The organism is Lysobacter claricitrinus (assembly GCF_045866565.1).
Taxonomy (GTDB): domain Bacteria; phylum Pseudomonadota; class Gammaproteobacteria; order Xanthomonadales; family Xanthomonadaceae; genus Cognatilysobacter; species Cognatilysobacter claricitrinus.
In genome coordinates, this window is record NZ_BAAFZV010000001.1 from 456,041 (window position 1) to 513,711 (window position 57,671).

The 57,671-nt window shown below is 64.1% G+C and carries 46 protein-coding genes and 1 tRNA gene (2 of these 47 running past the window's edge); 18 read left to right on the top strand and 29 right to left on the bottom strand.

The genetic code is table 11. The features are described 5' to 3' along the window. Together ACKTTN_RS02030 and ACKTTN_RS02035 are read left to right on the top strand one after the other, a co-directional pair. On the top strand, positions 1-22 hold the final stretch of the coding sequence (locus ACKTTN_RS02030) for a family 1 glycosylhydrolase (RefSeq protein WP_407908203.1). It extends 1,295 nt beyond the left edge of the window; only the last 22 of its 1,317 coding nucleotides appear in the window; its start codon lies off the left edge, out of view; the stop codon is at positions 20-22. Between the two features lie 12 nt (positions 23-34). After that, positions 35-778, top strand: coding sequence for an SDR family NAD(P)-dependent oxidoreductase (locus ACKTTN_RS02035; protein WP_407908204.1), 744 nt, complete (start codon positions 35-37; stop codon positions 776-778). A 38-nt stretch (positions 779-816) separates the two neighbouring features. On the opposite strand, the gene ACKTTN_RS02040 is transcribed toward ACKTTN_RS02035, so the two are convergent. Continuing rightward, positions 817-3,303 (bottom strand): Ig-like domain-containing protein, encoded by a 2,487-nt coding sequence (locus ACKTTN_RS02040; RefSeq protein ID WP_407908205.1) that lies wholly within the window; start codon positions 3,301-3,303, stop codon positions 817-819. A 385-nt stretch (positions 3,304-3,688) separates the two neighbouring features. Here ACKTTN_RS02040 and ACKTTN_RS02045 point away from each other — a divergent pair, with 385 nt between their 5' ends. Continuing rightward, positions 3,689-4,885 carry a sensor domain-containing phosphodiesterase gene (locus ACKTTN_RS02045; protein ID WP_407908206.1) on the top strand — a complete coding sequence of 399 codons (1,197 nt, stop codon included), beginning with the start codon at positions 3,689-3,691 and terminating at the stop codon, positions 4,883-4,885. Positions 4,886-4,894: 9 nt separating this feature from the next. Here ACKTTN_RS02045 and ACKTTN_RS02050 read toward each other — a convergent pair whose 3' ends face one another. Beyond that, positions 4,895-6,505: an EAL domain-containing protein gene (locus ACKTTN_RS02050; RefSeq protein WP_407908207.1), complete on the bottom strand. Its 1,611-nt coding sequence runs from the start codon at positions 6,503-6,505 to the stop codon at positions 4,895-4,897. Between the two features lie 427 nt (positions 6,506-6,932). Here ACKTTN_RS02050 and ACKTTN_RS02055 point away from each other — a divergent pair, with 427 nt between their 5' ends. The 7 genes from ACKTTN_RS02055 to ACKTTN_RS02085 all read left to right on the top strand — a co-directional run bounded on the left by ACKTTN_RS02055 (position 6,933) and on the right by ACKTTN_RS02085 (position 15,160). Then, positions 6,933-7,649: a hypothetical protein gene (locus tag ACKTTN_RS02055; protein ID WP_407908208.1), complete on the top strand. Its 717-nt coding sequence runs from the start codon at positions 6,933-6,935 to the stop codon at positions 7,647-7,649. Between the two features lie 488 nt (positions 7,650-8,137). Next, complete coding sequence (gene katG, locus ACKTTN_RS02060; protein ID WP_407908209.1) at positions 8,138-10,324, top strand: catalase/peroxidase HPI; 2,187 nt, start codon at positions 8,138-8,140, stop codon at positions 10,322-10,324. A gap of 136 nt (positions 10,325-10,460) precedes the next feature. Then, a complete protein-coding gene (locus ACKTTN_RS02065) occupies positions 10,461-11,495 on the top strand; it encodes an NAD(P)H-dependent flavin oxidoreductase (RefSeq protein ID WP_407908210.1) in 1,035 nt (344 codons plus the stop codon). 371 nt (positions 11,496-11,866) lie between these two features. Continuing rightward, positions 11,867-12,724, top strand: a complete 858-nt coding sequence (locus tag ACKTTN_RS02070; protein ID WP_407908211.1) for a hypothetical protein — start codon at positions 11,867-11,869, stop codon at positions 12,722-12,724. An 85-nt stretch (positions 12,725-12,809) separates the two neighbouring features. After that, positions 12,810-13,205: a helix-turn-helix transcriptional regulator gene (locus ACKTTN_RS02075; protein ID WP_407908212.1), complete on the top strand. Its 396-nt coding sequence runs from the start codon at positions 12,810-12,812 to the stop codon at positions 13,203-13,205. 11 nt (positions 13,206-13,216) lie between these two features. Then, the gene (locus tag ACKTTN_RS02080) at positions 13,217-13,600 is read left to right on the top strand and encodes a hypothetical protein (RefSeq protein ID WP_407908213.1); all 384 of its coding nucleotides are present in this window, start codon (positions 13,217-13,219) and stop codon (positions 13,598-13,600) included. 69 nt (positions 13,601-13,669) lie between these two features. Continuing rightward, complete coding sequence (locus ACKTTN_RS02085) at positions 13,670-15,160, top strand: DUF3987 domain-containing protein (protein WP_407908214.1); 1,491 nt, start codon at positions 13,670-13,672, stop codon at positions 15,158-15,160. Between the two features lie 317 nt (positions 15,161-15,477). On the opposite strand, the gene ACKTTN_RS02090 is transcribed toward ACKTTN_RS02085, so the two are convergent. The 19 genes from ACKTTN_RS02090 to ACKTTN_RS02180 form a co-directional block, all read right to left on the bottom strand. Then, positions 15,478-16,806 carry a YagK/YfjJ domain-containing protein gene (locus ACKTTN_RS02090; RefSeq protein WP_407908215.1) on the bottom strand — a complete coding sequence of 443 codons (1,329 nt, stop codon included), beginning with the start codon at positions 16,804-16,806 and terminating at the stop codon, positions 15,478-15,480. A 269-nt stretch (positions 16,807-17,075) separates the two neighbouring features. Continuing rightward, on the bottom strand, positions 17,076-18,131 hold the full coding sequence (mcrC, locus tag ACKTTN_RS02095) for a 5-methylcytosine-specific restriction endonuclease system specificity protein McrC (protein ID WP_407908216.1): 1,056 nt from the start codon (positions 18,129-18,131) through the stop codon (positions 17,076-17,078). A 68-nt stretch (positions 18,132-18,199) separates the two neighbouring features. Further along, entirely contained in the window at positions 18,200-20,425 is a 2,226-nt protein-coding gene (locus tag ACKTTN_RS02100) for an McrB family protein (RefSeq protein ID WP_407908217.1), read from the bottom strand. 11 nt (positions 20,426-20,436) lie between these two features. Continuing rightward, positions 20,437-23,421 (bottom strand): type I restriction endonuclease subunit R, encoded by a 2,985-nt coding sequence (locus ACKTTN_RS02105; RefSeq protein ID WP_407908218.1) that lies wholly within the window; start codon positions 23,419-23,421, stop codon positions 20,437-20,439. Continuing rightward, positions 23,411-24,682: a restriction endonuclease subunit S gene (locus tag ACKTTN_RS02110; protein WP_407908219.1), complete on the bottom strand. Its 1,272-nt coding sequence runs from the start codon at positions 24,680-24,682 to the stop codon at positions 23,411-23,413. Before ACKTTN_RS02110 ends, ACKTTN_RS02105 begins: the two co-directional genes overlap by 11 nt. Continuing rightward, a complete protein-coding gene (locus ACKTTN_RS02115) occupies positions 24,648-26,174 on the bottom strand; it encodes a type I restriction-modification system subunit M (RefSeq protein WP_407908220.1) in 1,527 nt (508 codons plus the stop codon). The genes ACKTTN_RS02110 and ACKTTN_RS02115 overlap by 35 nt, the downstream gene beginning before the upstream one ends. Further along, positions 26,171-27,667 (bottom strand): type I restriction-modification system subunit M, encoded by a 1,497-nt coding sequence (locus tag ACKTTN_RS02120; protein WP_407908221.1) that lies wholly within the window; start codon positions 27,665-27,667, stop codon positions 26,171-26,173. Before ACKTTN_RS02120 ends, ACKTTN_RS02115 begins: the two co-directional genes overlap by 4 nt. A gap of 42 nt (positions 27,668-27,709) precedes the next feature. Then, on the bottom strand, positions 27,710-29,500 hold the full coding sequence (locus ACKTTN_RS02125; protein ID WP_407908222.1) for an N-6 DNA methylase: 1,791 nt from the start codon (positions 29,498-29,500) through the stop codon (positions 27,710-27,712). 3 nt (positions 29,501-29,503) lie between these two features. Continuing rightward, positions 29,504-29,761: a DUF4258 domain-containing protein gene (locus ACKTTN_RS02130; protein ID WP_407908223.1), complete on the bottom strand. Its 258-nt coding sequence runs from the start codon at positions 29,759-29,761 to the stop codon at positions 29,504-29,506. 425 nt (positions 29,762-30,186) lie between these two features. Further along, a complete protein-coding gene (locus tag ACKTTN_RS02135) occupies positions 30,187-31,143 on the bottom strand; it encodes a DUF932 domain-containing protein (protein WP_407908700.1) in 957 nt (318 codons plus the stop codon). Positions 31,144-31,470: 327 nt separating this feature from the next. Next, on the bottom strand, positions 31,471-33,306 hold the full coding sequence (locus tag ACKTTN_RS02140) for a hypothetical protein (RefSeq protein WP_407908224.1): 1,836 nt from the start codon (positions 33,304-33,306) through the stop codon (positions 31,471-31,473). A gap of 8 nt (positions 33,307-33,314) precedes the next feature. Further along, positions 33,315-34,448: a hypothetical protein gene (locus ACKTTN_RS02145; protein ID WP_407908225.1), complete on the bottom strand. Its 1,134-nt coding sequence runs from the start codon at positions 34,446-34,448 to the stop codon at positions 33,315-33,317. A 9-nt stretch (positions 34,449-34,457) separates the two neighbouring features. Beyond that, positions 34,458-35,099, bottom strand: coding sequence for a hypothetical protein (locus ACKTTN_RS02150; protein WP_407908226.1), 642 nt, complete (start codon positions 35,097-35,099; stop codon positions 34,458-34,460). Then, positions 35,092-36,003 (bottom strand): DNA-processing protein DprA, encoded by a 912-nt coding sequence (locus ACKTTN_RS02155; protein WP_407908227.1) that lies wholly within the window; start codon positions 36,001-36,003, stop codon positions 35,092-35,094. Before ACKTTN_RS02155 ends, ACKTTN_RS02150 begins: the two co-directional genes overlap by 8 nt. Further along, positions 36,000-37,205, bottom strand: a complete 1,206-nt coding sequence (locus ACKTTN_RS02160; RefSeq protein ID WP_407908228.1) for an XRE family transcriptional regulator — start codon at positions 37,203-37,205, stop codon at positions 36,000-36,002. Before ACKTTN_RS02160 ends, ACKTTN_RS02155 begins: the two co-directional genes overlap by 4 nt. After that, positions 37,202-37,849: a hypothetical protein gene (locus tag ACKTTN_RS02165; protein WP_407908229.1), complete on the bottom strand. Its 648-nt coding sequence runs from the start codon at positions 37,847-37,849 to the stop codon at positions 37,202-37,204. Before ACKTTN_RS02165 ends, ACKTTN_RS02160 begins: the two co-directional genes overlap by 4 nt. Positions 37,850-38,314: 465 nt before the next feature. Then, complete coding sequence (locus tag ACKTTN_RS02170; RefSeq protein WP_407908230.1) at positions 38,315-39,205, bottom strand: hypothetical protein; 891 nt, start codon at positions 39,203-39,205, stop codon at positions 38,315-38,317. Positions 39,206-39,216: 11 nt separating this feature from the next. After that, a complete protein-coding gene (locus ACKTTN_RS02175; RefSeq protein WP_407908231.1) occupies positions 39,217-40,428 on the bottom strand; it encodes a tyrosine-type recombinase/integrase in 1,212 nt (403 codons plus the stop codon). A 176-nt stretch (positions 40,429-40,604) separates the two neighbouring features. Further along, positions 40,605-40,680, bottom strand: a tRNA-Ile gene (locus ACKTTN_RS02180). Between the two features lie 554 nt (positions 40,681-41,234). Between ACKTTN_RS02180 and ACKTTN_RS02185 the strand changes: the two genes are divergently transcribed. Next, positions 41,235-41,474, top strand: coding sequence for a hypothetical protein (locus tag ACKTTN_RS02185; RefSeq protein WP_407908232.1), 240 nt, complete (start codon positions 41,235-41,237; stop codon positions 41,472-41,474). 399 nt (positions 41,475-41,873) lie between these two features. Then, on the top strand, positions 41,874-42,794 hold the full coding sequence (locus tag ACKTTN_RS02190; protein WP_407908233.1) for an acyltransferase family protein: 921 nt from the start codon (positions 41,874-41,876) through the stop codon (positions 42,792-42,794). A 383-nt stretch (positions 42,795-43,177) separates the two neighbouring features. Here ACKTTN_RS02190 and rpoD read toward each other — a convergent pair whose 3' ends face one another. Continuing rightward, positions 43,178-45,031: an RNA polymerase sigma factor RpoD gene (gene rpoD, locus ACKTTN_RS02195; protein ID WP_407908234.1), complete on the bottom strand. Its 1,854-nt coding sequence runs from the start codon at positions 45,029-45,031 to the stop codon at positions 43,178-43,180. 98 nt (positions 45,032-45,129) lie between these two features. Further along, a complete protein-coding gene (gene dtd / locus ACKTTN_RS02200; RefSeq protein ID WP_407908235.1) occupies positions 45,130-45,567 on the bottom strand; it encodes a D-aminoacyl-tRNA deacylase in 438 nt (145 codons plus the stop codon). A 125-nt stretch (positions 45,568-45,692) separates the two neighbouring features. Between dtd and ACKTTN_RS02205 the strand changes: the two genes are divergently transcribed. After that, positions 45,693-46,613, top strand: coding sequence for a lauroyl acyltransferase (locus ACKTTN_RS02205; protein WP_407908236.1), 921 nt, complete (start codon positions 45,693-45,695; stop codon positions 46,611-46,613). A gap of 17 nt (positions 46,614-46,630) precedes the next feature. Here the strand turns inward: ACKTTN_RS02205 and ACKTTN_RS02210 are convergent, their stop codons facing one another. After that, positions 46,631-47,752: a glycosyltransferase gene (locus ACKTTN_RS02210; RefSeq protein ID WP_407908237.1), complete on the bottom strand. Its 1,122-nt coding sequence runs from the start codon at positions 47,750-47,752 to the stop codon at positions 46,631-46,633. Positions 47,753-47,832: 80 nt separating this feature from the next. Between ACKTTN_RS02210 and ACKTTN_RS02215 the strand changes: the two genes are divergently transcribed. Beyond that, positions 47,833-48,588, top strand: a complete 756-nt coding sequence (locus tag ACKTTN_RS02215; protein WP_407908238.1) for a glycosyltransferase family 2 protein — start codon at positions 47,833-47,835, stop codon at positions 48,586-48,588. A gap of 15 nt (positions 48,589-48,603) precedes the next feature. Here ACKTTN_RS02215 and ACKTTN_RS02220 read toward each other — a convergent pair whose 3' ends face one another. The 5 genes from ACKTTN_RS02220 to def form a co-directional block, all read right to left on the bottom strand. Then, positions 48,604-49,587, bottom strand: coding sequence for a glycosyltransferase family 2 protein (locus tag ACKTTN_RS02220; RefSeq protein WP_407908239.1), 984 nt, complete (start codon positions 49,585-49,587; stop codon positions 48,604-48,606). Then, positions 49,584-51,245, bottom strand: coding sequence for an ArnT family glycosyltransferase (locus ACKTTN_RS02225; protein ID WP_407908240.1), 1,662 nt, complete (start codon positions 51,243-51,245; stop codon positions 49,584-49,586). The genes ACKTTN_RS02220 and ACKTTN_RS02225 overlap by 4 nt, the downstream gene beginning before the upstream one ends. Before the next feature lie 38 nt (positions 51,246-51,283). Next, positions 51,284-52,609 carry a 16S rRNA (cytosine(967)-C(5))-methyltransferase RsmB gene (gene rsmB / locus ACKTTN_RS02230; RefSeq protein WP_407908241.1) on the bottom strand — a complete coding sequence of 442 codons (1,326 nt, stop codon included), beginning with the start codon at positions 52,607-52,609 and terminating at the stop codon, positions 51,284-51,286. 7 nt (positions 52,610-52,616) lie between these two features. Next, positions 52,617-53,537 (bottom strand): methionyl-tRNA formyltransferase, encoded by a 921-nt coding sequence (gene fmt / locus ACKTTN_RS02235; protein WP_407908242.1) that lies wholly within the window; start codon positions 53,535-53,537, stop codon positions 52,617-52,619. A 107-nt stretch (positions 53,538-53,644) separates the two neighbouring features. Beyond that, positions 53,645-54,151 carry a peptide deformylase gene (gene def / locus ACKTTN_RS02240; protein ID WP_407908243.1) on the bottom strand — a complete coding sequence of 169 codons (507 nt, stop codon included), beginning with the start codon at positions 54,149-54,151 and terminating at the stop codon, positions 53,645-53,647. 204 nt (positions 54,152-54,355) lie between these two features. On the opposite strand from def, the gene ACKTTN_RS02245 reads away from it, so the two are divergent. The 4 genes from ACKTTN_RS02245 to ACKTTN_RS02260 all read left to right on the top strand — a co-directional run. Then, complete coding sequence (locus ACKTTN_RS02245) at positions 54,356-55,486, top strand: LysM peptidoglycan-binding domain-containing protein (RefSeq protein WP_407908244.1); 1,131 nt, start codon at positions 54,356-54,358, stop codon at positions 55,484-55,486. A gap of 75 nt (positions 55,487-55,561) precedes the next feature. Continuing rightward, the gene (dprA, locus tag ACKTTN_RS02250; protein WP_407908245.1) at positions 55,562-56,686 is read left to right on the top strand and encodes a DNA-processing protein DprA; all 1,125 of its coding nucleotides are present in this window, start codon (positions 55,562-55,564) and stop codon (positions 56,684-56,686) included. Between the two features lie 83 nt (positions 56,687-56,769). Further along, entirely contained in the window at positions 56,770-57,258 is a 489-nt protein-coding gene (locus tag ACKTTN_RS02255) for a DUF494 family protein (RefSeq protein ID WP_407908246.1), read from the top strand. Between the two features lie 42 nt (positions 57,259-57,300). After that, positions 57,301-57,671 carry the 5' end (the start) of a GYF domain-containing protein gene (locus ACKTTN_RS02260; protein ID WP_407908247.1) on the top strand. 394 nt of this gene lie beyond the right edge of the window, so only the first 371 of its 765 coding nucleotides appear in the window; it begins with the start codon at positions 57,301-57,303; its stop codon lies off the right edge, out of view.

Sequence of the window (57,671 nt, forward strand, 5' to 3'; positions counted from 1 at the left end):
CACCACATCAACCGGATCCTGAGCGAGGCGCGCCGTGGAACGACGATTCGAGAACAAGGTCGCGCTGGTCACCGGCGGTGCGAGCGGGATTGGCCTGGCCATCTGCCGCCGGCTCGCCGCGGAGGGCGCGAAGGTGGTGATCGTCGACTACAACCGCGCGAACCTCGATGCCGCCGAACCGCAGGTGCGCGATGCCGGCGCGGCTGACGTGATGACCGCGCTCTGCGACGTGAGCGTCGAAGCGCAGGTGCAGTCGACCGTCGACGCCGTGCGCGAGCGCTTCGGCCGTTTCGACGTGCTGGTCAACAACGCGGGCCTGATGCAGTTCAAACCGCTGGAGCAGCTCACCGGCGAGGACTGGCTGCGCGTGCTCGGCGTCGACCTGCTCGGCGCGTTCTTCTTCACCAAGCAGGCGTTCCTGCACATGGGCGACGGTGGGGCGATCGTCAACGTATCGAGCATCCATGCCGTGGAGACGACGCCGCAGGTGGCGCACTACGCCGCGGCCAAGGCAGCACTGTTGTCGCTGACGCGGTCCACCGCACTGGAAGGCAAGCCGCGTGGCATCCGCGCGAACGTGCTCCTGCCCGGCGCGATCGACACGCCGATGCTGCGCGAGAACCCGAACGTGAAAAGCGGCGTGGAGACGATCGACGAACGCGACGTCGGCAAGCCGGAGGACGTCGCGGCCCTGGTCGCGTATCTAGCTTCGGACGACGCCCGCTTCGTGCAGGGCGCCGAGATCCGCATCGACGGCGGTCGCCTCGACCGCCTGTAGCGCGGCGCCCCGATCGGAACCGGGGCGCCGGCTGGTGCTTACCTCGACTGCATGGACACGTCGTCGACGAGGAACGACGTCGCCACCGTCGAGCCTTCAATGCCTTCGAAGTACACACGCACGGTCTGGCCGCGGTACGACGACACGTCGAAGGTCTTCTGCACGTAGGTCGAGCCCTTGTTGAGGTTCGAATACGTCGCGAGGGTGGTGAGTACAGCGTTGCTGGAGTTGCGCAGCTGCGCCTTGACCGTGTCGTAGGCGGTGGTCGTGGTCGTCTCGTCGCTGACCACGCGCAGCCAGAACGAAAGCGTCACGGTGGTCGCCGTCGACGGGATGGTGATGGTCTGGTAGCCGTAATCCGTGCTCGCCGAACCGTAGCCGTTGAGCCACAGCTTGTACGTGCCGCCATGCGCGGCGTAGGTGCTGCTGTTGGTGATGTCGCCGCTGGTCGCCGTCCACGACGTCGTACCCGACTCGAAGCCGCCGTTCTTGACCAGCTCGGTCGCGGTCGTCGTGTTGCTGACGGAGAACCCGACGCTCGACGACGAGCCTACGTTGCCCGCGGCGTCATAGGCCTTGGCGACCAGCGTGTGCGAACCATTGGCGAGCGTGGTGGAGTCCAGCGTCATCGAATACGGCGAGGCGGTGTCGTTGCCTTTGAGGCTGCCGTCGACATAGAACTCGACTTTCGACACGCCGACGTTGTCCGACGCGGTGGCCGACAGCGTGATCGTGCCGCTGGTGCCGGACTCCGAGGCCGTCGCGGTGGGCGCCGTGGTGTCGCCACCGCCCGCGCCCTGCGTCACCCACACCGGCGCGGACCACAGGCGCAGGCCATTCGCCTGCGTGATCTGCGCGTAGTAGAAGTGCGCGCCGCTGGCGGGCGTGATGGTGGTGGTGTCGCTGCCTTCGAACAGCTGCGTGACCGTGCCGTTGCGGCCGGGCACGCCCTCGAAGAACTGCACGCGCTGCGCGGTCTGGCCGTTGGTGCTGGCGTAGTTGGCGGTGAGCGTGAGCGAGCCGCTGTTGTTGAACGATTCGCCCATCACGTGACCATTCGCGGTGAGCACGAGCTGGCCGTTGCGGTCTTCGGTGGCGAACGTGCGGCGCGCCTTCAACGCGTCGTAGAAGTTGGTGGTGTTGAGCGTGGTGCCACTCGGCAGAAGAACACCGGTGCGGTTGGTGAAGCTCAGCCCCCAGTTCGCACAGTGGTTGTCCTGGTCGCTCGCGGGCGCGACCTTGTAGCCGCGTTCGAGCAGGATGTTCCATGCCGCCTGGTAGCTGCTGCGGCCCGTCTCGGTCTCGGTCATGTTGGTCGAGAACGCGGACGAATTGAGCACTTCGGCCAGCACCATCACCTGCGCGCCATTGGCGTCGTAGCCGAGCGCGGTGCCGTTGACCAGGAACTGCCCGCTGGTGGCCGGATGGTTGAACATGCCGATCCAGCTGTGCGCCTTCATCGTCGAATACAGCGCGGGGTAGTCGCTCTTGGGCGTGTTCACTTCGCCGATCAGCTGGCCCGAGCCGTTGGTCTCCCACTCGGCAAGCTGGTCGACGTTGAGGATGTTGAGATGGCCGCCGTTGCTGATGACACCCCACTCGAGGCCGTACAGCGCGAGGAACGTCGGATGCGCGGTGCGGTAGTTCGATGCGAGCGTCAGGCCGCTGTGGAACAGGTTGATCGCGGTGGTCGGGTTGGCGCTGGTGTTCGTGCTCGTCGAGCCATCGAACATGTGGTTGTGTTCGGACGTGAGCAGGAAGTCGCCGTGCGCCTGGTTCTGCATCATCGCGTAGGCGTCCGTCGGGCCGTACGTGCCGGCCTGCGGGTTCTCCGCGCCGCTGCACTGCGCGAGCGGCGTACCGCCGTCGCTATGGTTGGTCTGGCTGTGCAGGTTGCCGTAGTAGACGGTGTACGGAAGCCCGCCGGTTGCGGGCGCGGCCTGCGCGGTGAGCGACTGCGGCGCCGACTGCGCGGTCATCGCCTGCGTCGAACCTGCGGCGGACTGCGCGCCGATGCGCAACGGCGCGCGCGGCGTGACATGCGCGGGCGCGAGGTTGCCCACCTGCACGTCGTAGCTCTGCTCGACCGTCTCGTCGCCGAACAGGCGGAAGGCTTCGTCGATGCGCGCGGCGATCGGGCGCTTGTCGGTCGCGTCGACCACAGTCGGCACCGCGCGCAGGCGCAGCGTGTAGTAGCCCGCCGGCGCGGCGCCGCCCTGCTGCATGCCGCCATTCCACGTGGCCGGCACGATGACGTGGCGGCCGCCGAGCTTGGTCAGCCCGCGGTCGCTGGCGATGACGCGGCCGTCGGCGGCGACGACGTCGAACACCCATGCGGCGGCGGTGCGATCGCCCGCGCCCGGATAGTCGAAATGCAGCTGCACCGGGAAGCGACCGGCCTGCGCGCGGAACGGCGCGGCGATCGATGCGTCGAACTCGTAATGGTCCGGATGGGCGAATTCGGTAGCGGATGCGGCGGTAGTGACGGCCAGCGCGAGCGCGGCGGCGAGGGCGGATCGGGTCATGGGGGCGTCCGAGGGAGTCCGCATCCATGCGCGGGGTGTCCTGGCGGGCGATCCTCGGGGCAGTGATCGCTGCTTTCGTGACCATCGACGCACTTTCCGACGGACGGCGGCCGGGTTGCGCGACGGAAGTCGTTGTCTCGATCCTAGAAAACCCCCGTTACAGGGCACCTCAGCGGGGTCGACCCTGCCCGCCGTCGTGGACCCACGGCCCGCGCATTCACGCGCGGAAAGCCCCGCCACCGTTGCGTTGCAGCACGCCCCAGCGTGACCGCCGACACCGAATCGCGCCCCCAACGCGGGGTTCACGCCGCCGATACCCGTCGCTGTGGAACGGTCGGTGCGGGCGACGCCTCGGCGTCGGCCACCAACCGGACCGGGGCTTCGCATGGACACGAACGCATACCCGTCGCCGCTCGCGCATCTGGACGATGCGTCCGCGGCCTTCCTGCAGCGCATCGTCGCTTCGGCGCGCGACTACCTCGGTGCGCACGTCAGTTTCGTCGCCGAGGTCGACGACCAGGCCGAGATCATCCGCATCAGCGCGGGCCCTGCGGCGTCCGCAGGCGTTTCGGTGGGCACGTGCTTCGACGCCACCGAGACCTACTGCCACCTCATGCTGCAGGGCCGGCTGCCCGAAGCGATCTACGACACGCGCTACGACGCACGCGTGCGCGACATCCCGCTCACGTCGCGGCTTGGTATCGAGTCGTACATGGGCGTTCCGGTCGTGCTTCCCGACGGCCGCGTGCTCGGCACGCTGTGCTGCATCAACTTCCCGTCCGATCCCGAGCGCCGCACGCGCGACCTCGCCTTCATGCGGTTCCTGGCGGGGCTGGTCGGCGACCAGCTCGACGAATCGCAGCGCGCGCACGACCTGCGCATGCAGCGTTACGACGCGATCGACGCCGTGCTGCGATCGGGCGGCCCGCACATCGTTTTCCAGCCGATGATGTCGCTGGACGGACGCGGCGCGATCGGCGTCGAGGCGCTCGCGCGCTTCGATTCACCGGTAAACGCCACGCCGGACGTCTGGTTCCGCGAAGCGTGGGCGGTCGACCTCGGTGTCGACCTCGAGCTGGCCGCGGTACGCAACGCGTTGCCGGTGCTGGACCGCCTGCCGGCCGAGATGTTCCTCTCGCTCAACATATCGCCCGATACCGTGGCGCGCGCCGAGTTCGCCGAAGCGATCGCGCATGTGGATCCCACGCGGCTGGTCATCGAAATCACCGAACACGCGGCGGTCGACGACTACGCGCCGTTGCTGGCGGCCGCGCGCCGGCTGCGCGATGCGGGCGTGCGCATCGCCATCGACGACGTCGGCGCGGGCTACGCGAGCCTGCGCCACGTGCTGCGGCTCGGGCCCGACATCGCCAAGCTCGACATGAGCCTGACGCGCAGCGTCGACGGTGATCCGGTCAAGCAGGCGCTGGCGTCCGGAATGATGGCGTTCGCCGCGCGCACCGGCGTCACCGTCGTCGCCGAGGGCGTGGAGACCGCGGCCGAAGCCGATGCATTGCGCGATGCCGGCGTGCGGTACGCGCAGGGCTTCCTGTTCGGCGCGCCCGGCAACGCATCGCGCTGACGCGACGCGCTAGTCCGCGTCCACCGCCGCGTCGGCGCGCGCCACGTCGCGCAGTTTCTCCAGGAACTCGTCGGCCGGCAGTGGACGCGAGAACAGCCAGCCCTGGCCGTACGGAACGCGCCATTCGGTCAGGATCGTCGCCTGCCGCTCCTGCTCCACGCCTTCGGCCACCATGCCCAGCGACAGGCCGCGCGCCATCTCGACGATGTGGAACGCGACGTGGCTGGTCACCGCGTCGCCGCCGACGGTGTCGACGAACGCCTTGTCGATCTTCAGGGTGTCGAGTTCGAACGTGGTGAGTTCGGCCAGGCTCGAATAGCCGGTGCCGAAGTCGTCGATGGAGACCTGCAGGCCAAGCGCGCGCATGCGCCGCACCATGTCGCGTGCGGCGATGGTGTTGGCGAACGCGCGCTCGGTCACTTCGACGTGCACCTGCCCCGGCCGCGCGCCGGTGCGCTGCAGCAGCTGGCGCAGCAGGTCGAGTGTTTCCTCGCGATGCATGTCGTCCGGCGAGAGGTTGATCGACAGGAAGAAGTCGTCATCGCGCGTCGCGAGCTGCGCGAGCGTGGGTTCGACGAGTTCGAGCACGCGCTTGGTCACCGCGCCGATCAGGCCGCCATCTTCCGCGGCGGGAATGAAGAGATCGGGGCGCACCAGCTGGTCCGCGCGTCGCCAGCGCAGCAGCACTTCGGCGCCCACCCAGCGACGATCGGCGAGGCTGACGATCGGCTGGAACACCGGGAAGAATTCGCCGCGCTGCAGCCCGGATCGGATCGCGGCCGCCGGCGTCATCTGCGCGCGCGCGGTGCGATGCGTCGCGTACGCCATCAGCATCCCGAGCAGGATGCCGAGCGGCACGAGCACGCGTGCCACGCGCGCGACGGCACCGTTGTAGTTGCTGGGGTCGAGTGACGCGATGGCGAGCAGGTCGAACTTCGCCGACCGGTACTGCGCCACGGTGCGGCCGCGCACGATGAACGTGCGGTGCTGGCCCGGCTTCAGCCGCGCCGCGTCGCGTGTCCAGGCAGGATCGAAACGGCCGCGCGTGGCGAGGAACTCGCCGTTCGACAACGAAACCACCGCCAGCGACACGCCGGGATCGGTCACCGTCGAATCCACGGGGAGCAACTTGTGCACGACCGCGGCGAAGTGGCCGTTGTCGAGGACGATGAAGCTCTGCGTCGGCGCGAACGGCAGGTGCACGTTGCGACGTATGCGCGCACCGGTCGCCGTCACGTAGTCGATCGGCCCGAGGTCGATGGGTGGATCGAGCACGCCGTACGACGAGCAGTACAACGCGTTGCCGCGCAACACGCCGACCGACTGCACGTAGCTCGAGGTCGCATCGATGCCCTGCAGCACGGTGCGCGCGTCGGCATCGCAACTGTCGATGCCCGGCGTGCGCGCGAGCCGGCGGAACGCCGCGCTGATCTGGTCGCCGGCGCCTTCGCTTCGGCGAAGCACGTCGGTCGCGTAGATGGTCGCGCGGCGCGCCTGGTCGACGGCCGCCTGGTCGCGCGCGAGCAATAGCGACAGTACGACCGGCAGCGCGGTGGCCACCACGATCAGCGCGACAACGATCCAGATCACGCGCGAGCGATTGAGTCCCAGCGACGTCATGTCACCTCCGACCGTGCGGTCATCGCGGATCGCCGTCCGGGCCGCCGCCTCGCCCGCATCATGCAGGCCGTGCCGGTGGGCTGCGCGTGACCCCGGCCACACCGGGTAGGCCCGCGGGTACATCACGTCCGCGGCGGCCCGACCCCGATGGCGCGCGCGCCGCCTCCGCTACCATGCGGCCAAGCGGGAGGGGCCATCGATGCGGACCGTACTCACCATCTGCCTGTTGGCACTGCTTCTGGCGGGCTGCGCCGCGATGCGGACGAGCCCGTCCTACACCGCGGCCGAGGCGATGCCTCCACCGCCTCCACCGCCTCCACCGCCGCCGCCGCCACCGCCCCCTCCGCCGCCACCTCCTCCTCCGCCGGAGATGGCGTCGACACGGTTGGCCCCGAGTGGTGCGCATGCGTCACGCCGCGCGACCGCCGTGACGGCTGCGCGTCCGCAGTCGACCGCGGCCGATGCGCCGCCTGCATCGACCGGACCCGCTTCGGCGACGACTGCCGACACCGATGCGGGTGACACGCGTGCCGCCAGCTCGACGACGGATGTCGCGCCCGGCGTCGCGACGACCAGTGCCAGTTCCACCGAGGTCGTCGATCGCCTGCTCGCGCATCTGCAGCCGGGCCACGTCGCGTTCAACGCGCCGCAGGCGATCAACATCGAACAGACCGTGCTGGTGCAGCTCGTGGTGAGCCCCGACGCCAGCGAAGCGACGCTGCGCGAGCGCATCGAAGGGCCGGGCAAGGTGGCCAGCGAATCGGTGCAGGTCGCCAACACGATGCAGGCGCGCCTTACCGGCGAAGGCTTCCGCATCGTCGCGCAGACGCCCGAGCGCCAGCTGGTGTCGTCCGGCGTGACCGAATGGGCGTGGGAGATCACGCCCGAGGCGCCTGGCCGGCATACGCTCAACCTGTCGCTGGACGCGCTGGTGCCGCTCGACGGCGAAACCGTGCCGCGCACGCTGCGCACGTTCCGCAAGCCGATCGAGGTGGAGGTCACCGCGCGCCAGAAGCTGTCGTCGTTCGTCGACGAGAACGGCAAGTGGATCTGGACGACGCTGCTGGTCCCCGCGTTCGGCTGGTTCGCGAAGAAGCGCAAGGCAGGCAAGGACGGCGACAAGGGCGACGACGCGAAGAGCTGATTGTTGCGTTGGTCGCTGCGTCATGCGCGTGGCCGTGGCGACTCGATGTGCAGTGCATTGCGGCGCCCGTCGCGCTTTACCGCCGGCACGTCGCCGCAGAGTCGTCACGGGCCAGAGGCGGTCGTGTGTCGTGTGTCGTGTCGTGCGTCGTGCGAGCAAGTTCCCGCTAACCGCCGGCGTGCAATGCAACACGCAGTTGAAACACGCGCGCGCGATGCATCGCGAACCACAGCCGCTTGCACGCACATAGCCCGGTGCTATCGCAGCGATCGAAACGTTCGATTTTCGCAATTGCCCGAAGCGGCCTACGTTAGGCCGTCGATGACGCAGCGATAGCGTCGCGCCGCGCATGCTGCGCCGCGGACCGCGTCGCCCGGCCGTCGACCATCAGTGCGCTCACCGCGCATCGATCCCATCGCCGCATCCCCACGTGCAGGCCGGGCGCAATGCCTTCGTCCAGCGCGCAAACGTCCAAGGAGAGCCGTCGAATGAACGCCGAATCGAAGTGCCCCGTCGCGCACCACTCCAAACACACGCGCACCAACGCGCACTGGTGGCCGGACCAGTTGAACCTCGGCGTGCTGCACCAGCACTCCGCGCTGTCGGACCCGATGGTCGAGGACTTCGACTACAAGCGCGAATTCCAGAAACTCGACTTCGATGCAGTGGTGAAGGACCTGCACGGCCTGATGACCGATTCGCAGGACTGGTGGCCCGCCGACTACGGCCATTACGGCCCGTTCTTCATCCGCATGGCGTGGCACGCCGCAGGCACGTACCGCATCTTCGACGGCCGCGGCGGCGCCCGTTCGGGCGAGCAGCGTTTCGCACCGCTGAACTCGTGGCCCGACAACGGCAACCTCGACAAGGCGCGCCGCCTGCTGTGGCCGATCAAGCAGAAGTACGGCAAGCGCCTGTCGTGGGCGGACCTGATGATCCTCGCCGGCAACGTCGCGATCGAGTCGATGGGCGGGCCGATCTTCGGATTCGGCGGTGGTCGCGAGGACATCTGGGAACCGCAGCCGATCGACTGGGGCCCGGAATCCACCTGGCTCGGCGACGAGCGCTACAGCGGCGAACGCGAACTCGCGAATCCGCTGGCGGCGGTGCAGATGGGCCTGATCTACGTGAACCCCGAAGGCCCGAACGGCGTTCCCGACCCGGTGGGTTCTGCACGCGACATCCGCGAAACGTTCGCACGCATGGCGATGAACGACGAGGAGACGGTCGCGCTCGTCGCCGGCGGCCACACCTTCGGCAAATGCCACGGCGCGGGCCCCGCGCATCATGTCGGTTCGGATCCGGAAGGATCGAACATCGAAGAGCTCGGTTTCGGCTGGAAGAGTTCGTACGAAAGCGGCATCGGCGCGCATACGATCACCAGCGGCCTGGAAGGTGCGTGGACCGCGACGCCGACGAAGTGGGACATGAGCTACTTCGAGACGCTGTTCGGCAACGAGTGGGAACTCACCAGGAGCCCGGCCGGCGCGCAGCAGTGGAAGCCCAAGGGCGATGCGAACCGCAACGTGCCGGACGCGCACATCCCCGGCAAGCTCAACCAGCCGATGATGACCACCGCCGACCTCGCGCTGCGGTTCGATCCGGTCTACGAAAAGATCTCGCGCGACTACATGGCCAATCCGGCCAAGTTCGCCGATGCGTTCGCACGCGCGTGGTTCAAGCTCACGCATCGCGACATGGGCCCGAAAGTGCGCTATCTCGGCCCGCAGGTGCCGAAGGAGGACCTGATCTGGCAGGACCCGCTGCCGCCGGTCGACCATCCGCTGATCGATCAGAACGACGTCACCGCGCTCAAGCAGCGCCTGCTCGATTCCGGACTCGCGATCCCGCAGCTGGTGAAAACGGCCTGGGCCTCCGCGTCGACGTTCCGCGGCACCGACCTTCGCGGCGGCGCCAACGGTGCGCGCATCCGGCTTGCACCGCAGAAGGACTGGGAAGCGAACGAGCCTGCCGAACTCGCCAAGGTGCTGTCGACGCTCGAATCGATCCAGCGCGACTTCAACGCCAACGGGAGCGGCAAGAAGGTATCGCTGGCCGATCTCATCGTGCTCGGCGGCGCTGCCGCAGTCGAAGCTGCCGCGCGCAAGGCGGGGCACAATGTCACCGTGCCGTTCACGCCAGGTCGTACCGATGCATCGCTCGAGCAGACCGACGTCGATTCGTTCGAGGTGCTCGAGCCCGCCGCCGACGGTTTCCGCAACTACACGCGCGCCGGCACCGAAGCCGCTGCAGCGGCGGCGCTGATCGATCGCGCCGCCCTGCTCACGTTGACCGCGCCGGAAATGACCGCACTCGTCGGCGGCATGCGTGTGCTGGATGCGAATACCGGCCACACGCCGCACGGCGTGTTCACCGCGCGCCCCGGCGCGCTGACGCCCGACTTCTTCACCAACCTGCTCGACATGCGCACGGCGTGGCAGAAGTCGGAGTCCAACCCCGGAGTGTTCGAGGGTCGCGATCGCAGCAGCAGCGAATTGCGCTGGACGGCGACCGTGGTCGACCTCGTCTTCGGCTCCAACGCGCAGCTGCGCGCGCTGTCGGAGGTGTATGCGGCGAGCGACGGCGAGGCCGACTTCGTTCGCGACTTCGTCGCGGCGTGGACGAAGGTGATGGACCTCGACCGCTTCGACCTCGTGTATCGACGCGCGGCGTAAGCGCGAACCATCGCGCGTGGGTCGCGGCGGCACGCAAGCCGCCGCGACCTCGATGCCACCACCGTGCACCGACGCACGTGCCAGCCGCTCGCGTATCGTCGGCACACGCGGCCGCGTCTGCCGCGCGGAGTGATGCGTGAACCGCCTGCAATCGATCCTCGGCATCGAACATCCGGTCATCCAGGCGCCGATGGCCGGGGTGCAGGACGAAGCACTCGCCATCGCGGCGTCATCGGCGCGCGGACTTGGCTCGCTGCCCTGTGCGCTACTCGACGGTGAGCAGCTGGCGCGCGCACTCGATCGTTTCGCATCGCTCGATGCGACGATCAACATCAACTTCTTCTGCCACGCGATGGCCGAGCCCGGGGCCGCGCAGGAACAGCGCTGGCGTGACGCGCTCGCGCCGTACTACCGCGAGTTCGGCATCGAAATGCCGCCGCCAAGCCGTGCCGGGGCGCGACGCCCCATCGATGCCGACACGGTCGATCTGCTCGCGCGCTACCGCCCGCGCATCGTCAGCTTCCACTTCGGTTTGCCCCCACCACCCCTGCTCGCGCGCATCAAGGCGTGGGGCGCCGTGGTGCTCGCATCGGCCACCACGGTCGACGAAGGCCGCTGGCTCGAACAGCACGGCGCCGACGTGGTGATCGCGCAGGGCGTCGAAGCCGGCGGCCATCGCGGACACTTCCTGTCGAACGACCTGGCGCTGCAGCTGACGACCGCCGATCTCGTTGCAGCGCTTGCGGCGAACCTGAAGGTGCCGATCGTCGCCGCAGGCGGCATCGCGAGCCACGCCGACGCGCAACGCATGTTCGCCGCCGGCGCCGACGCGGTGCAGGCCGGCACCGCGTACCTGCTGTGCCGCGAAGCGACGACGACCGCCGTCCATCGCCGCGCGTTGCAGGACGCCAGCCGCGACACCGCGATCACCAATCTCTTCAGCGGCCGTCCCGCACGCGGACTGCTCAACCGCCTGATGCGCGACCTCGGCCCGCTCTCCGACCTGCCGCCCGCATTCCCGTGGGCATCGCAGGCGCTCGCACCGCTGCGCACGCTGGCCGAAGCGTCAGGCCGCGATGACTTCACACCGTTGTGGTCGGGCACGAAGCGCAACGCGTTCGCCGGCATGGACGCGGCGCAGGTGACGCGCGCGCTGGCGGGCGTCGCTTGAACACGACGCGACGACGTAGTGGGCCCACCAGCAATCGAATAGCGCCTCTAAGCTGTTGTTCCAAGGTGACTATGATGACAGATGGCGTATAGGCGACTCACTTTTTGACTCACTTTCCACTCGGTAAGCAGTGCCCGTACACGGGACGGCTTTGGACGACGTCTAGTGGCTCGGCCTAGCGTGATTTACAAGCCTAGCGAGAAGATGGTCAACGCATGTCCCCAGGAGACTTAGATTTGAAGCGTCGCACTGCCCAGCCGACCGCCGATCAAGCGATACGTTCCGCATCACGAAAGCTTGTAAGCATCCGGTATATGTCCGGCCTGCGTCATAACCGCAGCGCGTACGACAGCAGCGATCGGCTCCCCGGCATGGAGAAGCTCCTCGAGCACACTGTCCAGCAAATCCAACGAATACATCTTGTTCGCAAACGCAGCCAGAAAACATTCGACGGTCTGTGGGAACGGGTGTGCGTGAAATTGGCCGATCTTGGCAATGCTTCTGCCTACGCGCGCTGGAAGCAGGATGACATCACCCGCAACTTCGGCCAGTTGCAGAAGTTGGACGCCGCGACGGCAGAGGCTTGGGCTGCAAGCCTGACGCCTCTAAAGCCCAGCGACAGTGACTCCCGCTCCGTCGTTGACGATAGGCAGTTCAAGCAGTTACTAGAAGAGCGTTCTGAGTTGAAACCGGAAATCAGGATATCGATCGATCATGTACTGGAAGTGGCCATTGCGTACTGGATCGAAGCAATGAACGCCCACAAGGACGGCGACGAGCTGCGCGTCATGCACGCACTCATTCAATGCCACTTCCATATAGGGATTGCCCACGCGCTACGGATGACACATGACGCCAAGGCAGCTGATGGGAGCAGGTCTGGTCAAAAAGAAAGGGATGCGTTGGCAAAGGTTGTCCTGACCATTATGGAGAACTACACCGTTGCAAAGTCGATCCATAGTGAAGAGGTCCTGCTCGAAAGCATCACCGATACCTTAGAAGCAGATCCTACCTACGCAGGGGTGTTGAGCTCCTATGAGGCTCGAATGCCCACGAAGAAGCTGACGAAAGACCCTATCAGCACTCGTTTCCCAACAACGTTGGGCACCTGGGTCCGTGGAAAGGATCCTCTTTACCCCGACCTCGCGGCCCAGTTCCGCAAATTGGCCCGGCAGATCAAGAAGAAGCCGGCTAGCAGAAATATTGTTCGTCGTAAAGGCAATGGCTAGCTGACCCGTATTTTCAAGAATTGGACTCCTCAAAACTCCTTCGGTCCTCGGCGCACGGTGCGTCGCGACAAACCGGAGAAGTCCAATGTCTTATCAACCCCAAAGCCACACTAGTTCTGCTGTCCGTTCCGACCTCACGCGCTGCCGCCTTCCGCGAGCCTCGCGCAAGTCAACGTCCGGCGCCGAGTTGCCGGAAGCTGCACTCGAACCTGCGGTACTGGACCGTCTCGACGCCATCTGCCATGTCCTCCAGTCCGTACCGGAGTTAGACCAGGCGATCCGCCTGCCTGCCGTGCTTGCGCTCATTGGCCTGTCAAAAAGCAGTTGGTATGCGCGATTGAGTCGACGCTCGCCTGCCTATGACCCGCGCGCACCGCAGCCGTTCAAGCTGGGAACCTCCAGGAACTCCCCCTCCGTGTGGTGGCGTTCCGCGGTGATGGCCTATCTAAACGCCTGCGCGAGCGCGCAGGCGCAGGCTTGAGGATGCGCGCCATGAAGACGGAAAGCACTGTTGCCAAAAGCGCAGACACCCGGGAGACGCGCGCTGAAAGAGCCATACGTTTGTTGCAGACAACGGCCATCGATCCCTTGCAGGTGAAACTGCAGGAGTTCAGCACCTTTTATCCGGCCGTCGCTGCTGCGCGGCACAAAGGCATGAAGACCAAGCAGATCCTCAAGCTTCTAGCGGAGGGTGGACTGAAGCTTTACCCCACGCTGCTGGAAAAGCTGATGGCCGCCATGGAGGCAGCCGAAGGAACTCCACGTTGCGAGCTATGCAGTCAGCCTTTGCGAATCGGGGCTATCGAATCGGCTACCGATGCCCCAGCGGTGCAAGCACTCAGTCCCGTTGAAGACGCCTTGGCATCGCACGCCTAACCCGTGGCGCATCTCCTACAGCCCTCGGCCAGTGGGCCGAGGGCTATTTTTCTGCACGAGAACCAACACATGAGCAACTTCCAGCGCTATTTTCCGTTCGACCAGCTCCCAAAGGCTGGCCATTTCCCACTCCCCAAGCTCCAAGCTGCTGTGCAGGAGTGCATCAACGATCGCAAGGTGCCGGTCAAGATGCCGTATTACGCAGCTTCCGCGGCCTCCTGCGCCGCCGCCCAGCCGCTATTCGATGTACACAAACCCGCCGGTGGAAGGGTTGGAACGAATCTCTTCGCACTGGTGAACGCCGGGCCGGGCGAACGTAAGACTCACGTCCGATATGACTTCTTCCGCGCTTTTGATGAGGTCAACACCGAGCTCAAGCACCAGTTCAAGCAGGCCATGAGCCACTACCAGGAACAGGACCACCACTGGAAGCGCGAGGACAAGATCCTGGTGGCCGAACTTGGTGCTACTGCCAAAAACGAGGAAAACCTAGAAGCTGTGCGAGCGCGCATTGCGCAGCACTATCAGCGCAAGCCCATGCTTCCTTGTCAAATGAGTGTGTCCATGAAGGAGCCGAAATACGCACCCCTCATGCGTGCACTTACCGACTTTCCATGCACTACGATCGTCTCAGGCGACTGCGCGAGTTATCTGCGGGACACCATCCTTCCCCTCGACACATTGTTTTGTGACACATGGAGCGCGGAATCGATCGATGATCCACGCGTCAGCGTGGCGAGCTATTGGTGCGAAAACCCCCGGCTGTCCATGTTCTTGATGCTCCAGCCTGAAAAACTGAAGTCCATTACAGAAAGCAAGAAGGGCCGAGGGGGCAGAGATTCCGGACTGTTCGGCCGCACGGTCTACTGCGATGCAGGCAGCACCCAGGGGGGACGCTTCTTAGAGACCGACGTCGTCCATAGTCCGGCCGACACCCGCTACCGGGATGAGTTCAACCGCAACCTGAAGGAGCTGCTGCTGGAAGGAAGCAACGCCATGCGCTCGCCGGACTACCGCCGCAAGATCCTACGCTTCGGAAAGGAAGCAGCACGCATTTGGGTGCTCTATCACAACTACGTCGAGGAACAGAGCAGGCAGGGCGGGCGCTATGAGAAAGCACGCGATTGCGCATCCAAATTAGCGGACAACGTCGCGCGCATGGCGGCCGGCTTCCACGTTGCCGAGCGATTCGAAGGTGTTGAAATCGGTATGGAATGCTTGATGAGCGCCATCGCACTGTGCGACGAATCCTCAGCGGACTACGTAACTACCTTCGTGCAAGACCCGGACGAAGTGGACGCCATGGTCCTGTACGACTGGCTAGTCAAGAAGCTTCGGGACCAACCGCTTGGCGAGGGACAACGGCTCCGGAGAGAGCACGATTTCCGCTATGTCAGCACTGTGTCCCAATACGCCCCAGGGAGGCGCATGCGCGGCGCGAGAATCCACGCATTGCTTGCCACCTTGGCGCGCAAAAATCTCATTGAGATCCGAGTTATCCAAGTAGGCCGGGGCCAGACTGTAGAAAGGATTCGACTCATCGATCCCACGCGCGACTAGCAAGACAGCATGGCTTTAAACCGTGCTAATCGTGCAAACCATTTGCACGATTAGCACGTCTGATGGGGAGGGTGGCGGATACCCTCAACCACTCGCCCCGACTCCCCATCGCCTTCCCGTCTGAGCCAGGCCCAGGATGTAGCTCCCCTGCAGTTTTGGAATGGACGCGGGTCCACGGCTTCAGTCAAACCGGGCAAAATCACCATCGAGCGGCCGTTCAACAAGACTCACACGCAGGCACTGCAGTCGTCTTCGTTGACTTTTTTACCCGCTTTTACGCGCCTTCCACGCGAGTCACTCCCGGATGCTCAGCCTGGTCACACCTGACTCAGCACTAGGTCACCTGCACGGACGGAGGGGTGACATGATCGCGGCTGTGGCTTGAACTCCGCCGGATACTTGCTGCGCTTGCCGCCCAGCATGCGCCTAAGCAGCCGCAGGCTATCGTCCGCGTTGCGGCGTCTACCCCGATTGCCGCGATCTTTCGTAATCTCCGAGCGTCGGAAGTTCTGGCCTTTATCGCCAGACACCTTTAGAACGCAGTCCTGCTTGGCGAGGTAGTGCAGTGCCTTGCGCAGACCAACCATCTTTTCCCAATCGTCCAGCTCCACCACGCCCAGGCCGTCGTAGTCGTGCTTCGCGCGGTCGGCCCAGCAGTTGTAGTAGCTGCCGGGCCCCTGACACGTACGGCGGGCCCACATCTCGCCCAGCTGATGGGTCAGGTAACCGCCATTGCGCTGGAGGTTGCCGTCGCAGATCACCATCAAGTGCCAGTGCATGCCCCGCACCATGCCGTTCTCGCACTTGATCACGTACCCCCGATATCCTGGCAGCAGGTTGCGCTTGCACGCCTTGCCTCGCAGCCAACGCAGGAAGCCGTTGATCTCTTTCTGCGCTTTCCCCGCCTCGCAGTGCGGCGGCCAGTAGAGATCAACGCGCAGAATCAGCAGGCGCGAGTGCCTGGCCGCCAGGTGGTAAATTAATTCACGAGCGCTGGCGAAGTTGTCCTGGGCCTTTCGCTCGTGCGCAGTCAATTCGTTGGTGAAACGACGAGACCCACAAGCCCTGCGAACGAAGCGCGTCAGTTGCTCCAGAAGCCGGACTAGCTCCGTTGCTTGGGTAGCGCCTTCACTCGCCGACTGATTGACGGAGAATGCGTAGCGCTTCATCGCTCGCAGCATCACGGTCGTCACTGGGTGGAAGGCGTGGTTGGCATACATCACGCTCCAATCCTGCCGGTACTGACTACAGCACTGGACTATTTTTCGGCCAAGAACAGTAAGCCTGTAAGCCATCGGTTGCACCCCACGCTGCATTCTCGGCGCAGGTGCGCACGGCCTACTGTCGTCCTGCAACAACGCCTTATGGAGCCGGAGCATCGCGCCTTCGGTGAAGTCCTTGAAGAGGCGGTCATCCGTACCGGTGAACCACACAAATTCCTGGTCGGTGGCGTAGTACTGGTTGGTGTGTGGCACGCGCACCAGGCCATTACGAGCCTCCACCCGGATGCAGGTCTCGGCGATCATCTCCCGGGCCTGCTCCGCCAAGACGATGTGGCGGATTTTGGAAGTGCAGAGAGACTCGCTGTGCTTCGCGTTTCCGGAGGCTGGCAAGCTAACTTGCCGCTCCTGATATTTATTACCCATTACTAGTTGTCTCCGCTATTTCGCTCACATGCATCCTCGATGCAGTAGAGAAATACGGAATTCCAATCGGAGCTCTGCTAGAAACATTGACCAGCGAGCTTACGTAGAAAGCTTACGTAGTAGTAGAAAGCCTATAGATCCGTAATCCGAACGCGGCGGAACGCCGGGAAATGCGCCCATAAGCGGAGTCTGATACCCCGATTCCCCGAATGTGCCCCATTGCGCAGGAGTGTCGAGTTAGCGCTCGCTCAAGTCGACTTGCGTGGCTCTCAACTTGTGCTCTCGCCACACAAATTCAGCAACTGCGTGCGAATTCCCCCCGGTGTAGCGGTGAGGTCCACCGTGGCAAACCGAATGGGGTGACCCTGAATTACTACGGTTTCGTCAACGGCTTGGCCAATTGACGGGTGCAGCAACAATCCACTCGCGCTGTCCGCAAGCGCATCGCCGCGTCCTACTTGCGAGCGTAGGTAGGCATAGATCTGATACAGATAGCTGCTGCGTAGCGTTTCCTCCCGATACCAGCCGCTAATCACGATGGATGTGAACTTGGTATCGATCACGATTCGTCGCCTCGTAAGGGGATGATCGAGAACCACATCCGTCCGCATCGAAGGCAAGATATTGTCGATGCCGGCGGTCTTGTGCGAGATGTGCCAACCCAGCTTTCCGCCGCATTTCACATGCCACCCCTGCGGTCTCAACGCAACTTCGTAGAAGCCCCCTATCGCACGTTCGAACAGGCGGCGAACCCAGGTCTCCTCACGATCCGGCGCCGTAAGCAGATTGACGCCAGATGCCTCGGTCGGAAGCGTCAGTTCAAATGCGAGCTTTGCAGCGGCCACCATGAGGCGGTCGTCCGCATCGTGCCGCCCGAAGCGATCTGTACTCATTTGGGCGCGAGTCGGTGATTCGCCGGACACTCCCAGCGCTCTCATCCCGCCTGCCAATGAGCGGCAACGATGGGCAACACTCTGTCTTTGCACGATTCTGGAAATAGCTTCCAGTGCTGCCCGCACAAAACGGTTGCGTGGGGTGTCGATGGTGAATTCGTCGAAGCGACACGCCACCATGCCGCGAGCCAACAGTTGTTGGCGTTCAGTCGTCAGAACATCTATGCGACCGCGTACCCGGTTCAACGCAGCGTCGCGCGAGCGATAACCCAAACTCAGGCGACGGCGCTGCCGAATTTCCACCGCATGAGCCAGAATCTCGGCCACAAGATCCGGAAGATCATCCGGGCTATCTTCCAGACCGACCGTGCCGATGCCGCGTGAGCGGAACAGATCCGAGGCATAAAGCATCAGGAGCCAAAGGTTGCGCACGGGGATACGTCCGACAAATCCGGGCGCATCCGCCGGATTTGCCTCCGCTGACCGTGCGACAGCCTCCATTACCATCCCTGAATCAGCTGAGTCGTCGCCTTCTGTGCTTCGTCGGGCGCATCAAACCAATATTCGTCCAGGAGAGGACCGATCTCCGTCTCCACCACCTGCTGGAACCATTTCTTGGTTTCCCCATCTCCTAGTCGATGGACCGGGGTCGCGTAACTATGGCCAATTCGGAATTGCTTGCCAAGGCGAGCATCTGACGAAATGCGCTCATTTAGATCGGCAAGCCGCTGTTCGATATCAGCCGCCAGCACTTCGTCAACTCCACACGACTTCACCACCCACTCTCGCCAAATCGAACCAAGTCTCGGCTCAAGGCCAACGAATGCAAAGCGACGGCGCAGCGCCAAATCGACTAGGGCGAGCGACCTATCGGCAATATTCATAGTGCCGATTACGTAAAGATTCTCCGGTATGTGCACCGGGCGTCGCGTGCCATCCGCATCCGGGTAACACAGCTCCAGCGCCTCATTGGGTGTGCGCTTTCCAGCCTCCAACAGCGTCAGGAGTTCGCCGAAGATTTGTGCCGGGTTGCCACGGTTGATCTCCTCAATCACCACAACAAACTTCGACGAGGAGTCCTTCGACGCGGCTTTGATAGCTTCCATGAAGACACCGTCGGCCAGCGATAGCTTGCCTTCGCCGGTCGGCCGCCATCCCCTGACGAAGTCCTCATATGAAAGGTTGGGGTGGAACTGCACCGCGCGGACCTTACTCTCGTCCTTTTGCCCCATCAGCGCAAAGGCTAGGCGCTTTGCAAGCCAGGTCTTGCCGGTGCCTGGTGGCCCCTGAAGGATCAGGTTCTTCTTGGTGCGAAGTCGATCGAGCAGTCGATCGATCTCGCTGCGCTCAAGGAAGCAGCCGTCCTCGAGAATGTGGTCGACCGAGTACGCCACGATCGGCGCGGCTACATGAACATCCTCCAGCGCCGCTGCATCGTCGCCATCGTCGTCCGCGTCGACATCGTCTTCTCCACCCACCGGAGACTTCTCTTCCGTCGGAGCTTTGTACAGCCATGATTCCAGCGAAAGTTCGGGATATGAGTGGACTGGATAAGAGACTTCCTGGAAGCGCGGCTCGAGCACGTCCATCGCAACCAGGTAATCTGCGGAGTTGCAACGTCGTTTCGGACCATGAAGGCCAATCGGCACGCCGAGCTTCTTGCTCACGTATGTCCGAGAGCCTTGATCAAGGCTCAGGAACGCCCAAGGCCTGATCCAGTAGAGACCGAAGGTCAGATTCCAGGCAACGCCTCGGCGTCCGTTCGCGTTATCGAACGCCTTGGCGAACTCCTCGCGCGCAAGGTCGTCGTCCGTATCTGCGTAGGCGATACCCGCAGCAAAGACGTCCCAAAGCGAGTCGATGTGGTCCGGGGAGCGATTGACCTCGAAAGGAAAGTACCAAGACTTCAAGTTGTTCAGCAGTGGGATGCCTTCGAACGTCTCGGGAACAGGTTCGTCGACGCCAAGGAAATCGGCCAATTCGGTCGCGATGATCTTGCGGTTGGTGTCCTTAATGCCACGATTGAATAACCCCATCGTCGTGAAGGGGCAAATGTCCTTCACGAAGCCCGTGGCGCCATCCGCATACTTGTCTTCCGCCAGGTGCCCCAGTCCCTCGACCCGTAAAGAGATCTTCCGGATACCGTCCACCAGGACGGCTCTGTTAGTGCGATAGGTGAGCAGCTTGTCGGCTATCGCTTCGTAGAACTTTGTCCAGCCAAAACGCTGCTTGTCGGTCGCCGCCGTCCCGAACCGTTCCCGCCAGTAAGGAGCGTTTCTAAAGCGCTCGACATCTTGCGGTTTGTTGTCGAAGGCAAAGGCGATCAAGCCGTCGGTCATCCACTCACCCGGCAGGACGCGCCAGACCGTCCCCCGATGCGTGTTGAAGTACCACTCCCGAACCGGTTCTACTTTTTCCCAGTCAACCTTGACTCGCTGTCCGTCATTCAGGTTTTCTGTGATGGTGCCTATCGCCTTGATCGCCATTACCGAAACCGCCTGTCCGCGGGTTTCAAAGGGCAATCCGTGCTTGCGGGTGTACGACGACTTGATGGCAATTCGATCCCCTGTGCGCATCGATCGAACCAAATCGAGATGCTTGTCCTCGTAACCGTTCTCCCAGATCCCTTCGGAAAGAAATCGCGGAGTCTGGTCATCCGTTCCGCCATACGAGGCGCCAACGAACCAGGTTGCACCTGATGCGCCTTCTCTGGTTTGTATATTCATTCCGCCCCCTTTTAGTAGTACTGCCGGATGTAGCTGTAGGCCTTCTCGAACAGCTCCTCATCCGCGTGTAGCTGGTACTTGAAGAGCGCCTTTCTTAGCGCCTTCTTGACCTCACGCTCGCCGGCCTGCGTGCCTTGCCAGCCGGGAAAGCGAACTAGGCGCACGATCTCGTCGATGTCCGTAACAACACGCTCGACGATGATGGGTGTCTCGTCGGTCCGAACTTCGTTGAACAGCTCGGTCAGCGCAGTCTTGCCACGATCCTCGTCCTCGTCTGGCGGTATTTCCTTCTCGGCCTGCAACGTCTCCTTAGCAATCTCCAGAAGCTGCTTCAGGAATTCAACGCTGTTGATCTGGCCTGTCTCGAAGCGATCCTTGAGCGCGTCCAGGCGTTCCGACAGCTGCTTGAACTTCGGATTGCCAGCGTGGCCGCGAAGCCGACGCTTAAGTTTGATCTCGATTTCTTTGGCCTTCTTCGGATCCGGGTTCGAGAGCACGGCCTCCAGCAAATCGGCGTCCAGCACCAGAGTGTCGAGGTCATCCCGCACGGCATCCACGTGCACGTTCTGATGGATCAGCTCAATGGTCTTGGCGCCCAACGAATGCCAGATCAACTTGCCGTGTCCACTGGATGGCTGGATCGACTGGTACACCTGCGACAGCCACTTGTAATCCTTCTCGAAGGGGCCGAGCACCGTGTCGGGAGACAGTGCTTCCCAGATTCTGCTGAGCACGCTGTACTCGGCGGCGAAGTTGTCGCGCACCTCGTTGTTGGGCAGGCACTGCTGGGCGGCAATCAGGCCCTCGTAGCCCTGCAGGCTACGGTCGCATCCCGCAAAGAACGCGAGGCACTTTTGCATGGCCTCCGGCAGTTTGTCCTTGAGCTCCTGGATGTTGCTGACCACCTGCCTGACGCTCTGGTCGTCGAACTCGAGCGCCGCGGCCACGTCATCGAAGATGCCGAGGTAGTCCACGATCAAGCCGTGTGTCTTCTGCTCGGAGTAGGTGCGGTTCACCCGGCAGATGGCTTGTAGCAGCGTGTGGTCCCGCAACGGCTTGTCCAGGTACATCGCCTGCAGGATGGGCGCGTCGAAGCCCGTCAGCAGCTTGGCCGTAACGATGATCAGCTTCAGCGGGTCGGCCGGGTCGCGGAAGCGATCCAGCAGCCGTTCTTCCTCATCACGTGTGCGGTCGTACTTCGCGTACTCAGGGTGATCCTTTTTGTCGGACGCCTGCACCGACATCACGATGTTCGTGGCCTCGGGCGGCAGCAGCTTGTCCAACTCGGCTTTGAACAGCAGGCAGGACTCCCGGTCGAAAGTGACGATCTGGCCCTTGAAGCCGTTGGGCTCCACCTTGGTCTGGAAGTGCTCGGCGATGTCCTCGCACACCTTGCGGACGCGCTCGGGCGTCTTGACCAGCACGGCCATCTTGGCGGCTGTCTTGGCGAGGTTGTCCTTGTCCAGATCGGACAGACCGCCAGTCAGGTCCTTGTACGCGGCGTCAAGTGCGGCTTTGTCGATGTGCAGGTCGATCAGGCGCGGCTCGAAGTGCAGCTTCAGCGTGGCGCCGTCGCGGATCGATTCCTCGAAACCGTAGCGACTCATGTAGCCTTTCTCGTCTTCTTCGGCACCGAAAGCGTAGAAGGTGTTGCGGTCGGCGCGGTTGATGGGCGTTCCGGTCAGGCCGAACAAGAACGCATTCGGTAGGGCCTCGCGCATCTTGCGGCCCAGGTCGCCCTCTTGCGTGCGGTGCGCTTCGTCGACTAGAGCGATGATGTTGCCACGGTCGTTTAGGCTGCCGGTGGCCTCGCCGAATTTGAAGATCGTCGTGATGATGATCTTTCGCACGTCCTGCGCCAGAAGTTGCTGCAGTTTTTCTCGGCTCTCGGCCTTCTCCAGGTTTGGAATGTCCGCCCCGGTAAAAGTGCCGGTGATCTGGCTGTCGAGATCGATTCGGTCAACCACGATCAGGACCGTAGGATTCTTCAGGGCGGCATGCATGCGCAGCTTCTGCGCGGCGAACACCATCAAAAGCGACTTGCCAGAGCCCTGGAAATGCCAGATCAGGCCCTTCCTGGGGTAGCCCGCGAGCACACGCTCGACGATCTTGTTGGCCGCCTCGTACTGCTGGTAGCGGCAGATGATTTTAATGCGGCGCTTCTTCGTGTCGGTGGCGAAGAGGGTGAAGCTGCCGAGAATGTCCAGCACCACATGCGGGCGCAGCATGCTCTCGGCCGACAGCTTGAGAGACTTCAATGGATGGTGCTGCGCATCGCCACCATCCAGGTGCCATGGGCCCCAGTCTTTGACCGGCAGCCCGATCGACCCGTAGTGAAAGACTTTGCCTTCCGTGGCCACCGAAAACACGTTGCAAACGAAGAGCTCGGGCACGAACTTCTCATAGTCGTCGTGCACCTGCACCGCGCCATCGACCCAACTGATGCACTTCTTTACTGGCGTCTTTGCCTCAATCAGCACCAACGGCAGTCCGTTGACCAGCAGCACTAGATCTGCACGGCGCTCGGTGGGCCCGGCGCGAAAAGTGTACTGCTGAGTGACGATGTACTGGTTCTGCGAAAGGTCATCCAGTTCGATCAACCTTACCGGCACATGCTGGTTGTTGTCGCCGAAGGGCATGGAGCGCTCGCCGCGCATCCATGCGGTCATTTCCTCGTTGGCGCGGATCAGGCCATCCGAACGCACCGACAACACAATGGCTCTCAGCTTGTAGAGCACCTCGTCGGCTCGATCCGGTTGGGCCGCGATCTCGGGGTTCAGGCGGATTAGGGCATCGCGCACCCAAGGCTCGACCAGCACCTCCTGAATCCGGCGAGGAACATCAGCCGGGGCCGCGTAGTGCCAGCCGATACCTTTGGGGCTCTGCTTGTAACTCGCTTGCGGTTCTTGAACGGTAGTGGGCAAAGCAGTCTTGATCGTGCCTGCGAGCAGATCGCGGATGTAGGCCTCAACAGTGTTTGATTCGCTAAAGCTCATGCTGCACCCCCAAGGCCTGATCACGAACATGCGATAGCAAACTCCGGCTTCCCGTTAGCCTGCCTCGAAGATCCGACACAGCATCTTGAATGCTCGAAAGCCCGACGATGATCGACTCCTGCTCCTCGATCGGTGGCAGTGCGATTTGCATTTCCTTAAAGAACGGCATGTAGACCGTTTTGATACCCCCGCCCATCGCAATCTTCTTCCAGTACTTGCGCATTGCCCGAAATAGAAAGTACAGAAAATCAGGCAGTACTGCGTTCGTATCGCAGACAAAGTTCGCAAAGTCTTGGCTGGTCGACATAGGCTTGTCCATTACCGAGCAGAAGCCAACGCTTGCGGTTCTACACAGCACCACAGTGTCCCTTGGCAGCAATCGTGCAGAGGAGTTGTCTATTCCTTTTTGAGAAACGGTTTCGGCCGTTTCGACGATTCTTCGAGTATCGAGTCGCTCTGTGTCGCCGAGCGATATCCAAGGAATGTCACCTGACCAATAGTCTTCGTGACGACGGCTGGGGGTATGACCACTTTCAAGCCTGGCCACATCTGTCAGCCTCACCAGCCTCCAAGTCACAGGAATTTCGTTAATACCGGGCAGCCTGGCTTTGCTCCACTCGCCGGCCTCAATTGGTCTCTTCTTGGAAGCAAGCCGACCTGTTGTCCAGTTCCAAAGCGATGACTCAAACAAAGCCTCAGCGGCGCTGAGCGCCTCGGAAAATTCGTTGCAGCCATGATCCATCGCGCTAAAAAGCGTCAATAGGCGCTCTTGCTCGTTGATCGGTGGCAGGGCAAACCGCTGCGCTGCTAGCGTCTTCCAATTCACGGTAGGTGATAGGGAACCGACAGAAATTTCTACCGCACGATTCATGAACAGATCGCTCTGCATGAAGAACGGTAGAAACTCAGGCAGGACGACGTCAGGCTTGGCTCGCAGCACCATCGCATGGGCGGAACAAATCCCATCGAACGCGGCAACACCGAGCTTCCGTTGGTAAGCCCGGCGGCGACCGAAAATGATGTCGCCCTTCTTGAACATCAGTTTGGTGGCTTCTACATCGTCCGGCGTGCCCCAGCGCCGAACCTTCATTGAATCGGCATCTAGATGTTCCAGGCCAACGTAATGCTCCATCCCGGACTCAGACGGGTTGTCGATGCGAACATTGACGTTGGTCGCCATCTGATCAAAGCGCCAGAGCTTCCAGCTCGACTTCAAGCTTTTGTTGTTAGACACGTTCGATGTCCCCTGCAATGTGTCCATCCAACGTCTCCACCAACGCGTCCATGTGCTGCCAGAAGGCACGACCATCGCTCTCCCATTGCGTCCAGGAGGAGCGCAGCGATGCCGCGTCACCATTGCTGTCGGTTGCGATGGCTGCGGTAATGCGCTTCACGTACAGCGGTATCGACAGGTTGGCCCCGCCGGTGCCAATCTCGGCCAGCGTGGCCACCTTGGCGAAACCGGGCACGTCCGCAAACGCCTTGTAGGCGGTCAGGATGCGCTGCTGGTGAGCCGGCGTGAGAAAGCTCTGTGCGCGCTCGCGAGTGACCTCGTTCACCGCGTCGATGAAGATCACCTTGCCCCTGCGTGCAGCTGTCTTCTTGGCGTTGCAAATGACGATGCACGACTCCATCGGGGAGTTGTAGAACAGGTTGGGTCCCAGACCTATGACGGCCTCCACCCAGTCTTGCTCGACCATCTTGGCGCGCATGGCGTGTTCCTCGTTGCGGAACAGCACGCCATGCGGCCAGAGAACCGCGCAGCGCCCGTTGGCAGTAAGGCTGGTCAGGATGTGCTGCTGGAACGCATAGTCAGCGCGACCCTGCGGCGGCGTGCCCAGGGAATTGCGGCCCCACTTATCGCTTCTCCAGGCCTCGCGGTTCCACTGCTTGATGGAGTACGGCGGGTTGGCGAGGATCACGTCGAACTGGCGCAGGCGGTCGCCCTCGACATGCTTGGGATCGGCCAGTGTGTCGCCGCGGATGATCTCGAAGTCCTCCACGCCATGCAGGAACAGGTTCATGCGGGCGATGGACGAGGTGATCAGGTTGCGCTCCTGCCCATAGAGCTTGAGCGTGCGGTATTCGCCGCCAGAACGCTTCACTTCGTCCAACGCAGAGATCAGCATGCCGCCGGTGCCGCAAGTCGGGTCGTAGATCGACTCGCCTGCCTGCGGCGCCAGGAGTTGCGTCATCAGGTGGACGACGGTGCGGTTCGTGTAGAACTCGGCGGCCGTGTGGCCGGAATCATCGGCGAACTTCTTGATCAGGTACTCGTAGGCGTTGCCGAGCTCGTCTTCAGGCACATTGGCCACCGACAGTGCCTGAGTCGAGAAGTGCTCGATCAGGTTCTTGAGCGTCTCATCGGGCAGGCGCTCGCGATTGGTCCACGGGGCATCGCCGAAGATGCCGTCGAGCAGATCCGGGTTGGCAGTCTCGATGGCGCGCATGGCCTTCTGGATGGCCGCGCCGACATTCTTAGGCGCCTGCCGCACGTCTTTCCAATGCGCACCCGCAGGAATCTGAAAACGGTGATTCTCAGCAAACTGGGCATAGGACAGGTCGCCGCGGGAGTTGGCCAGCGCCGTTTGGTATTCCTCCTCCCATACATCCGAAACGCGCTTGTAGAACAGCAGAGGGAAGATGAACTGTTTGTAGTCACCGGCGTCAATTAGGCCGCGTAGTAGAACGGCGGCGCCCCAGAGGTAGCTTTCGAGTTCTTGTTGGCTGATGCGCTTGCTTGGGTGACTCATTTCAGCCATCCCCCTTCAGTCATGATCTGTGCAAGCCGTTCTTCGGCTTCTCGACACCGGGTGAGCGCATTCTTGAACGCCGCGACGGCGTCTGGCAGCGGCGGGATATCTTCTTGCAGTGGCGGCAGGACGTAGCGCGAGATGTTCAGCGTCCAGTCCTCGTTCTTGATCTCGTCAAGGCTGACCACCCGGACGGCGTCCTGCACATGGGCAAAGTTGCAATACCAGCTGAGGATGTCGGCGGCGTGCTCGGGTTCCAGATAATTCTGCGCACGGCCTCGGCGAAACAGACGCGAGGCGTCCGCGATAAGCACCTTTTGCTTGCGTGCGGCTGGCTTTCGCTTGCGGAGCACTAGGATGCAAGCGGCGAGGCCAGTGCCATAGAACAGGTTGGATGCGAGCCCGATGACCGCCTCGACGAGGTCCATTTCTAGAAGCTTCTGGCGGATGCTTCCCTCGGCGCCCTTCCGGAACAGCGCGCCCTGGGGCAGCACCACAGCCATTCGGCCTGAGGCATCTGCCATGGACTTGACCATGTGTTGCACCCAGGCAAAGTCTCCGTTGGACGTCGGCGGCAGACCCGCAAAGTTGCGGCCGAAAGGATCGTTCTGCCACAGCTCCTCGCCCCACTTCTCGAGAGAAAATGGCGGGTTGGCGATGACGCAGTCGAAGGTCGCCAGGCGGTCACCCTCGAAAAAAGCTGGATTCCTCAGAGTGTCACTCCGGACGACCTGGAAGTCCTCGATGCCGTGCAGGAACAGATTCATGCGCGCGATGGATGACGTGGTGAGGTTCTTTTCCTGCCCGTAGAGCTTGCCCCACAGGCGTTTGACGTCGCCGTGCATCTGCTCGACGTGCTGGACCGCGGCCAGCAACATACCGCCGGTACCGCAGGCCGGGTCGTAGATGGTCTCGGCCTCTTTGGGGTCAAGCATGTCGATCATCAGGCGCACCACACTGCGCGGCGTATAGAACTCGCCGGCCTTCTTGTTCGTCGCGTCCGCGAACTTCTTGATCAGGTACTCGTATGCGTCTCCGAGCACGTCCGAGGCGACCTGCTTGTTGCCGAGCGGCAGCTTCGAGAAATGCTCGATCAGGTCCTTTAGTAGCGCGTCCGACAACCGCTCCTTGTTCGACCACTGTGCGTCGCCGAAGACGCCATAGAGCGAATCAGGGTTCGCCTTTTCGATCTCGCGCATCGCGCGCTGTAGGACGGCACCCACGTTTGTCGCCTTGGTGCGAACATCGTTCCAGTGGCAGTCCTCGGGAATCTGAAAGCGGTGTGATTCCGGAAACCAGGCAAGTTGCTCGTCGCCAGTTTCGTCGACGATCTCCTGATACTCCTCGTCCCAGACATCGCAGATCCGCTTGAAGAAAAGCAGCGGAAAAATGTACGTCTTGAAATCCGCCGCATCGACAGGGCCGCGCAGGATGTTGGCGGACTCCCAGAGGTGGCTTTCAAGCTGAGCGAGCGTGATGTTTTGTGTGATCAAGTTTTTGTCCCAAGTACAAGGGCGTGACCGGATGCGATGGGATTACTGGAGCATTCCGGCTGCCCAATCGTTTCCAGCGATAGCGAACTGTTGACGCGTGAGATCCTCGATCTGTTGCTGCAGCGCCTCTTCCGCATCGAGCACATCGCCCGCGTGACGAGCGCTTGCCATCGACAGCTCGGGAACTTCAAGCTTCAAAAGATCGCGAAGAGTGACCATGGGGATCGTCGACCCGCTTGTGATCGTCTTGAGCAGGTCCTGACCAAGTTTCGAGCGCAACAACAAGAAGAGGGCCTTCGGGTCAACAGGGGCCCCGGATCTCGTACGCAGGACCGTGGCAGAAGAGCCCGCAACCCAGCCTCCGTTGCCGGGCTTCGGGACGTGATCCGGGACAATGCCAACCTTGCCCGTGCTGCCCCGGATGGTCAGCACGATGTCTCCAGGCAGTAGGAACTGATCAAACCCCTTGTTCATGGCCGCGGGCTCCGCGTAGAGCTCGCGCCCAGCGCGGACATATCCGACAGGGGGTATGTCTGCCGTGCCGACCTCGCGGACGGAGAACAGACCGTCGCCGGGATTCGCGGCAGCAGTCAACGGCCTTACGGTTTCCACTAGGTCCCCCAGTGGTACGAGCCGCGCGCCGGCCAGCTTGGAGAGAAGTTTTTCGTGATTCGCCGCGAGCACGTATCGAGCCACCAGGAGCTGATAGTCGTTGGCCTCGATCTCGACGCGAGAAATGGTCCGCGCCACGGGAGTGCGCTCGTCGCTCATCGCGTCATCGACGATCCGGTCGATGTTCACCAACGTTGTCCGGGTTCGAGTTGCGGATTCGCGAAAGTCGTCACCACTGGCGTTTACGAAACGAACGCGGTCCGCAGCGCCAGCTGGTCCCAGGACCAGCACGGCAATCTGGATTGCGGTTCCGAGAACCAGGCCCGGCGGAAGCGAAACCACTGCCTGCAGACGACCCGAATCAACGATCTGCTGGCGCAGAGCCCGGTCCGAGCCGAGACCTTGTAGAACGCTATGCGGAACAGCGACGATCGCTCGCTTGCTGGACTGAGCGAGCAGGTGCTGAACCGCCAATACCGCCCAGGTCGCTTTTGGAATGTCGAAGCGATCGAAAAGATCTCGTTCAACAATTCCGGGTTCAGGCTTGACGCCCAACGGTGGGAGGGCAATGGCGACATCGCACTGGCGCAGCTTTCCCCTGCTCACGAATGCTGGGGAACGCACCGGATCACTGAACGAGGTTTCAAGTCCTTTGCCGGAAAAGATCTCCACCAGCGCTGGAAATGGGCTTGCCACAGGGTTTTCGACCATGACGCTGCACCCGCGGCGACTCAGGCGATCTGCAAGCTGCGCGGTCACGTCCCAGGCCGTGTATGCAGTAGCGCCCTCCAGCGGGCCTGCGAGTCGGACCATGAGATCTGCTAGTGACGGTTCGATCGTCGGCCAGTAGTGCTGGATGCTGACAACATCAAATGCGACATCTGCAGGCGAGAAGTCCGCCAACAAGCCATCGCCTTCAAGTCTGACCGCGTCTTCCGCGACCTGCTGAAGACGTGCACTGGCGTTGGCTGCTGCGGTCGCCGCGCCCTGGAACGCCAAGGCAAACGGAGACGCGGCCCTTTCAAGCTCCGCCAAACCTTCAACGAGGCCTTCCGTTCCGCGCTGCTGGACGCGCTCAAGTCGAAGTGCTGGCTCCACCGATTCCCGCGCAGAAAGACGCGCCCACGCAAGCATTTGAATCGAAAGCAGGATCGCGTCGGGACCGCGCACGGGCGTCGCCGTGAAGTGGTCGACCAGCTGCCATAGAACCTTGGCGCTCATTTGTCAGTACCTCGGGTGGGGCAGGTTGTAGGTCGTGATGAGGGACTCACCGGTCTCGACTACGACCAGCCCGCCCTTGTCTTGGATCCTCTTTAGGACCCGAAGCTTTTGCATGAGCTGATCGATGACCTTGGCGGCATCGCGCCGGCCCAGGACGAGCTTGTCGCCTTCGGGCACTCCGTAATCCCTCACGAGCTCGACCATCTCGCGGCTTACGCCACGCTGGGACATGCGTTGGGCGAAATGGCGGGTTGTGTGCATTTGCCGGCCTCCCTGGATCTGCGGCCAGAGTGGGCCATGCTGCATCTACTGTCAATAGGTAGCTCCTACTTTTTTATAGTAGCCAAGCGCCGCGCCCATCACCTAACCGCTGGCTCATGCTCCGACTTGCTCGACCTGAGGCCAAAAAAATCCCCACCATTCCGCCAGCCCGCACTAGTGGCGGGCTGGCGGGTAATTTCACTCTGGTGATTCCCCTCGGCTGGCGTGCATCCGATGCAAATACACGCCCAGGCCGAACATGGCGAAGCCGTACACGACAACGCCACCGACGATTTTCAGCATGGCGCACTCCTTCTGTTCGAATCCAACGGGTCTGCCCTCTGTGGGCATTTCGTAGCTATTCGTCGCAAGGGCGGACGACAGGCTTCTTCGTATCGATCAGCGCGTCAGTCGATGTGGAAGCATCAGGACACCAGTTCCAGAACCTCATCCCAGGCCCTCTGCTTGATCTGGGCGCCTTGGCCGAACCACGCCGCATCCCGGCGGTGGTCCTCGCTGCGCGCCCTGCGGTGGTGGTCGACGAACTCGGTGACGCTGTTGAGCAACCCCCACGCCGTACCACGGCTGGAGGACAGCATTACGCCGCGGCCACCACCTTCGTGCAGGGCACGGACGGTCGCCAGCGCCTGTTCGTTGACCACGTTCGCCTTGCCGTCCTGGACTTTGTAAGTGAGCACGCGACGCAGCAACCCTTCGACGGTGTCCGGATCCACAGGGCACTCCACCAACGCTTTCATTCGGTCCACAAAGCCATCCCACGACGAGACGGTGATGCCGAGCTGGCGCTTGACCGTGTCCGCATCGAAATGGCTGCGGTGCGGCACCTTGATCGCACCCTTCGCTTCACCCAGCGCGATCCGCAACGTGTTGTTGCACACGACGCGGACCGAGGTGAACTGGGCCGTCGTCGCCAGCGTTCCGTCGCAGGCAGTGGCGAGCAACAGATAGCCGTCCACCCGGTCGCGACCTTTGAGCACCATGCTCTGCCCAGTCCTGGCCAACGCCCAGAACTTGCGTCCTTCGCGAAGCACGCCTGCCGATTCCAGTTCAAACCCATTCTCGGCGGTCAAATCTCGGTAGAACTCCAAAACATCGCCTGGTTGGACCACCCTGAAGCGTTTACTGACAACGGCCAAAGCGGCCTTGGTGTCTGAGCGGTAGAGAACTTTGTTCTCGGGGAAAGATTTAATGGTGCCGACGTTCTTGCCGCCCGTGATGTATTGAACCTCCGACTCTTGAATTTCCCAATTCATCCCGGCTTGCTCCTTCCAGCTCTCGATCGGCTGCTGGGGAGCGAGTTTGTTTCCAAGGCCGTGCCAAGGCTTCTCTCCGGTGTAGGCCATCGTTTCGACCAAATGCATCTCATTCACCCATTTGTTGACGGCATAACGCACAAGGCCCGAGCGCAATGCCGGGCCTTGTATGGGATGCCAGAAGTGGATTTGATCAGGGGCGGCGCGGGCCGCATGTCGTGCAATTAGCGATGCCGGCCAAAACAGAAGCGGCCACAACCAGGACGCAGTAGATTGCGTCGAACTTGTCTCTCGTCACATCAGTTCACCCGGTTAGGACGCATCGAGCGGTGCGTCTAAGCGCGAAGCGGTACTCCACCAGCTTCGGGTGAGTGATATAGGTCTGAACGTTTTTTCAGTCGACTTCCGTGAAATCAGGACCGCGACCGAAGTGCTTTAAGCGTCCGCTTTGGATCGCTTCCGGCTACCTGCGGACATCTTGACGTAGTGACCACGGCGCCCTTCGTTGAAGTCGAACAAGATCACGTTGGGGCGGCCTGATTCAGGGCTTTCTGTCTGGTCAGCCGAGCCGTCGACTGCATTCGCTGCTGCGCTCGCAAGAGCATCGATCGGCTGAACGCCCGACTCCATAAAATCCCGGATAAGCTCCTCACGCGTGGAGTCCGAACGCCAGCGATTGGGCGGGAACTGGATAGTGGCTTTGAAGTCGACCGTATCGTAGGACACTTGTCCACGCAGCAGTTTCGTCGAACGATTAGCGACGGAGAGGTTTGCGTCGAACGTCTCGTTGAACACCCGAAGCATGTGCTGGATATAGCTAATGTCGCCATCGCACGCCTTCAACATGCGTTCGATCGTTTGGTAGGCGAACACTGGCGTGCGCATCGCATCGAAGAACATACCGCCGTTGTGGGACGTTATTACTAAGGGCTGCAGGACCACGACGAAGTGATCGAAATTCTCCAATCCTTGTTGGGGGAGCAGCTCGCGGAGCACGCCCAGCCCGTTCTCGCTCGTTAGGAATTCACTGATGCGCTGGCACTGGCCGAAAGCCTTGGAGACACTGTCACGATTCAGTGCTCGCAAGTGATCTTTGGACCAGGTGGCGGGAATTGGACTCTTGCACTCGCACACGAGAATCACGTAGCCCAAGGTCGGCTCATGCGAGATGACCATCAGGTCGATGTCTGGCAACGTCGGGTCATACTGGGTCAGCTTGACTTCGGTCAGACATTCAAATCCCTCCGCGCGAAAGGCGCCTGCCATGCGCTGCACGAAGTTGGCGCCCAGAGGGTTGCTCACGTGATTGAGGAATTGATCGTTGCGACGGTGCGCTGCCACACGCATCAGTCCGACCACGCCCTCGTGCAGGGAAAAATGCATCGGGCGCATCCAGATTCGGCCGGTGCCACCTTCGCGCATCAAGGAAAAATAGCCCGGGCTTAGTCCTTCACTCGCCGCCTGCTTGTCGTACACCAGATCACGCAAGATGAGCTCAAGCGTGGTTCGGTCGATCCCTGTGTCTTGGTGCGCCGCTTCGATCAGCTCGTCCTGCACCATCGTCAATGCGCCACCGGTACCGTTGACCTCGGCGTGCCAGCGGTGCCAAAGCGCCTTGGCCACCAACATCCGGTAGAACTGATAAAACTGCGCGTAGGTGTAGCCGCCGAAGTCGGCTCGACTGTCCGGCGGCAAGACGGCGAAGTACGCGACCAGCTTGTGGTCCACTTCGGCCTTGAGCAGGTTGTCGAACTGCTCGTCCAGGCCAGTCCACTCGTCGCGCCCTTTGATCAGCGCCTTCAGCGCGTCCCGGCGACTCGTGTCCGCAAAGTGTTCTCGGGCGCCGACCACCGATTCGTTTAACGAGACGTTGAATTGTCGCGGAATGGATCGGTCCAAAAATCGGATATCGGTGACTCCGTTCGCCTCGGTCCAGGTAAAGGCACCCGGAAAGTTGAACGCGTAATACAAGTACTCACGTAACAGGTAGTAATGGCTCCCAAACTCGACGTCATTGAGGATTCGATCCATGTCCACTTTGTCACCGGTCGCCCCTGACACCAAATGGGGCGCGAACACCTCGATGGCCTTGTCGATGCCGTTGACCATCGGATCGTGCGCGGCGATCGATGCGCTCAGGTTCATGAGCATGGCCAGTGTCTGGTCGGCATCCATGCTCTGGATCGCACATTCGGCCAAGCGCTCATCTAGGGCGGCGTCGAAGGCCTTGAGCTGCGCGAAAAACGCCGAATCGAGCTTGGACTTGGCCACGATGTCTCCTAGGGAATCAGGGCCTGGAGGACCTTCTGCGTCACAGGGTGCGTTTTCCCCGGGAACAGCGTGACTTTGTTGACCTTGAAGCCGCCGACCGGCAGCGGCTTGAACGGGTCGGCCAAGACATCAATGTCGTAGTGGCGCAGCTGGTCGCCGAACTTGCCCAACGCCACACCGGTCACTGACTTCGCCCCAGCCTTGCGCAGCAGCGCCGCTGCCACGCCGAAGGACACGCCGTAGGTCGTGCAATCATCCACGACCATGATGTTCTTGCCCTTGATGCCGGACTTGTAATCGGGATTGAGATGCAAGGTCAGCAATTGGTCGGTCGGATCGGTGCGATCGACGCCGCCGCCAGCGGAGCGCTTGGCCGATGGAGTGTGCCGGATGAACAACGGCGCGCCGCGGCGCGCCATGTGGGCACGCGAAACCGTGGTTCGCAGGCCATGAGTAAAGCCGCTGAGCACTTCGGTATCGTCGTTAGCACTCTTGGAGGACGGATAGACGCCCCACAGCAAGCCGTCCTGAGTCCCCGCGCCATCGAACAGCAGCGAGCGCGAAGTCACGGTGAGCAGCGACAGCAAACGTGCTCCACCGTTCTTGACAGTTTGGGTCAGGCTCTTGGCAAAGGCGGCGACATCGTAGGGCTTCATGTAGCCCGACAGATCCGACAACGCGCGCACGTTGTACAGCGGCCCATCTCCCCGGTACCACCACTCCCCAGCCCAGCCGTCGGTCAACGCGATGACGTCCGCCAACTCCTGAGGCGAAGCCACCTGGATGCCCAATGACTTGACCTTGGCGTCGGTCGACCAGCCGGCAGCGACGAGAATGCCCCCGCCGTTCTTGCCCATCTGCATGTCGGCGTCGTTGAAGGCCAACACCAGCGCGTCGAACGGCTTCAGGCCCAGCGCATGCGCGTTAGCAGCCACGACCTGCCCTTTCTGGCGGCCGGGCTGGTGCACGAATTGGACGGCCGATCCGGCGAATGCACCAGCGAACCAAGCAGGTTCCGCATGGTTGGACACCACGCCGACCGGATGCTTCGCGGTACTGACGTTCCTAAGCACCGTGACCAGCGCCGCATTCAGGCCGCCGGCCTGCACCAGCGCGTCAGGAGAAGCAAGGACGATCAACATGACGGGCGGTCACTCCAGATTGTCGAAGGCATCGAGCGCCGATTTGGGCGCACGACGAGCGACGAACAGGCCATAGATCTCAGCCTCGGGGAAACGCTGCGCGAGCACGCGCTTGACTGCCTTGTAGTGACAGCCGGTAGTCAGCACGTCGTCGACGATGAAAATGCGGTCAGGCACGGGGTCGGTCAGGGACTCGTCCAGCTGGTAAACCGCCAGTAGTTCTTCGGGCTTGGGACGGCGATCGGCCAAATGCGCCGCCGCCATCGATGCGGTCTGGATGACCAGCTCGCGCACATCGTGCGGGCGATCTTGGGCCACCAGTCGTAGCAACCGCACCATGCGATCGTCATACGCTGGATCCGTGCGCGCCTTAGATGGCGGGACCGGAACCAGCGTCAGCTGCACCGCGGGATTCAGCGCGGCGCGAAAGATCTGCGCGGCTTGGGCGATTGCCCTCTCCTTGTACTGCCACTCGGGGCGGCCGCGGCGGTCAACCGATTTCTTGAGGTTGTGGATGAGTTGGTTGGTGTTGCTGTAAGCGTGATCTTCGCCTGCGGTGTATTCACCAGCGTAATAGCAGGTGTCCCCGACATCCAGGTAGTGATGATCGGGGAGCGTCAGGGAATCAACTGCGACAACCCGGCTATTCAAGGGCTTCCCGGATGTCGTCGACGCTGTTGACGCGTATCGCGCCTTGCGCCTCAAAACGCCGGGGCCACGTCAGGTCCGGATTCTCGAAACAACTATTGAGGATGAAGAGCTTTCGACCTTGCTGCAAGGCCGCCCGCGCCTGCGCCAAGGTGCCCGAGGTCTCTCCTGCTTCGACGATCACCGTGGCTTGCGAGATCGCCGACATGGTCGCGTTGCGCTCTGGGAAAAACTGGCGGTTCGCCCGGTAGTCCTGTTCGGCATAACGGCAGATCGGCACTTGGCTGATCAACAAATGCTTATCGGCAATCTCATCTTGCAGCTGTCGGTTTTCGCTGGGGTAGTACTCGGTTATCGGCGTACCGAGGACTGCAATCGTGCTCCCACCGCACGCCATCGCGGTCTTGTGGGCAGCGGTGTCAACTCCTTTGGCTAGGCCCGACACGATCGTGTACCCGGCCTCGACCAGTAGCCGAACCAGCTTGCGCGTACGACGTTCGCCCTCTTCGCTGACATTGCGCGAGCCGACGATGGCAATGCGCTTGGGCGCATCCACCAGGTCCCACCAGCCACGGTAGTAGAACAGCTCGATCGGATTGGCCGCATCACGCAAGCGCTGTGGGTACTCCACGGTGCCGTGCACCCGGACGCCGAAATCGACGATGTTGGCCGAAATGAGCTTGTCCATGACCTGCTTGAAGCTCGCCGTGATCTCCTCTTCGCCCACCAATTCCGATGGGGTGGTCGATGGGTGCGCGCGGAACAGCTCGGCCAGGGTCTTGAACGAGGTCTTCTGGCGCGTCCACAAGGCCTCGTAGGCCGCCATCTCGCGCGAAGGCACGATCGGAGGACTGAAAAAAATATCGAGCGGACGCCCGCCGCAAGTGTTACCGGCTAGCAGGCTCATGGCTTGGCCCTCGATGGAAAGGGCACGACCGTACTGCCTCGGGTCGGCACGGACGGCTCGCTGGCGACCGCGCGCAAACGAGCAAACTGCACGACCGTCGCCTTGTGCTCGAAATAGCCTTCCGACAAGCCGGCGAGCTTTTCGATGTCGAACGCCGACAAGCCGATATGGCGCGGGATGGCCTCGCGCGGCATGACGTTTTCTTCGATCAGCAAGTCGATCGTTCGCTGCAGCAAGCGCGGTTGTTCCGGCGCACGGTCGCCATCCCCGGGCTCGGCTTTGGCACCCCAGCGGGCGGAGCGACGCTTGAAAAGAAGCTGTGCGCCCTCCTCGTCCAGGATCTTCAAGGCGCGAAGACGCATCACCATGGCAGCGACAGATACTCCCCAGCGCCGCTTGAGCAGCAACAGGTCATCGAGCGTGACGGGCGTGCGCACTTCGCTGCTAAAGGTTTCGGCGGGGAGCAAGAAGGCGCCGGCGAAGCGATGCGCCTGCACTTCCATCTGCTTGTGGCGCTCTCGGTCGTTGGGACGCTCGATGTACCGATGCAAGACCAGGTGGCCCAACTCATGGGCCAGGTCGAATCGGCTGCGATAGCCGTTGTCCTTGTCGGCGGACAACAGCACCAAGGGTCGGCCCAACGCCGCACTCCACGCCGACAAGCCTTCAATCTGCGAGATACCGGTTTCTTCGCGGATCAACACCACGCCCGCCCCTTCAATCGCCAAGGCTAGGTCTTGGACCGCCGTGCGTCCCAATCGCCACAGTTCACGGCACTCGGCCGCCGCTGTTTCGATTTCATCCGGGGTGATCTGGTCCGGATCGGTGAAGGTGCGCGTGGGAAGATTAACGTCCGGATAGTCAACGAAGTCGGACAACGCTAGGGCCACGTCTTGCGCCCACTCCAGGCGCGCCTCGAGCATGGCCCGCGCGGCGACGTGCGCCGAGGCGTTGCTGCGGAACATCGGCAACGACACTTTGGCTGACGGCGCACGCGTGAACCATTCCGGCGTGACATTGACAACGCTCGCCAAGCGCTCGAGAGCCTCGCGCTCGGGTGCTTGGGAGCCCGAACGCCATTTGCTCATGGTCGCCGGAGATACGCCGACCATGCCCGCAAGCTGCAGCTGGCTCAGGCGACGGGCGGCCAACACCTGGGTCAGGCGCTCGCCCTGAAAACCTTGGACGCCACCGCGGCTCATGACGACTCGCCGCCGCGACCTTGCAGACGCCCCTGCCTGAGCTTCGGTTTGGCGAGGTCGACCTGTTCGCCCACTTGCGGTTCGTAGCGCTCCAGGAACGTCGAGATCGATTCGCGGAACAGCCAGCCGCGCATGTCGCGATCAGGCACAGCTACGCTGATCGACACCGGCGCTTCGGGTTGCACGCGGGGCGAGCCGGAGAAGCACGCGACGAAGAAGGCGACCGCGACCGGAGGTTCTCGGTATTGATCGAACAGCACGTTCTGCACCAGCGGCTCGAGGGCCTGGTTGGCCAGCGCCAAGTGGCGGCGCGTATGGCTGCGACGGCCATTGAGCCAACAACCGCTGGTGATGTTGAAGCGACCCAGCGTGAAGATGCCGGCGCGACCGAGCACCAGGTCATTGCCGCGCAGCTCCGTGGGCTGGGCGTGTGCTGCCGCGAGCGCGCGGTGGAAGCCCTCGTTCATGTCGAAGTGCCGCAGCTGGCCCAACACGTTGGGTAGATGACCGTTTTCCCGGCCGTGGGCGGCGCCGTAGGCGCGGTACGCCCCTTGGCGCAGAGCATCTTCCACGCCCATGACCAATTCGCGCGGCAGGTCCCGAACAAGCAGGGAAGGGATCGAGGCGGTCGACGGCTGGAACATGGCAACTCCGGGGTTCGATTTCGCTTACCGGGATATTGGCACCGTTTTGTTTCGTTTAAAAGGGGTGGGCGAAGATTTCTCAACGTCCCGGATCCTCCTTCTCCCTTGCCCCAGTGGCTCAATGGGCCAGGGCCGGACAAATCCTATCTGCAGGGCCACGGTCGCCCAGCGGTGCCGGGTCCGGCAGTGCGCGAGGATGACTTCGCCCCGGAAGGCAGGCGTTGCGAACTTGGCCGCTTGCCCCACAAGCTCGGCACCCCAGCAAGACGTCTCTCCCGACGGCCCGCTCCCAGCCGACGAAGCGCGCGGCGATCGGGTGCACGAGGGACAAGACGTCAGCGGCGCGTCCCTCGGCGACCAGTTGCGCCGGAGAACCAGTCAGGCCGCCCCGCGAGGGTCACCCATTCGACTGCCGTCTCCAGTAGGTGCTGCGCACAGTCTCTCCGGGGCTATTCGCGCGACGTCTCATGCAAATCTCGACTGATGTTCCTCCATCTCTGATCCATAGCGCGCCAGCAGTTCTTGAAGCACATAGGCGGAGCCGACGGCATTCATATATCGGCCCGTATTGGAAAAGCCCCTAAAAAGGTGCATCGGGTCATCGACCAACGTTCCCTTGACGATGGAGCCCGCGAACGCATGCGTTTCCTGAGCAACGAATAGTGCCAATTGCGCCGAGGCGCAGGTCAGCGCGCCCAGCGACAAGAAGTGAACTTCCTCCTTATCCGTCAGTGACGGTGCAAACGCACTCATCAGCGAGGACTGGCGTCCACCGTGTGTGCTCTCGGAGAACATTTTCTTTGCTTCTCGGTGCCTTTCGATGAGCGACTTGGACAGTTCTTCTTTGGTTCCACAGGCCAAAAGATATTGGTGCACTTTTTCGTACACCTTTCCATACCCGATGTGCTTGTTCCAGAACTCGTTCGTGTCATGGGTCGTGGCGAAGGCTTTGCACATTTCTTCGCTGAGCGCCAGGACCATGGCGATTTCAATATCCTCAATGAACGTGCGCGCCAAGACGCGTGCGGTCATATCCTGACCAATGGCTAGCAGGTCACGTATTGAGATGACATCGCGCTTGAGCTTGGAAACGGTAACCGCAAAACTTGCGAGGTTGCTGCTAAGCGGAACCTCGTACAGATAGCGTTCGAACTGCACGAAAAATTGAATGCTTTCGTCCAGCAAGACGAACCAAGGCTGCAGTTGTGCATCAATGCATTGGGCTAAGCGTACGCGTGCGGCCTGGAGGTCCGCCGCTACGTCGATACGCCCGCAATCCGCCGGCGCGACGGCAGCAAGCTGCAATCGGTTCGCCCGTTCGACCAGGTCCCGTACAAACGATGCCTCGATTCTCATCTGGATGGCTCCTATCTAGCGCTCCGGATAGGAACGACCTTCGTGGTCTCGTTGCGCAGTTGATCAAGGTAGTCGGCCCACGCCTGCATCATCTTTTTTCGTTCCGCCAAATGTGCAGTCCGGTTGTACGCGCGCCCAAGCGGATCTCGCACGGCATGCGCCAACTGATGCTCGATAAAGTCTGGCCGAAAGCCGAGCACTTCGTCCAAGACGGTTCGAGCCATGGCCCTGAAGCCGTGTCCCGTGATGGTGTCGCCGTTGAATCCTAGGTAACGCAAGGCGGCATTAATGGTGTTTTCGCTCATGGGCCGCTTTGCACTCCGCACTCCAGGGAAGACAAATTCACTCCGCCTCGTGATCGGGTGCAGATCATCCAGAATTTCTACGGCCTGAGAAGGAAGCGGCACGATGTGTGGCGTACCGGTCTTGCTGGCGGTGAAGCGCCACTCCGCTGCATCTAAGTCAAGGTCAACCCAACGCGCCGTCCGCAATTCTCCTGGCCGCACGAAGAGCATAGGCGCCAGCTTCAATGCCCCCACGGTCACCGCCGAACCTCGGTAGGAGTACATAGCCCGGAGTAGATCGCCGATCTTCGCGGGATCGGTGACACTGGCAAAGTGCTTGGTCTGCGGCTGCTCAAGCGCGCCTGAGAGATCGACTGCCGGATTGTCCTGCGCACGCCCCGTGGCGATTGCGTACCGGAACACACGCCCGGTAAACGAGCGGGCCCGATGAGCTGTCTCGATAACACCGCGCTTTTCCAGTTTCCGTAGCGAAGCCAGTAGCAGCGGAGCAGTCACATCGGTGATCGGCATGCCGCTGATTGCTGCCATGTCCTTCTCAATCAGGCGACGCTCGCGCTTCACCGATCCAGGACTCAGTCCTTCTTTCGCGCGCTTGGCCAAGAGTTCGGCTGCGATGGCGCCGAATGTCGTCTCCGCCTGTTCGATCTTTGCGGCTCGCTCGATCCTGGCGGCGTTCGCGGGATTACCCCCGCCCTTTACCAGACCGCGCAAGCGGTCTCGCTCGGCGCGCGCCTCCGCCAAGCCCATGATCGGGTATTCCGAGATCGTGATGATGCTTGGCTTGCCGGCGTAGCGATATCGATAGCGCCAGACTTTGGAGCCACTAGGGCGCACTTCGATGCACAGGCCATTGGTGTCTGCGATGCGAAATGCGCTCGCGCGCGGCTTGAGTGTGCGCAGCTTGGTATCGGTGAGCATGTGAGTCAGCAATTTGTGAGTCAGCGACCCCTGGCCGACCCTCTGACTCACAGCCTGACTCACTTTTGTTTCGGATTCAACTGGACAACCATGGACATGCGCGCACAAAAAACCCCGCAATTTGCGGGGTTTGTGGTCGATAGCTGGACCAACCTGGCCAACGTTGGACGCTTATGTGGTGGGCCCACCAGGATTCGAACCTGGAACCAAGGGATTATGAGTCCCCTGCTCTAACCGTTGAGCTATAGGCCCGCAAAGGGTTCAGGCCACTTGAGCCCGCATCGATGCAATTTTGGTGCAACTCCGCCGGCGAGTCGACTTTGCAGAGCGTCCATCGCATCGACCAGGTTGGCAGCGTCCGTGTAAGGCTCAGCCATCGCGCGTCTGCCGCGTCCGCCGATGGCTTGAATGGTAGCGGGGTCGGGTCCCGCGCTGCGTTGGTCGCGACGGTGTGCCGCGTCGTGTGCGACGTGATGTTTCCGGGTAGTCCGGCACGCTCAACGCAACGCACGAACTACGAATCGATTTGATAGACCCTGGAGACCCTGGCGAGGCCCTGAAGATCAGCCGAGTTCCGCGGTCGGGGGCGACGCGCGCTCATCTCGGACGTCCTTCGTCATCGCGTGTCGATCATCGAAGGTGGTCTGTTGCAATCGCGACACATGATGATCGGGACGCGGCGAGCCTGCGAAAAGCTTCAACGCCTATCTCGAAGGTATCTGTCGTGATGATGACCTATCCCTGCAGCGTCGCTGCTCAACTTCGCGGGCGCTGATGGAGCACGACGTTCACCGACGCCCAACGGCGTGATTTGGACGCCGCACCGCGATGCGCACATCCAAGGCGGGCAGCTGACGCTCGACGGAGCCAGCGACTGGATCGAACGGCCAGCCTCCGCGTCACGGGACTTTGCTTCCGGCGACTCCACGATCGATGCGATAGTCATCATCACCCGCAACAGCCCACTGAACAACGACGCGGCCCGCGAGGGTTCGATCTTCGCGTGCTACCCGACCGGGGCGGCGACGACAATACGTTGCTTCTGAGGGCCTGAGGTTCAACATCCACCGCCGGAGCGAGCTCGTATTTTCTCGAGACGTGCGGCACGCGCGAGAGCGCCGCGTCATCGAGCGCGGTGCCCGGCGGCAGCGACGTCCACGACGCCGGTTGCAAAAGAACGACAGCACCGTCCGACACTTGGTCACCGGCGCCGAGGTGGCAGAAGCGACGCTGTCGAGCATCGGCGTCGCGGGCATTCACCCACTGCGCATCGGTGCGCTCGGCTACAGGGCTACGAGGACCAGCTCGACACGAAGTTCCGGTCGACGAGGGTCACGAAGGGGTTGGCAGGTGCACCGTGGAATTCACGCCCCGACCGCGCCTTTCCGAACTGCCTGAACGAACGAGCGCTTCTCTGCGGTTGAGCCCGGCTGCACAATGCGGCCATGCCGCGAGCAAACAACTTCGATGCCCTGCGCCTGTTCGCCGCTTTCATGGTCCTCTGGTCGCATCAGTTCGCGCTCTCCGGTCGCCCCGAGCCGCTCTTCCTGGGTCCGCACGGGTACGGGAATCTCGGCGTCCTCATCTTCTTTTCGATCAGCGGATACCTAGTCCGCGCCTCGTGGAAGAGCGACCCCAGTCTGTGGCGCTTCGCCCTGAAGCGCTTTCTTCGCATCGCGCCCGCGCTGACGGTGTGTGCGCTGATCACGCCTCGCGTGGTCGAAGCGCTCGGCCTATGGCCGTTCCCGCACAACCCGCTGCACGCCTTGAATGGCTCGCTCTGGACCATCGAGTTCGAGGTGCAGTGCTACCTGATGCTCGCGGCGCTGGCGCTCCTCCTGCCGCGCGTCGGCCTTATCTTCGCTCTCGGCATGCTGGTGTGGTGGTGGAACGTCCGCGACGTACATCCGCATACCGTCGCCCACTTCGGGCTACTGTTCGCTGTCGGCATTTTGATGCAGGAATACCCGGTGCTGCGCACCGGCAAGGCCGTTGCCGGCTTGGTCGCTGCAGGTCTTTTGCTCCTACCGACTGGCCATTACCAAGTCGTTCTTGCGCTGATCGTCGCGCCACTGTCAATCTGGATCGGCAGCGCGTCGTGGCCCGTGCTGCGGCGGGCCGGGCGGTGGGGCGATATCTCCTACGGAATCTACATCTACGCGTGGCCGGTGGAGCAGATCGGCGTTGCTCTGCTCGGACAGCGAACGTCGTATCTCGAGCTGCTCGCAATGACGGTAACGGCGACCGTCGCGCTGGCCGTTCTGTCGTGGCGGCTCATCGAGAAGCCCTCGCTGTCGCTCAAACCGCGCGCGATGCGCCCCATGTCGACTGTCGTCGACCGGCCGGTAGAGGCGCGGGCGCCGTAGCGCGCCGGACTCGGCCGATGAGACACCCCCGGGCCGCGATGGCGGAATGAACACCGGTGAAGCGTTTCACTGCAGTCGAACCTGCGCTACAACTTCTGCACCCTGGCGTGGCCCGAGCAGCGGGACGCTCTGTGGTCCGTGGAACTCCACACGTGGCGCGGGCCGATACTGCACCGGGTCGCCTCGCGCGCGACCGGCAAGGCACTGAAAAAAGGCTGGAACTTCCTGCTCGACGCGACTCTGCGAAACGCCGCGCCGACGGGTTATGAGTCCCCTGCTCTAACCGTTGAGCTATAGGCCCGCAACGTCGCGATTGTAGCGGCTGCACAAACGACGAGCCCGCCATGACGGCGGGCTCGTGCGTTGCGCGATGGACTGCGCGATCAATCGATGTCGAGGAACGAACGCAGTTGTTCCGACCGGCTCGGATGACGCAGCTTGCGCAGCGCCTTCGCCTCGATCTGGCGGATGCGCTCGCGCGTCACGTCGAACTGCTTGCCGACTTCTTCCAGCGTGTGATCGGTGTTCATGTCGATACCGAAGCGCATGCGCAGCACCTTGGCCTCGCGAGGCGTCAGGCTGGCAAGCACGTCGCGCACCGTTTCCGACAGGTTGATGTCGGTGGTGGCGTCGATCGGGGACATCACGTTGGTGTCCTCGATGAAGTCGCCGAGATGCGAATCCTCGTCGTCGCCGATCGGCGTCTCCATCGAGATCGGTTCCTTCGCGATCTTCATGACCTTCCGGATCTTGTCCTCCGGCATGTCCATTTCCTTGGCCAGCTCTTCCGGCGTCGGCTCGCGGCCGTACTGCTGGAGCATCTGGCGGGAAATGCGATTGAGCTTGTTGATCGTCTCGATCATGTGCACCGGGATACGGATGGTGCGCGCCTGGTCGGCGATCGAACGCGTGATCGCCTGGCGGATCCACCACGTGGCGTACGTCGAGAACTTGTAACCACGGCGGTATTCGAACTTGTCGACCGCCTTCATCAGGCCGATGTTGCCTTCCTGGATGAGGTCGAGGAACTGCAGGCCGCGGTTCGTGTACTTCTTGGCGATCGAGATCACGAGGCGCAGGTTGGCCTCGACCATCTCCTTCTTCGCCTTGCGCGCCTTCGCTTCGCCGTAGGCCATCGCGCGGCTGATTTCCTTCAGCTCGGCCAGCGTGACCTTCATGCGCTGTTCTTCGTCGATCGTCGCCTGCTGTTCGAAGACGATGCGATCCTTGACGTCGCGCAGCGCCGACGCCCACTTCTGCTTGCGCTTGAGCAGCTCGTCGACCCACTCGAGGTTGGTCTGGTTGCCGTCCCACGCGCGGATGAAGTCCTTGCGCGGCATCTTCGCGATGCGCACGGACAGGTCGAGGATGCGGCGCTCGTGTTCCTTCACCTTGGCCACGGACTCGCGCAGGTTGCGCACCAGCGCGTCGGTCAGGTTCAGCGGAAGCTTGAGCGTGACGAAGATCTCCGCCATCTCCTCGCGGATCTTCTTGGTCGACTTGTGGTCGGCGCCGTTCTTGGCGTGCGACTTCTCGAACTTGCCGTAGAGATCGGCGAGCGCGCCGAGGCGGTTGCCGACTTCGATCGGATCGGGGCCGGTCGGGCCGGCTTCTTCCGCGGCGTCGTCACCCTCGACGTCGTCTTCCTCGACTTCCGCGTCGACATCGGCGACTTCCGGCACCGGCGCGGGCTCCGGCACGTCGTCAATCTGGTCGAGGAACCCGACCACGACTTCGGCGAGGCGCTTCTTGCCGCCCTTGTGCAGCTCGTAGTCGCCGAGGATCCAGGCGATGGTGCCCGGGAACGACGCAAGCGAGGCCTGGACCTGCGAAAGGCCCTCCTCGATGCGCTTGGCGATGGCGATTTCGCCTTCGCGGGTCAGCAGTTCGACCGTACCCATCTCGCGCATGTACATGCGCACCGGGTCGGTGGTGCGGCCACCTTCGGAGTCGAGCGACACCAGCGCCGCCGCGGCTTCTTCCGCGGCGGTGTCGTCCACCTCGCGGTTGCCGCTGGCTTCGCCGGCGAGCAGGAGCGTCTCGGCATCCGGTGCAGTTTCGTGCACCTGGATACCCATGCCGTTGATCATGCCGATGATGTCTTCGATCTGTTCGGGATCGACGACGTCGTCGGGCAGATGGTCATTCACCTCGGCATAGGTGAGGTAGCCCTGCTCCAGACCCTTGCTGATCAGTTGCTTGATGTCCGACTGCGGGGTCTGACGTTCGTTGGCCATGGGCTGCGCCACCTGGAGTAAAGGGGTCAAGGGAACCGCTTATTATACCAGCGCCCGTCCCTAGGGCCGCTCCGCCGCGGGCGCGGATCCTGATCGGGTCAGGCCCGCAGCAGGAAGGTGACCGGGCCGTCGTTGACCAGGCTCACCACCATATGGGCCCCGAATCGCCCGGTTTCCACCGTCGGATGGGCCGATCGGCAGGTCTGGACGAGCCGGTTGAAGAGGGGTTCAGCGATTTCAGGCGGGGCCGCGGTCTGGAACCCGGGCCGCATGCCCGAGGCCGTATCGGCCGCCAGGGTGAACTGGCTGACCAGCAGCAGCGCGCCACCTGATTGGGCTAGCCCGAGGTTCATCCGGCCGGCTTCGTCGGCGAATACCCGGTAGCCAAGCAGGCGCTCCGCCATCCGCGCGACCTGCGCCTCGCCGTCGCCAGGCTCGACCCCGACCAGCGCCAGCAAGCCCGGGCCGATCGCCCCGACCACCTCGCCGTCCACCGACACCTCCGCGCGGGTCACGCGCTGGATCAGGGCGAGCATGGGCGGAAGCGGCTGGTCATGCCGCGAGGCTAGCAGACGCTTGCACGGCGCCGGTGGCCGCGAAACAGCGCCCTGCGCGACACCTGCTCCCGTCGTCGAAAACACCGGGCCCGTAAACTGGCCGGATGCCACGCGTGCTTGCCGCCCTTCTCTACGCCCTCGCGTCGCTCGTCGCGCACCTGCCCTGGCGCTGGCTGGCACGGTTCGGCGACGCGATCGCCGCGCGTGCGGTGCGCCGGGCCAGTCGCGAATCGCGCATCACCCTGCGCAACATCGAGCTGATCGCACCCGAGCTGCCGCCGACCAAGCGCGAATCGCTGCGTCGCGACATCGTCGGCGTCACCGCGCGGCAGGCGCTGGAAACCCTGCGCTTCTGGACGCGACCGCACGCGCGCAACCTCGCCGACATCGCCGAACTGCACGGCGCCGAACACCTCGACGCTGCGATCGACGCCGGCCGCGGCGTGATCGTGCTGGCGCCGCACTACGGCAACTGGGAGTTGCTCAACCAGTGGCTGGCGTCGCGCACGCCGCTCGCGATCCTGTACGCACCGCCCGAGTCGGCGATCGGCGACGCCTTCCTGCAGCGCGTGCGCGCTGCGCATGGCGATGCATCGCGCGTCACGCAGATCCGCGCCGAGGCCGCGGGCGCGCGCCAGCTCTTCAAGTGGCTGCAGGGCGGCGGCGTGGTCGGCATCCTTCCGGACCAGCAACCCAAGCAGGGCGATGGCGAGTTCGCGCCGTTCTTCGGTCGCCCCGCGCTGACGATGAGCCTGGCCGGGCGTTTGGCCGCGCGTACGGGTGCGACTGTGCTGATCGCCTGGTGCGAACGCATCGGTGACGACGCGCGCGGCCCGCGCTTCGCGCTGCATGTGGAACCGGTGGACGCCGCGATCGCCGATCGCGATGTCTCCGTGTCGGTCGCTGCACTCAATCGCGCGGTCGAGCAGGTCGCGCGGCGTGACCTGTCGCAATACCAGTGGACGTACAAGCGCTTTTCGATCCAGCCGGACGGCACCAACCCGTACTGGCCGGATTGCTACTGACGCGCGCGTCTCCGCGATCAGCGGCCGACGCCTGCTTCCATCGCCACCTCAAGCAGCATCGCCTCGTAATCGGCCGCCATGCGCTCGCGGCTGTAACGCGTCAGCGCCGCCGCACGCGCCGCCGCAGCCAGATGCGCGGCCTCCGCGTCGTCGCGAAGCAGGTGCTCGAGCACGTCGGCCAGTGCGACCGGATCGCTCTCCGGAACGAGGCGCCCATCGACGCCATCGCGCAGTGTTTCGCGCACGCCCGGCACCGCGCTGCCGACCACCGCGCACCCCGCGGCCATGCCTTCGATCAGCGCGAGCGGCATGCCTTCGTAATGCGTGGACAGCACGCACAGGCGATGGCGCATCAGCAGCGACGGCACGTCGCGATGCAGGCCGAGGAATTGCACCTGTTCGCCGAGGCCGAGTTCGCGCACAAGGCGCTCCACCGGCTCGCGATGCGCGCGCTTGCCCGCGCCCGCGAACAGCACCGGCGGCGCGAGGCCACGATCGCGCAGAACGGCCATCGCGCGCACCAGAGTCGCGTGATCCTTCTGCTTGGAGAAGCGCGCGACCATCACGATGCCGGGGATGCGCCCCTGCACCGGCGTCTCGATGCGCAGGAACGGCGTGACGCGGATGCCGTTCGGGATCGCGATGGTGCGATCGGCCGGCATGCCCATGTCGAGCAGCACCTGCCGCACGCCCTCCGAACATCCGACGATGCGTGCGCTGCGTCGCGCCAGCCAGCGCGTCTGCGCGCGCCGCCACGGCGTGTAACGCTCGCGCGTGTTGTGTTCGACGTGCACAAGCGCCGGCACCTTCGCGAGCAGTCCCGCGTAACGGCCCCAGATGTGCTCGGAAAAACCGTGCGCGACGAGCACGTCGGGCTTCCAGCGCCGGCACAGCCGCAGCAGCGAGAGGATGGTCGCGAGGTGCGTGGCACCGGTGACCGTCTCGACCGGCACACCCGCTTCGCGCAACTCGTCGATGCGCGCGGGATCACCGCGCCGCTTGCGTCGCAGCACCAGCAACGGCTCGATCGCCTCGCCCGCGCGATGCGCGTTCACGAGCGCGATCGCCACCTGCGTCGCCCCGCCGGAGAAGCCGCCGGTGACGAAGTGGATCACGCGCAGGGGACGATCGATGGCCATCGGAACTCCTCGGTCGTCGACAGCGTAAGGCCCGACGCGTCGCGCGCCTATACTCGCGACGCATCCGCAGGCGAGCGCCCATGCCCGAACCCTTGCCGCTGTCCGGCGTCGTCATCACCCTCAACGAGGCGGACCGCATCGAGCGCTGCGTCGCGTCGATGCGCGAAGTCTGCGACGAGATCATCGTGCTGGACTCCGGCTCGACCGACGGCACGATCGAGATCGCGCGTGGTCTCGGCGCGCGCGTCGAGCATCGCGACTGGGACGGTTTCGCGCGGCAGAAGAACGCTGCGATCGAACGCGCCCGGCACGAGTGGGTGCTGCTGCTCGACGCGGACGAATGGCTGGAAGCGCCCGCGCTCGCCGAACTCCGCGCCCTGTTCGAACGCGATCTCGACAGCGCCGATTGCTGGCTGCTGCAGCGGCGCACGCATTTCCTCGGCCACACCATGCGCGCCGGAAGCTTCGCGCACGAACCGGTACACCGCCTGTTCCGCCGCGCGCTTCGACACGGCGACGTGCCCGTGCACGAGTACCTGGACGTCAAAGGCTGGCGTGTCCGCGCGTCCGGCGTCGTGCTCGAACACGACACGGCGCGTAGCGAGGATGAGTACTGGCAGAAGCTGCAGCGCTACGCGCGCCTGTGGGCGCAGGAACGCAGTGCGCGCGGACGGCGCGTCGGACCGTTTCGCGGCGTCGCGGCCGCGGCGACCTATCTCGTCAAGAATCTTCTGCTGCGCGGCGGCGTCATCGACGGCCGCGTCGGCCTGCGCTTCCACGCGCTGCATGCGCGCTACGTCTGGCTCAAGTATCGGCTCCTGGCCGACGCCCGATAGCGCAAGGCCGCGACGCTAGCGGTCGAACCACGGCTCCAGGTCGCGCGCGAGGCGCCGCGCTCGCAGGTGCCAGCCGCGGCGGCGACAGCCGTCGAGCACGTCGACCGCGCGATCCGGAAACTGGTGCCGGAAACTCCTGCGCACGGCGTCGCGCAGGCTGGCGTCGACCTCGCCGACCTCGAGCCGTCGCGCCAGCCACGCAAATCCCCGAGCACGGTAATAGGCGGATGCGAAGCGCAGCGACGCGTCTTCGGTCCCCGCAGTTCGTTCCAGCACCGCTTCGAGCGAACGAAGGCGATCGTGCAGCGTTCGCGCGTCCAGCGCCTGCACCAGGCTTCCTTCGCGCTGGCGGTAACGTATCCACCCGGCAGCGACGTACGAAACCTTCGTCGCCACGATGGCCAGATCGAGACTCGCGGCGACATCTTCGAACACGTGGCCTTCGTCGAAGCGCACGCGGGACCAGCATTCGCGTCGCGCGATCTTCGACCATGCGTGGAGCTGTCCGGCCAGCAGCAGGCCGACGAGTCGTCGCTCGGGTGAGGCGAGGTCGTGCCGCGGGCCTTCGAAAGTAACGCGCCGTCGCCAATCGCCCGGATGCAGGCCACTGCCGGTATGCAGCGTGCGGTAGTCGCACAGCACGAGGTCGGGGGCGTGCCGATCCACGTGGGACCGCAGGGCGCGCATGGCGCCGCGCGCCAGCTGGTCATCGGCGTCGACGAACCAGCAATACTCGCCGCGCGCGTTCTCGATCAGGTGGTTTCGACACCAGGCAACACCTTGTGCCTGGGTGTTGCCCAATACGCGAACACGCGGATCCCGCGCGGCATGTGCGGACGCGATCGCGAACGTCGTATCGGTGGATGCGTCGTCGAGCACGAGGAGCTCCACGTGCGCGTCCGCCTGCCCGAGGATCGAACCGAGCGCATCCGCCAACCAGGGCGCAACGTTGCGCGCCGGCACGAGCACGCTCAGCCAGGGCGGCGGCGAATCCGTCACCTAGCGCAGTCCACCGCGCGCGACGGCACCAGCCACCATTCGCGACGATTGCTGTGGCCGACGAATATGGCGCGGCTGCGGCCGATGCACGGCACGAGCGCGTCGTCCTCGAGCAGGATCCAGCGACGCGCGACGTCGCCACGCTGCCATGCGAGTGCATCGCGCAGCTGCAGCGCAGGATCACGCGTGAAGCCGAACGTGCGCGCAGGGCGGTCGGCCATCAGCAGGTTCTGTTCCTTCCATGCCACCAGCGCGAGCTGGTCGTCGGGTCGCAGTATTTCGGACGTGCGACGCATGAGGCCGCGCGCGGAACTGGCGTCGTTCAGTAGCGGCTGCGCGGCGAGGCCGACGACGAGCCACAGCCCGGTCAGCGTGCCGAGCAGTGCACCGACGCCACGACGCAGTCCGAACATCAACAACATCGCAGCGCCCCAGGCAGCGATGGCGAGCATCACCCAGCCGAGTGCGTCGGCGCCGCCGACCAGACCGCGCGCTTCATCGAGGCGTTGCTCGAAACCCGGATGGCCGAACACCACCATCGCGCCGGCGATGCCGATCGCCAGAGTCACCGCCGCGGCGAGCGCGAACGCGAAGCGACGCGCGCCCGGCCGTTCGATCGCCGCGGGCAACCACGCGCCGAGCGCGAGGCAAAACATCGGCAGTGCGGGAAGAATGTAGACCTCGCGCTTGCCGGCGCTGAGGCTGAAGAACAGCACCACGAGCGCGACCCATGACAGAAGCAGCGCGAGTCGACCGTCGCGCGCGCGCAGCGCATCGCGCCAGCCGCGCCACACCCACGGCAGCGCGAACATCGCCGGCAACCACTGCGTCACCATGACGACCGGGAAGTACCAGACCGGTTGCTGGTGATGCCACGGGTCGGCGTAACGCTTGGCGGTCTGCCGCAGCAGGATGTTGTCGGCGTAGTCGTGCAGTGCGGGGTCGTGGCTGTGCGCGACCGCCCACAACATCGGCGCGAGCCACAGCGCGACCGGCAGCAGCAACGCGACGATCCCCAGCCACGTCGAGGCACGCCGCCAGCCCATCGCACCGACGTGCGTCCAGCGCTTCGCGTGCAACACCGCCGCCGGGATCAGCACGAGCAGTGCGATCACGCCGACGCCCTTGGTGATGACGCCGAGCCCGGCCGCGAACCAGCCCAGCCACCACATGCGCAGGTCGGGCCCGCGCAGCAGATGACGCAGCAATCCGTACATCGAAAGCGTCACCCAGAACACCAGCAACGGATCGATCTGTGCGCGACGCGCCTGGAAGGTGAACGCGAAGGTGAAGAGCAGCGCCCATGCCGCGTACGCACCGGCGCGACGGTCGTACAGCCGTGCGCAGAGATCGCGCAGCAGCGCAAGCGTCCCAAGCGACGCGAGCAGCGACGGCAGCAGGAACGCGACACGCAGGTTGCCGATCAGCGTGAGTGCGATCGCCTGCAGCCACATGAAGAGCGGTGGCTTGTCGGCGTAAAGCTCGTTGCCGCGCATCGGGAACAGCCATTGGTGGCTGTCGACCATCTGCTTCGCGACCAGCGCGAAGCGCGGCTCGTCCGCGGGCCACGGGTCGCGCAGACCGAGGCCCGCGCCGAGCACGAGCACGGCGACGAGCCAGAACAGCCAGCGTTCGCGGGATTCGGCGGTCTTGAGCATCGGGCGGATGATACGGGCAGCGCCGCGACGGGCCTCGGTCAGGCCGCGTTCTTGACCAACCGCGCGTAGAAGAAGCCGTCGCGACCGCGCTCGCCGGGCAGCACCTGCCGGCCGGCACCGCTTTCGCGACCGAAGCGATCGTCCAGCGGCGTGGCCGTCGCAGTCGGCGTGCGCGAGAGGAATGCGTCGACCTGACGTTCGTTCTCGTCGCGCAGGATCGAGCAGGTCGCGTACAGCAGCACGCCGCCGGGTGCGACCGCCGCCCACAACGCACCGAGCAGGCGCGCCTGCAGCGCGACGAGCGCGTCGAGGTCGCTTTCGCGCCGATGCAGCACGACGTCGGGCTGTCGACGCACGATGCCGGTCGCCGAACACGGCGCATCCAGCAGCACGGCGTCGAACGGCGTGCCGTCCCACCATGCGGCGAGGTCGGCCGCATCGGCGGCGAGCAGCCGGGCACGGCCATCGAAGCCGAGGCGGTGCATCGCGCCTTCGACCTGCTTGAGGCGCGCGGCGTCGACATCGATCGCTGTCACTGACAACGACGGATCGCGCTCGAGCAGATGCGTCGTCTTGCCGCCCGGCGCCGCGCATGCGTCGAGCACGCGTGCGCCGGCTGGCAGTGACAGCGCGTCGACCACCGCCTGCGCGGACGCGTCCTGCACGGTGACGACGCCATCGTTGAAACCCGGCAGCGTGGCGACCGCCACGGCATGCGCGAGATGCAGCGCGTCGGGCAGCGTGTCGTCGACCACTGCATCGATGCCGGCATCGATCAGCTGCGCGGCATACGCGTCGCGCGCGATGCGTTGACGATTGACGCGCAGCCACATCGGCGGTGCGTGCGCGCTCGCATCGAAGATCGCGTCGACGTCCTGCGGCCAGTCCGACTCGATGCGAGCTCTCAGCCAGTCGGGCCAGTGCGCGCGCGCGTCGCCCTTCGGAATGCCGTCGCGTTGCGCGCGCCGCAGCAACGCGTTCGCGAGCCCGGCGCGATGCGCCTGCCCGCTCGCGCGCACCGCCTCGACGGTCGCGGCAACGGCTGCATGCGCCGGCAGTCCGAGCGGATCCAGCTGCGCAAGGCCGGCCATGAGCAACGCGCGCACCGCACTGTCGCGGCGCGGCAACGGCTTGGGCATCCATGCATCGAGCGCGGCGCCATAGCGTGCCGGTGCGCGCAGCACCGCGAACACGATCGCCTCGGCCAATGCGCGATCACGCGCGTCCGGCAACGTCGACAGCGCGGGCCCGAGTTCGGCGCGCAATGAATGGTGCCGATGCAGCACCGCATCGAGCACGCGCGCTGCGGCGAGCCGGGTGGCGACGCCCGGAGCGTTCAGCGATGCGTTGTTGCGCGCGGCCATGGCGGCGTCAGGCGACGCGAAGGTCCTGGCGTGCGTTGAGGAAGTCCGCGGCGGTGATCGCACGCCCGCCTTCGCGTTGCAGAACGCGCACGCGCAGCACGCCGTCGCCGGTGGCGATGTCGAGGCCGTCACGACCGGCGCGCAACAGCGCGCCCGGCGCGGCGGACGTCGATTCGTCGAGCGCAATTGCACCGTGCAGGCGCACGCGCTCGCCTGCGATCGTCGCTTCCGCCATCGGCCAAGGATTGAACGCGCGCACCTTGTTGGCGAGCGCGCGCGCCGGTTGCGACCAGTCGAGCTTCGCCTCGGCCTTGTCGAGCTTGTGCGCGTAGGTGACGCCGTCGTCGGGCTGTACCTGCGGCACCGGGCGCATACCCGCACGCAGCAGGCCGAGACCGTCGCGCAGCACCTGCGCGCCGAGTTCGGCGAGGCGGTCGTGCAGCTGGCCGCCGGTTTCGTCGGCCGCGATCGGAATGGACTGCGAAAGCAGCACCGGGCCGGTGTCGAGGCCCTTTTCCATCTGCATCAGGCAGATGCCGGTCTCGCTGTCACCGGCTTCGATCGCACGCTGGATCGGCGCGGCGCCGCGCCAGCGCGGCAGCAGCGATGCATGCACGTTCCAGCATCCGAACTGCGGGATGTCGAGCACCGACTGCGGCAGGATCAGCCCATAGGCGACCACGATCATCACGTCCGGCTGCAGAGCGCGCAGCGCGTCCTTCGACACCTGGGCCTTGAAGTTCTCGGGCTGCAGCACGGGGATGCCGCGCAGCAGCGCTTCCTTCTTCACCGGCGACGGTGCGAGGCCGCGCCCGCGACCGGCCGGGCGATCCGGCTGCGTGTAGGCCGCAACCACTTCACCCCGCTGCGCAGCCGCACGCAGGCAGGGAACGGCGAACTCGGGCGTGCCGGCGAAGACGATTCTCATGGGGTGGACGTCAGCGAAGGGCGGCGGAGGATAGCGGTTCGCGCGCGAGCACCGCGCGTGGAAACGTCACCTCGGCGCACGCGCAGGCGACGCGGTCGCCGAACGGCTCAGGCGCGACGACGCTTCGCGAGCTTCTTGCGCACCATCTCGCGCTTGAGCGGCGACAGGTAGTCGACGAACAGCTTGCCGGCGAGGTGGTCCATCTCGTGCTGCACGCAGACCGCGAGCAGGCCGTCCGCGTCCAGCTCGAACGGCTGGCCGTCGCGGCCGATCGCCCGCACCTTGATGCGGTTGGCGCGGGTGACGTCGGCGAAGATGTCCGGCACCGACAGGCAACCTTCCTGATAGACCTGCTCGCCGTCGCTCTCGAGGATCTCGGGGTTCACGAACACCATCGGCGCCGAGCGGTCGTCGGACACGTCGATGACCATGAAGCGCTGGTGCACGTCGACCTGGCTGGCGGCCAGGCCGATGCCCGGCGCCTCGTACATCGTCTCGAACATGTCGTCGAGTCGCTTCTGGAAGGCAGGCGTCGTGACCTCCGCGGCGTCGACGGCACGGGCGACCGTGCGCAGGCGGGGATCGGGGAATTCGAGGATGTCGAGAATGGCCATGGCGGGATCCGGGGCGTCGCCGGCGGTTCGGGCGACGCGGGCGTGCTCGTCGAGCGCGCGAGAAATGGAGGTCACCGTCACAACCGCAGGACGGGACGCCATTCTACCGCCCCGGCGGCATTGCAACGGTCGCGGCGGCGTGGGCTATAGTGCCAGCGCCCTTCAAGGAAGGGGCTCGCCTGCTGGGGAATCAGGTTCATGGCCATGATGAAGACATTCCGCGCGGTCGCTGCCGCTGCGTTGCTGACCGTCGCCGTGTCCGCCGTTTCGGCGGACCATCCCGACACCTACACCGTCAAGCGCGGTGACACCCTGTGGGACATCGCCGGGCATTTCCTCAAGCGGCCCTGGCTGTGGCCGGAGATCTGGCAGGCGAACCCGCAGATCCGCAACCCGCACCTGATCTATCCGGGTGACGTGATCTCGCTCGCCTACCTCGACCGCGTCGCGGTCGCGCCCGGCCCGCGTGCCGACGCCCCGGTCACCGGCGTGCCGCTGGCCGAGGTCGAGCCGTTCCTGAAGAACCTGCGCGTGGTCGACAGCGTCGAGGGCATGCCCTACGTGGTCGGCATCGAGGAAGACCACCTGCGCGCCGTCGGCAAGCAGGTCGTCTACATCAAGGGTGTCGATGCGCAGCCGGGGCAGCGCTGGGCCGTGGTGCGCCCCACCGTGCGCTACACGCACCTCGACCGCACCGTCTGCTGCGACCTGATGCACAAGGACGATCTCGATTTCCGCGGCGACCACGTCACCGATTACGAGAACCTCTGGACTGCGACCGTGCTGCCCGACAACGGCCACGAGGAGCTGGGTTACGAGCTGATGCAGCTGGCGACCGGCACGGTCAGCCGCGCCGCGACCGGCGGCGTCGATGCCGCCACGCTGGTGCTCGACGGCGTGGGCCGCGAGATCCGCGTCGGCGATCGCCTGATCCCGGTGCAGGCGCAGGAATACGACCTGCAGTTCTTCCCGCACGCGCCCAAGACGCAGTTCGAATACGGTCGCGCGCAGGTGCTGGCCGTGGCGGACGAGCTGAGCCACGGCGGCGCGCACGACGTGGTCGCGCTGTCGGTCGGTGCCCGCGACGGCGTCGACAACGGCACGGTGTTCTCGACCTGGCGCGTCGGCAGCCTCACGCCGGACCGCGTGCGCATGGGTGACGAGCGTGGCGAAGAGACCATCGCGCGCACCGACCACGTCCGCCTGCCGGACGAGTTCGCCAGCCACGTCATGGTGTTCCGCACCTTCGACAAGGTCAGCTACGCGCTGGTGATGGATGGCATCCGCCCGACCACGATCGGCCAGGAACTGAAGCATCCGGACGCCACGCAGTAACGTTCGGAGAAATCCGACGGCTGCACGCGACGGCGCCTGAGGGCGCCGTCGTCGTTTCCGGGCGACGCTGGCGGCATGCACGACGACGCGCTCGCCCTTGCCACCCTCGTCGCCGCGGGCGGCCCGCTCGCGCCGCGGCGTGCGTTGCTCGAAGCCGCGGGCGACGCGACCACGGCGCTCGCCGAGCCGTCGCGCTGGACGGCGCACGCCCTGTCCGCAACGCAGGTGAATGCGCTGCGCGGTCCCGCCCCCGCGATGCTGGACAGCGTCCGCGACTGGCTCGCATGCCCCGATCACCGCATCGTCGGGTGGACGGATCCCGACTACCCGCCCGCGCTGCGCACCGCCGCCAGTCCGCCGCTCGCGCTGTTCGTCGCCGGCGATCCCGCGCTGCTGTGGCGGCCGGCGGTCGCGGTGGTCGGCAGCCGCGGGCCCACGCCGGGCGGACGCGAACACGCCGCCGATTTCGCCAGGTCGTTCGCACGCGCCGGCTTCGTTGTCGGCAGCGGGCTCGCCGCCGGCATCGATGCGGCTGCGCATGCGGCCGCGCTCGATGTCGGTGGCGCGACGGTCGCCGTGCTCGGCACGGGGCCGGACGTCGTCTATCCGCGCGGTAATGCGGCGCTCCATCGTCGGATCGAGGGCGCCGGCGCGCTGGTCAGCGAACACCTGCCGGGCACCGGACCGCGGCGCGAGCACTTCCCGAGCCGCAATCGCCTGCTCGCCGCGTTTTGCCTAGGGACGGTCGTCGTCGAGGCGGCCGAACGCTCGGGCGCGATGATCACCGCGCGACTCGCGGCCGACGCCGGCCGCGACGTCTTCGCGATCCCGGGATCGATCCGCAACCCGCTCGCGCGCGGCTGCCATCACCTGATCCGCGACGGCGCCACATTGGTGCAATCGCCCGACGACGTGATCGAGGCGCTCGGCGAGGCCGCCGCGCTGCAGGCGGCGACGCACCGCCTGGCACTGGCCGTCGACGCGCCCGCCGAGCCTGAACCATCACCCCGCGACGGATGGGGCAACGGCAACTCCGACCACGACCGCTTGTGGAAAGTCCTCGGTTTCGACCCCACGGATATGGACCGGCTCATCGAGCGCACCGGATTGACGCCCTCCCGGCTGTCCTCCATGCTGCTTGTCATGGAGCTGGAGGGTCGCGTGGCCCAGCAGCATGGACGGTTCTTCCGGGTGGCCTAGCCGCACGATCGAATCGGCCCTGCGGGTCCCGCGCAAGGGGTTCCGGACCCACCGCGTCGCCCAGGCGGCGCAGGCCGAGGGACATGAAAGAAAACATCCTCGACGTACTGCTCTATCTCTTCGAACACGTACTCGATGCCGACACTGCGCTTCCGGACGATCCGGATGCGCGGCAGAGCGGCGCGTTGCTCGGCGAGCTGACCGAAGCCGGCTTTTCCCCGGCCGAAATCAACAAGGCCTTCGACTGGCTGGACGAGCTCGCGCGTGCGCGCCCGGTCGCGCAGCCGGCGCGTGCCGGCGGGCCGGTGCGCGTGTACGCCGGGCCGGAGCTCGAGAAGCTCGATGCGGAGTCGCGCGGCTTCCTGATGTTCCTCGAGCAGCACGGCGTGATCGACGCCGGCCAGCGCGAGCTGGTGCTCGATCGCGCGCTCGCACTGGAGCAGGACGCGCTCGACCTCGACGACCTGAAATGGGTCGTGCTGATGGTGCTGTTCAACCAGCCCGGCAGCGAGGCGGCGTATGCCTGGATGCAGACCCAGATGTTCGACGACGAGCCCGAACCGGTACATTAGCGACGGGCCCTGGGGAGGGCCGTCACTCATCGGGGGGACACCTTGGATTGGTTCTATCACGACCCTGGACAGGGTCGCGTCGGGCCGCTTTCGGCCGAAGAACTGCGCAACCGCTATCGCGATCGACGCATCCAGCTGGACACGCTGGTCTGGCGCGAAGGTCTGCGTGAATGGCAACCGCTGGACCGGCTCGCCGAGGAGCTGGACCTGCTGTCGGTCAAGCCCGCCGCCAACGCGCCGCCGCCGCTGCCGCCCGGTCCCGCGGCTGGCACAGGCGCAAGCGCATATTCGAGCTCATCGGCCGCCCACGGCTCCGCGCGACCCGCACATGCAGGCGCCCCCGCCTATCGGGCTGCGCCACCGCAGAAAAAGGGAATGTCGGGCTGCCTCATTGCGCTGATCGTCGTTGGCGT

Excerpts from the sequence above, each read along its gene's own strand:
- ACKTTN_RS02040 (WP_407908205.1), bottom strand. The coding sequence starts at position 3,303 with ATGACCCGATCCGCCCTCGCCGCCGCGCTCGCGCTGGCCGTCACTACC.
- ACKTTN_RS02045 (WP_407908206.1), top strand. The coding sequence starts at position 3,689 with ATGGACACGAACGCATACCCGTCGCCGCTCGCGCATCTGGACGATGCG.
- ACKTTN_RS02050 (WP_407908207.1), bottom strand. The coding sequence starts at position 6,505 with ATGACGTCGCTGGGACTCAATCGCTCGCGCGTGATCTGGATCGTTGTC.
- katG (WP_407908209.1), top strand. The coding sequence starts at position 8,138 with ATGAACGCCGAATCGAAGTGCCCCGTCGCGCACCACTCCAAACACACG.
- ACKTTN_RS02070 (WP_407908211.1), top strand. The coding sequence starts at position 11,867 with ATGGAGAAGCTCCTCGAGCACACTGTCCAGCAAATCCAACGAATACAT.
- ACKTTN_RS02075 (WP_407908212.1), top strand. The coding sequence starts at position 12,810 with ATGTCTTATCAACCCCAAAGCCACACTAGTTCTGCTGTCCGTTCCGAC.
- ACKTTN_RS02080 (WP_407908213.1), top strand. The coding sequence starts at position 13,217 with ATGAAGACGGAAAGCACTGTTGCCAAAAGCGCAGACACCCGGGAGACG.
- ACKTTN_RS02085 (WP_407908214.1), top strand. The coding sequence starts at position 13,670 with ATGAGCAACTTCCAGCGCTATTTTCCGTTCGACCAGCTCCCAAAGGCT.
- ACKTTN_RS02090 (WP_407908215.1), bottom strand. The coding sequence starts at position 16,806 with ATGGGTAATAAATATCAGGAGCGGCAAGTTAGCTTGCCAGCCTCCGGA.
- ACKTTN_RS02100 (WP_407908217.1), bottom strand. The coding sequence starts at position 20,425 with ATGAATATACAAACCAGAGAAGGCGCATCAGGTGCAACCTGGTTCGTT.
- ACKTTN_RS02105 (WP_407908218.1), bottom strand. The coding sequence starts at position 23,421 with ATGAGCTTTAGCGAATCAAACACTGTTGAGGCCTACATCCGCGATCTG.
- ACKTTN_RS02110 (WP_407908219.1), bottom strand. The coding sequence starts at position 24,682 with ATGGACACATTGCAGGGGACATCGAACGTGTCTAACAACAAAAGCTTG.
- ACKTTN_RS02115 (WP_407908220.1), bottom strand. The coding sequence starts at position 26,174 with ATGAGTCACCCAAGCAAGCGCATCAGCCAACAAGAACTCGAAAGCTAC.
- ACKTTN_RS02125 (WP_407908222.1), bottom strand. The coding sequence starts at position 29,500 with ATGAGCGCCAAGGTTCTATGGCAGCTGGTCGACCACTTCACGGCGACG.
- ACKTTN_RS02130 (WP_407908223.1), bottom strand. The coding sequence starts at position 29,761 with ATGCACACAACCCGCCATTTCGCCCAACGCATGTCCCAGCGTGGCGTA.
- ACKTTN_RS02135 (WP_407908700.1), bottom strand. The coding sequence starts at position 31,143 with ATGCATTTGGTCGAAACGATGGCCTACACCGGAGAGAAGCCTTGGCAC.
- ACKTTN_RS02145 (WP_407908225.1), bottom strand. The coding sequence starts at position 34,448 with ATGTTGATCGTCCTTGCTTCTCCTGACGCGCTGGTGCAGGCCGGCGGC.
- ACKTTN_RS02155 (WP_407908227.1), bottom strand. The coding sequence starts at position 36,003 with ATGAGCCTGCTAGCCGGTAACACTTGCGGCGGGCGTCCGCTCGATATT.
- ACKTTN_RS02160 (WP_407908228.1), bottom strand. The coding sequence starts at position 37,205 with ATGAGCCGCGGTGGCGTCCAAGGTTTTCAGGGCGAGCGCCTGACCCAG.
- ACKTTN_RS02165 (WP_407908229.1), bottom strand. The coding sequence starts at position 37,849 with ATGTTCCAGCCGTCGACCGCCTCGATCCCTTCCCTGCTTGTTCGGGAC.
- ACKTTN_RS02170 (WP_407908230.1), bottom strand. The coding sequence starts at position 39,205 with ATGAGAATCGAGGCATCGTTTGTACGGGACCTGGTCGAACGGGCGAAC.
- ACKTTN_RS02175 (WP_407908231.1), bottom strand. The coding sequence starts at position 40,428 with ATGCTCACCGATACCAAGCTGCGCACACTCAAGCCGCGCGCGAGCGCA.
- ACKTTN_RS02190 (WP_407908233.1), top strand. The coding sequence starts at position 41,874 with ATGCCGCGAGCAAACAACTTCGATGCCCTGCGCCTGTTCGCCGCTTTC.
- rpoD (WP_407908234.1), bottom strand. The coding sequence starts at position 45,031 with ATGGCCAACGAACGTCAGACCCCGCAGTCGGACATCAAGCAACTGATC.
- dtd (WP_407908235.1), bottom strand. The coding sequence starts at position 45,567 with ATGCTCGCCCTGATCCAGCGCGTGACCCGCGCGGAGGTGTCGGTGGAC.
- ACKTTN_RS02205 (WP_407908236.1), top strand. The coding sequence starts at position 45,693 with ATGCCACGCGTGCTTGCCGCCCTTCTCTACGCCCTCGCGTCGCTCGTC.
- ACKTTN_RS02210 (WP_407908237.1), bottom strand. The coding sequence starts at position 47,752 with ATGGCCATCGATCGTCCCCTGCGCGTGATCCACTTCGTCACCGGCGGC.
- ACKTTN_RS02215 (WP_407908238.1), top strand. The coding sequence starts at position 47,833 with ATGCCCGAACCCTTGCCGCTGTCCGGCGTCGTCATCACCCTCAACGAG.
- ACKTTN_RS02225 (WP_407908240.1), bottom strand. The coding sequence starts at position 51,245 with ATGCTCAAGACCGCCGAATCCCGCGAACGCTGGCTGTTCTGGCTCGTC.
- rsmB (WP_407908241.1), bottom strand. The coding sequence starts at position 52,609 with ATGGCCGCGCGCAACAACGCATCGCTGAACGCTCCGGGCGTCGCCACC.
- fmt (WP_407908242.1), bottom strand. The coding sequence starts at position 53,537 with ATGAGAATCGTCTTCGCCGGCACGCCCGAGTTCGCCGTTCCCTGCCTG.
- def (WP_407908243.1), bottom strand. The coding sequence starts at position 54,151 with ATGGCCATTCTCGACATCCTCGAATTCCCCGATCCCCGCCTGCGCACG.
- ACKTTN_RS02245 (WP_407908244.1), top strand. The coding sequence starts at position 54,356 with ATGATGAAGACATTCCGCGCGGTCGCTGCCGCTGCGTTGCTGACCGTC.
- dprA (WP_407908245.1), top strand. The coding sequence starts at position 55,562 with ATGCACGACGACGCGCTCGCCCTTGCCACCCTCGTCGCCGCGGGCGGC.
- ACKTTN_RS02255 (WP_407908246.1), top strand. The coding sequence starts at position 56,770 with ATGAAAGAAAACATCCTCGACGTACTGCTCTATCTCTTCGAACACGTA.